This window comes from Pedobacter polaris, from assembly GCF_005116505.1.
Classification (GTDB): Bacteria; Bacteroidota; Bacteroidia; order Sphingobacteriales; family Sphingobacteriaceae; genus Pedobacter; species Pedobacter polaris.
The window spans coordinates 1,095,754-1,153,424 of record NZ_SWBR01000001.1 but is presented as its reverse complement, the minus strand read 5'-3'; the positions used below and the strand labels follow the sequence as shown (position 1 = coordinate 1,153,424).

General features: G+C 34.4%; 58 protein-coding genes (2 of these 58 only partly in view). 15 read left to right on the top strand and 43 right to left on the bottom strand.

The features are described 5' to 3' along the window. Positions 1 to 487, top strand: partial view of a pirin family protein gene (locus FA048_RS05150; RefSeq protein WP_136839130.1) — the 3' portion only. It extends 380 nt beyond the left edge of the window; 487 of the gene's 867 nt are visible here — the last part of the coding sequence; the start codon falls outside the window, past its left edge; it ends in the stop codon at positions 485 to 487. Between the two features lie 76 nt (positions 488 to 563). Here FA048_RS05150 and ispF read toward each other — a convergent pair whose 3' ends face one another. Both ispF and porV read right to left on the bottom strand, forming a co-directional pair. Beyond that, on the bottom strand, positions 564 to 1,043 hold the full coding sequence (gene ispF, locus FA048_RS05145; RefSeq protein ID WP_136839129.1) for a 2-C-methyl-D-erythritol 2,4-cyclodiphosphate synthase: 480 nt from the start codon (positions 1,041 to 1,043) through the stop codon (positions 564 to 566). Positions 1,044 to 1,065: 22 nt separating this feature from the next. After that, positions 1,066 to 2,247 (bottom strand): type IX secretion system outer membrane channel protein PorV, encoded by a 1,182-nt coding sequence (gene porV / locus FA048_RS05140; RefSeq protein WP_136839128.1) that lies wholly within the window; start codon positions 2,245 to 2,247, stop codon positions 1,066 to 1,068. 352 nt (positions 2,248 to 2,599) lie between these two features. Between porV and FA048_RS05135 the strand changes: the two genes are divergently transcribed. Next, complete coding sequence (locus FA048_RS05135) at positions 2,600 to 4,186, top strand: SUMF1/EgtB/PvdO family nonheme iron enzyme (RefSeq protein ID WP_136839127.1); 1,587 nt, start codon at positions 2,600 to 2,602, stop codon at positions 4,184 to 4,186. Between the two features lie 51 nt (positions 4,187 to 4,237). Here the strand turns inward: FA048_RS05135 and FA048_RS05130 are convergent, their stop codons facing one another. The 29 genes from FA048_RS05130 to FA048_RS04985 all read right to left on the bottom strand — a co-directional run bounded on the left by FA048_RS05130 (position 4,238) and on the right by FA048_RS04985 (position 31,082). After that, positions 4,238 to 4,735 carry a biotin/lipoyl-containing protein gene (locus FA048_RS05130; protein WP_136839126.1) on the bottom strand — a complete coding sequence of 166 codons (498 nt, stop codon included), beginning with the start codon at positions 4,733 to 4,735 and terminating at the stop codon, positions 4,238 to 4,240. Between the two features lies 1 nt (position 4,736). Beyond that, positions 4,737 to 5,321 carry a DUF4159 domain-containing protein gene (locus tag FA048_RS05125; protein WP_225872475.1) on the bottom strand — a complete coding sequence of 195 codons (585 nt, stop codon included), beginning with the start codon at positions 5,319 to 5,321 and terminating at the stop codon, positions 4,737 to 4,739. A 110-nt stretch (positions 5,322 to 5,431) separates the two neighbouring features. Further along, on the bottom strand, positions 5,432 to 6,133 hold the full coding sequence (locus tag FA048_RS05120; RefSeq protein WP_136839125.1) for a 16S rRNA (uracil(1498)-N(3))-methyltransferase: 702 nt from the start codon (positions 6,131 to 6,133) through the stop codon (positions 5,432 to 5,434). 11 nt (positions 6,134 to 6,144) lie between these two features. Next, positions 6,145 to 7,569 carry a hemolysin family protein gene (locus FA048_RS05115; protein ID WP_136839124.1) on the bottom strand — a complete coding sequence of 475 codons (1,425 nt, stop codon included), beginning with the start codon at positions 7,567 to 7,569 and terminating at the stop codon, positions 6,145 to 6,147. A 2-nt stretch (positions 7,570 to 7,571) separates the two neighbouring features. Then, complete coding sequence (locus tag FA048_RS05110; protein WP_136839123.1) at positions 7,572 to 8,117, bottom strand: inorganic diphosphatase; 546 nt, start codon at positions 8,115 to 8,117, stop codon at positions 7,572 to 7,574. Beyond that, on the bottom strand, positions 8,110 to 8,784 hold the full coding sequence (locus FA048_RS05105; protein ID WP_136839122.1) for a DedA family protein: 675 nt from the start codon (positions 8,782 to 8,784) through the stop codon (positions 8,110 to 8,112). Before FA048_RS05105 ends, FA048_RS05110 begins: the two co-directional genes overlap by 8 nt. 46 nt (positions 8,785 to 8,830) lie before the next feature. Continuing rightward, entirely contained in the window at positions 8,831 to 10,204 is a 1,374-nt protein-coding gene (locus FA048_RS05100) for an NADH-quinone oxidoreductase subunit N (RefSeq protein ID WP_136839121.1), read from the bottom strand. A gap of 2 nt (positions 10,205 to 10,206) precedes the next feature. Further along, the gene (locus tag FA048_RS05095) at positions 10,207 to 11,670 is read right to left on the bottom strand and encodes a complex I subunit 4 family protein (RefSeq protein WP_136839120.1); all 1,464 of its coding nucleotides are present in this window, start codon (positions 11,668 to 11,670) and stop codon (positions 10,207 to 10,209) included. A gap of 19 nt (positions 11,671 to 11,689) precedes the next feature. Beyond that, positions 11,690 to 13,591: an NADH-quinone oxidoreductase subunit L gene (gene nuoL, locus FA048_RS05090; protein ID WP_136839119.1), complete on the bottom strand. Its 1,902-nt coding sequence runs from the start codon at positions 13,589 to 13,591 to the stop codon at positions 11,690 to 11,692. Between the two features lie 11 nt (positions 13,592 to 13,602). Further along, complete coding sequence (gene nuoK, locus FA048_RS05085; RefSeq protein ID WP_136839118.1) at positions 13,603 to 13,932, bottom strand: NADH-quinone oxidoreductase subunit NuoK; 330 nt, start codon at positions 13,930 to 13,932, stop codon at positions 13,603 to 13,605. After that, the gene (locus FA048_RS05080; RefSeq protein ID WP_136839117.1) at positions 13,925 to 14,431 is read right to left on the bottom strand and encodes an NADH-quinone oxidoreductase subunit J family protein; all 507 of its coding nucleotides are present in this window, start codon (positions 14,429 to 14,431) and stop codon (positions 13,925 to 13,927) included. Before FA048_RS05080 ends, nuoK begins: the two co-directional genes overlap by 8 nt. Before the next feature lie 92 nt (positions 14,432 to 14,523). Further along, positions 14,524 to 15,024: a NuoI/complex I 23 kDa subunit family protein gene (locus FA048_RS05075; protein WP_136839116.1), complete on the bottom strand. Its 501-nt coding sequence runs from the start codon at positions 15,022 to 15,024 to the stop codon at positions 14,524 to 14,526. A gap of 9 nt (positions 15,025 to 15,033) precedes the next feature. Beyond that, on the bottom strand, positions 15,034 to 16,071 hold the full coding sequence (gene nuoH, locus FA048_RS05070; protein WP_136839115.1) for an NADH-quinone oxidoreductase subunit NuoH: 1,038 nt from the start codon (positions 16,069 to 16,071) through the stop codon (positions 15,034 to 15,036). Next, entirely contained in the window at positions 16,071 to 17,081 is a 1,011-nt protein-coding gene (locus FA048_RS05065) for a 2Fe-2S iron-sulfur cluster-binding protein (protein ID WP_136839114.1), read from the bottom strand. The genes nuoH and FA048_RS05065 overlap by 1 nt, the downstream gene beginning before the upstream one ends. A gap of 2 nt (positions 17,082 to 17,083) precedes the next feature. Then, complete coding sequence (gene nuoF, locus FA048_RS05060; protein WP_136839113.1) at positions 17,084 to 18,460, bottom strand: NADH-quinone oxidoreductase subunit NuoF; 1,377 nt, start codon at positions 18,458 to 18,460, stop codon at positions 17,084 to 17,086. Continuing rightward, the gene (locus tag FA048_RS05055; RefSeq protein ID WP_136839112.1) at positions 18,460 to 18,972 is read right to left on the bottom strand and encodes an NADH-quinone oxidoreductase subunit NuoE family protein; all 513 of its coding nucleotides are present in this window, start codon (positions 18,970 to 18,972) and stop codon (positions 18,460 to 18,462) included. The genes nuoF and FA048_RS05055 overlap by 1 nt, the downstream gene beginning before the upstream one ends. Then, positions 18,965 to 20,179: an NADH-quinone oxidoreductase subunit D gene (locus FA048_RS05050; protein ID WP_136839111.1), complete on the bottom strand. Its 1,215-nt coding sequence runs from the start codon at positions 20,177 to 20,179 to the stop codon at positions 18,965 to 18,967. The genes FA048_RS05055 and FA048_RS05050 overlap by 8 nt, the downstream gene beginning before the upstream one ends. 6 nt (positions 20,180 to 20,185) lie before the next feature. Continuing rightward, a complete protein-coding gene (locus tag FA048_RS05045; protein ID WP_136839110.1) occupies positions 20,186 to 20,686 on the bottom strand; it encodes an NADH-quinone oxidoreductase subunit C in 501 nt (166 codons plus the stop codon). Beyond that, entirely contained in the window at positions 20,686 to 21,228 is a 543-nt protein-coding gene (locus FA048_RS05040) for an NADH-quinone oxidoreductase subunit B (RefSeq protein ID WP_131551933.1), read from the bottom strand. The genes FA048_RS05045 and FA048_RS05040 overlap by 1 nt, the downstream gene beginning before the upstream one ends. Before the next feature lie 158 nt (positions 21,229 to 21,386). Beyond that, positions 21,387 to 21,758 carry an NADH-quinone oxidoreductase subunit A gene (locus FA048_RS05035; protein WP_136839109.1) on the bottom strand — a complete coding sequence of 124 codons (372 nt, stop codon included), beginning with the start codon at positions 21,756 to 21,758 and terminating at the stop codon, positions 21,387 to 21,389. 79 nt (positions 21,759 to 21,837) lie between these two features. Then, entirely contained in the window at positions 21,838 to 23,565 is a 1,728-nt protein-coding gene (locus tag FA048_RS05030; RefSeq protein WP_136839108.1) for a tetratricopeptide repeat protein, read from the bottom strand. A gap of 92 nt (positions 23,566 to 23,657) precedes the next feature. Beyond that, a complete protein-coding gene (locus FA048_RS05025) occupies positions 23,658 to 24,563 on the bottom strand; it encodes a PstS family phosphate ABC transporter substrate-binding protein (RefSeq protein WP_136839107.1) in 906 nt (301 codons plus the stop codon). A gap of 247 nt (positions 24,564 to 24,810) precedes the next feature. After that, the gene (locus tag FA048_RS05015) at positions 24,811 to 25,632 is read right to left on the bottom strand and encodes an energy transducer TonB (protein WP_136839105.1); all 822 of its coding nucleotides are present in this window, start codon (positions 25,630 to 25,632) and stop codon (positions 24,811 to 24,813) included. A gap of 18 nt (positions 25,633 to 25,650) precedes the next feature. Further along, the gene (locus FA048_RS05010; RefSeq protein WP_136839104.1) at positions 25,651 to 26,202 is read right to left on the bottom strand and encodes an ExbD/TolR family protein; all 552 of its coding nucleotides are present in this window, start codon (positions 26,200 to 26,202) and stop codon (positions 25,651 to 25,653) included. Between the two features lie 12 nt (positions 26,203 to 26,214). Then, on the bottom strand, positions 26,215 to 26,835 hold the full coding sequence (locus FA048_RS05005; RefSeq protein WP_136839103.1) for an ExbD/TolR family protein: 621 nt from the start codon (positions 26,833 to 26,835) through the stop codon (positions 26,215 to 26,217). Between the two features lie 83 nt (positions 26,836 to 26,918). Further along, a complete protein-coding gene (locus tag FA048_RS05000; protein ID WP_136839102.1) occupies positions 26,919 to 27,800 on the bottom strand; it encodes a MotA/TolQ/ExbB proton channel family protein in 882 nt (293 codons plus the stop codon). A gap of 291 nt (positions 27,801 to 28,091) precedes the next feature. Continuing rightward, entirely contained in the window at positions 28,092 to 29,696 is a 1,605-nt protein-coding gene (gene pckA / locus FA048_RS04995; protein WP_136839101.1) for a phosphoenolpyruvate carboxykinase (ATP), read from the bottom strand. A gap of 133 nt (positions 29,697 to 29,829) precedes the next feature. Further along, a complete protein-coding gene (locus FA048_RS04990; protein ID WP_136839100.1) occupies positions 29,830 to 30,186 on the bottom strand; it encodes a translation initiation factor in 357 nt (118 codons plus the stop codon). Between the two features lie 17 nt (positions 30,187 to 30,203). After that, complete coding sequence (locus FA048_RS04985) at positions 30,204 to 31,082, bottom strand: diacylglycerol/lipid kinase family protein (RefSeq protein ID WP_136839099.1); 879 nt, start codon at positions 31,080 to 31,082, stop codon at positions 30,204 to 30,206. A gap of 232 nt (positions 31,083 to 31,314) precedes the next feature. On the opposite strand from FA048_RS04985, the gene metK reads away from it, so the two are divergent. Continuing rightward, positions 31,315 to 32,601 (top strand): methionine adenosyltransferase, encoded by a 1,287-nt coding sequence (gene metK, locus FA048_RS04980; protein ID WP_136839098.1) that lies wholly within the window; start codon positions 31,315 to 31,317, stop codon positions 32,599 to 32,601. A gap of 63 nt (positions 32,602 to 32,664) precedes the next feature. On the opposite strand, the gene FA048_RS04975 is transcribed toward metK, so the two are convergent. Genes FA048_RS04975 through FA048_RS04965 form a run of 3 tightly spaced genes read right to left on the bottom strand, consistent with a single transcriptional unit; the run spans position 32,665 to position 35,122 of the window. Beyond that, entirely contained in the window at positions 32,665 to 33,279 is a 615-nt protein-coding gene (locus FA048_RS04975) for an FMN-binding negative transcriptional regulator (RefSeq protein WP_136839097.1), read from the bottom strand. Between the two features lie 57 nt (positions 33,280 to 33,336). Beyond that, the gene (locus FA048_RS04970; protein WP_136839096.1) at positions 33,337 to 34,566 is read right to left on the bottom strand and encodes a carboxypeptidase-like regulatory domain-containing protein; all 1,230 of its coding nucleotides are present in this window, start codon (positions 34,564 to 34,566) and stop codon (positions 33,337 to 33,339) included. Continuing rightward, positions 34,544 to 35,122 carry an RNA polymerase sigma factor gene (locus FA048_RS04965; RefSeq protein WP_136839095.1) on the bottom strand — a complete coding sequence of 193 codons (579 nt, stop codon included), beginning with the start codon at positions 35,120 to 35,122 and terminating at the stop codon, positions 34,544 to 34,546. The genes FA048_RS04970 and FA048_RS04965 overlap by 23 nt, the downstream gene beginning before the upstream one ends. Positions 35,123 to 35,287: 165 nt before the next feature. Between FA048_RS04965 and FA048_RS04960 the strand changes: the two genes are divergently transcribed. The 6 genes from FA048_RS04960 (at position 35,288) to FA048_RS04935 (ending at position 42,349) form a co-directional block, all read left to right on the top strand. Then, positions 35,288 to 36,022: a DUF4197 domain-containing protein gene (locus FA048_RS04960; RefSeq protein WP_136839094.1), complete on the top strand. Its 735-nt coding sequence runs from the start codon at positions 35,288 to 35,290 to the stop codon at positions 36,020 to 36,022. Positions 36,023 to 36,312: 290 nt separating this feature from the next. Further along, entirely contained in the window at positions 36,313 to 37,530 is a 1,218-nt protein-coding gene (locus FA048_RS04955; protein ID WP_205943419.1) for a DEAD/DEAH box helicase, read from the top strand. Positions 37,531 to 37,939: 409 nt separating this feature from the next. Beyond that, positions 37,940 to 39,220, top strand: a complete 1,281-nt coding sequence (locus FA048_RS04950) for a replication-associated recombination protein A (RefSeq protein WP_136839093.1) — start codon at positions 37,940 to 37,942, stop codon at positions 39,218 to 39,220. 1 nt (position 39,221) lies between these two features. Continuing rightward, complete coding sequence (locus tag FA048_RS04945) at positions 39,222 to 40,694, top strand: DUF5687 family protein (RefSeq protein ID WP_136839092.1); 1,473 nt, start codon at positions 39,222 to 39,224, stop codon at positions 40,692 to 40,694. Position 40,695: 1 nt separating this feature from the next. Continuing rightward, positions 40,696 to 41,394 (top strand): ABC transporter ATP-binding protein, encoded by a 699-nt coding sequence (locus FA048_RS04940; RefSeq protein ID WP_136839091.1) that lies wholly within the window; start codon positions 40,696 to 40,698, stop codon positions 41,392 to 41,394. Positions 41,395 to 41,668: 274 nt separating this feature from the next. Continuing rightward, complete coding sequence (locus tag FA048_RS04935) at positions 41,669 to 42,349, top strand: OmpA family protein (RefSeq protein WP_136839090.1); 681 nt, start codon at positions 41,669 to 41,671, stop codon at positions 42,347 to 42,349. Between the two features lie 159 nt (positions 42,350 to 42,508). On the opposite strand, the gene FA048_RS04930 is transcribed toward FA048_RS04935, so the two are convergent. Further along, a complete protein-coding gene (locus tag FA048_RS04930; RefSeq protein ID WP_136839089.1) occupies positions 42,509 to 42,853 on the bottom strand; it encodes a hypothetical protein in 345 nt (114 codons plus the stop codon). Between the two features lie 66 nt (positions 42,854 to 42,919). Here FA048_RS04930 and FA048_RS04925 point away from each other — a divergent pair, with 66 nt between their 5' ends. Next, entirely contained in the window at positions 42,920 to 43,933 is a 1,014-nt protein-coding gene (locus FA048_RS04925; RefSeq protein WP_136839088.1) for a Gfo/Idh/MocA family oxidoreductase, read from the top strand. A 108-nt stretch (positions 43,934 to 44,041) separates the two neighbouring features. Here the strand turns inward: FA048_RS04925 and FA048_RS04920 are convergent, their stop codons facing one another. Further along, positions 44,042 to 45,031: an alpha/beta fold hydrolase gene (locus FA048_RS04920; protein WP_136839087.1), complete on the bottom strand. Its 990-nt coding sequence runs from the start codon at positions 45,029 to 45,031 to the stop codon at positions 44,042 to 44,044. A 92-nt stretch (positions 45,032 to 45,123) separates the two neighbouring features. Here FA048_RS04920 and hutH point away from each other — a divergent pair, with 92 nt between their 5' ends. Next, entirely contained in the window at positions 45,124 to 46,611 is a 1,488-nt protein-coding gene (hutH, locus tag FA048_RS04915) for a histidine ammonia-lyase (RefSeq protein ID WP_136839086.1), read from the top strand. 88 nt (positions 46,612 to 46,699) lie between these two features. On the opposite strand, the gene FA048_RS04910 is transcribed toward hutH, so the two are convergent. The 6 genes from FA048_RS04910 to FA048_RS04885 all read right to left on the bottom strand — a co-directional run bounded on the left by FA048_RS04910 (position 46,700) and on the right by FA048_RS04885 (position 52,797). Then, a complete protein-coding gene (locus FA048_RS04910; RefSeq protein WP_136839085.1) occupies positions 46,700 to 47,551 on the bottom strand; it encodes a GIN domain-containing protein in 852 nt (283 codons plus the stop codon). Positions 47,552 to 47,555: 4 nt separating this feature from the next. Continuing rightward, positions 47,556 to 47,930: a GntR family transcriptional regulator gene (locus FA048_RS04905; RefSeq protein ID WP_136839084.1), complete on the bottom strand. Its 375-nt coding sequence runs from the start codon at positions 47,928 to 47,930 to the stop codon at positions 47,556 to 47,558. Positions 47,931 to 47,947: 17 nt separating this feature from the next. Beyond that, entirely contained in the window at positions 47,948 to 48,775 is an 828-nt protein-coding gene (locus FA048_RS04900; RefSeq protein ID WP_136839083.1) for a hypothetical protein, read from the bottom strand. A 13-nt stretch (positions 48,776 to 48,788) separates the two neighbouring features. After that, positions 48,789 to 49,616, bottom strand: coding sequence for an ABC transporter ATP-binding protein (locus FA048_RS04895; RefSeq protein ID WP_136839082.1), 828 nt, complete (start codon positions 49,614 to 49,616; stop codon positions 48,789 to 48,791). 351 nt (positions 49,617 to 49,967) lie between these two features. Continuing rightward, positions 49,968 to 52,265 (bottom strand): TonB-dependent receptor, encoded by a 2,298-nt coding sequence (locus FA048_RS04890; RefSeq protein ID WP_136839081.1) that lies wholly within the window; start codon positions 52,263 to 52,265, stop codon positions 49,968 to 49,970. A gap of 196 nt (positions 52,266 to 52,461) precedes the next feature. Further along, on the bottom strand, positions 52,462 to 52,797 hold the full coding sequence (locus FA048_RS04885; protein ID WP_136839080.1) for a hypothetical protein: 336 nt from the start codon (positions 52,795 to 52,797) through the stop codon (positions 52,462 to 52,464). Positions 52,798 to 52,862: 65 nt separating this feature from the next. On the opposite strand from FA048_RS04885, the gene hutU reads away from it, so the two are divergent. Continuing rightward, positions 52,863 to 54,530, top strand: a complete 1,668-nt coding sequence (hutU, locus tag FA048_RS04880; protein WP_136839079.1) for a urocanate hydratase — start codon at positions 52,863 to 52,865, stop codon at positions 54,528 to 54,530. A gap of 77 nt (positions 54,531 to 54,607) precedes the next feature. Beyond that, entirely contained in the window at positions 54,608 to 54,976 is a 369-nt protein-coding gene (crcB, locus tag FA048_RS04875) for a fluoride efflux transporter CrcB (protein ID WP_136839078.1), read from the top strand. Position 54,977: 1 nt separating this feature from the next. Here crcB and FA048_RS04870 read toward each other — a convergent pair whose 3' ends face one another. Then, positions 54,978 to 56,390, bottom strand: coding sequence for an FAD-binding oxidoreductase (locus FA048_RS04870; protein WP_136839077.1), 1,413 nt, complete (start codon positions 56,388 to 56,390; stop codon positions 54,978 to 54,980). A gap of 129 nt (positions 56,391 to 56,519) precedes the next feature. Here FA048_RS04870 and FA048_RS04865 point away from each other — a divergent pair, with 129 nt between their 5' ends. Together FA048_RS04865 and FA048_RS04860 are read left to right on the top strand one after the other, a co-directional pair. Next, on the top strand, positions 56,520 to 57,173 hold the full coding sequence (locus tag FA048_RS04865; protein WP_136839076.1) for a TetR family transcriptional regulator C-terminal domain-containing protein: 654 nt from the start codon (positions 56,520 to 56,522) through the stop codon (positions 57,171 to 57,173). Between the two features lie 6 nt (positions 57,174 to 57,179). Then, positions 57,180 to 57,671 carry the 5' portion of an ABC1 kinase family protein gene (locus FA048_RS04860; protein ID WP_136839075.1) on the top strand. Its footprint extends 816 nt past the window's final position, so 492 of the gene's 1,308 nt are visible here — the first part of the coding sequence; the start codon lies at positions 57,180 to 57,182; its stop codon lies off the right edge, out of view.

Sequence of the window (57,671 nt, the reverse complement as noted above, 5' to 3'; positions counted from 1 at the left end):
GGTTAATCTTCCTGCTCAATTTAAAATGAGTACGCCAAAATATCAAGGCGTTAAGCAAAGCGACATCAAAAAATATGATTTATCAGAAAATGGTGGTATAATTGAAGTTATTGCTGGTAATTACAAAGGTGCAAAAGGATGCATTTCTACTTTCAGTCCAATTGAAGTATATAATGTTAGGGTTAATGAAGGAGCAAAAACCGATTTTAATTTTCCTGCAAATTTCAACACAGCTTTTATTGTTATAGAAGGAAGCATAAAAGTTAATGGCACATCAACTGCAAAAACAGATCAAATGGTTCATTTCCAAAACGATGGTGAAAATATCGACTTAGAAGCATTAGAAAACAGCGTAGTGTTAGTCTTAAGTGGCGAGCCAATTAATGAACCAATAGCTTCCTATGGACCTTTCTTAATGAACACTGCAGAAGAATTACAACAAGCAATGACAGATTATAATGAAGGTAAATTTGGCTACTTAGAATAGAGTTATGGGTTGTTATGAGTTACAGGTCTAGTTGCTTATTATACATTGCGTTCCTGTAACTCATAACCTATAGCTTTTAACCTTTTTGGATTAAACAAACTGCATAAGCAACTACACCTTCTTCCCTGCCTATAAAACCCATTTGTTCATTTGTAGTTGCTTTAATAGAAATATCTTCAATAGAAATAGCTATTGCTTTTGCAATATTTTCTTGCATCTGAGGTATATGGGGGTTTATTTTTGGGGCCTCTAGACATAACATTGCATCAATATTGCCAATCTCCCAGCCCTTTTCTCTTATTAACTTTACTGTTTCTTTTAATAAAACAATACTACTAATGCCTTTCCATTGTGGATCGGTATTTTTAAAGTGAAACCCAATGTCTCTAAGGTTTGCGGCACCCAAAAGTGCATCACAAACTGCATGCAGTAAAACATCAGCATCTGAGTGGCCAAAAGCGCCCTTATGGTGTTCTAAGTTTACTCCACCAACAAAAAATGGGTGGTTGTCTTTTAATTGGTGGACATCAAAACCAAAACCTACTTTAATTTTCATTAATATAATTTATAACGCTTTATTATTTATTATCGCCGAAGTTAAATATTAAGCTAAACCTTAAAGTATTAGCTAAAGGGCTTTTTTGTGGATCTGCTAATAAATAAGCAAAATCTATATTAAAAATGTTATACTTCAACCCAGCCCCTAAGGTTAAATATCGTCTATCTCCCTTTTCCGGAGCTTCATAGAAATAGCCCGCACGCATGGCAAATTGTTGATTGTACCAATATTCTGCACCTACTGCGATACTAACTTCCTTTAATTCTTCACTAAAACCCCCAGGAGCATCACTAAAAGAGCCAAATATACCTGCAGGAATAGAACGGTTTGGATCTCTACCTGAAATTATATCACCATTTGAATCTCTAATTGGCTGTGTTGGAACCATTAGTTTATTAAAATCTAATGCAAAAGTAAACTGGTTGTAGTCATCAATGATAAAGGTAGATGCACCCCCTATCTTCATATTTGTTGGTAAGAATTGCTTCTGAACCCCATCAACATACCCAAGTTTTGTTCCGATATTAGAGAAATTTGCACCCGCAGAAATAATCGCATCCTTATTAAACATTACTGTTTGCTTTCTATAATAGGCAGAAACATCTACCGCAAAAGCTTTACCTGCTTTTGTTTGTTGCCCTGCAGAAAACTGCCCAGAAGTTAAGTTAGAATAGATAAACCTGCCCGTTGTACCCAAAGAAAATTCATTACCAAATCTCTTAGAATAAGTTGCATCAAAAGAAAATTCACTTGGACTATAAATCCCTAAATCATTCTTATTTATATCTGTTAATTGTATCTGACCTAAAGAAAAATACCTTAAAGAACCACCTATTGCACTTTGATCATTTAATTTATAAAAACCACTAATGTATGCCAAGTTAATATCGGGCACTAAATTCTTTAACCAAGGGCTATATGAAGCAGAAAAACCATACGGCATTTCTAAAAAGGCCAATTTTGAAGGGTTATTACCCATTGCGTTAACGTCTGGCTGTACAGCTACAGCTGCCTCCCCCATACTACCCGTCCTGGCATCTGGAGTAATTAATAAAAATGGAACAGCAGTGATAATATTATTAGACTGGCTTCCGTTTGTTTGGGTACCTGGCTGCACTACTTGCGCTTGCAGACGCGAGCTATAAAGAATCGCTATAGAAAACACCCCCAAGGCTGCAGTGCTAAAGTACTTCAATTTCATTAGTTAAATATACAGAATAATGCTTGCAAGTTAATATAGTGTCCGTTATTTTCAAAGAAAATGAAATTCAGTTATCAATCTATTAAACTCATTTATTCTAAACGAATTTTAACCAAAAATTGTCTTTTAAAACACCTTTTATCTAATAAATTCTAAAGGATTACTAGTTTCAGCACAACATTTACTACACAATAAATCATAAGTTATTGCGTTTCAAACTATTGCCTATACAAGAGCAAAAATCGAACTCCAAAACCCCGAGTAAAAAATATCAGATTAAAAAAAATATTTTTTGGCGGAAAGTCCTTTTTTTGCGTATTTTTATCAGTCAAGTGTTACAAAGGCACCATTTATGAAAAAAACATACCTATATTCATTTGTATTTCTAATCTCTATATCTGTTTTCACCTCATGTAAATCGAAGAAAAACAGCACCAACATATCCAGTAAAACTGGATACGCTTACAATGATAGAGCAAATGGTGGTTTTGAAGTTGCAAGCAAGTATAAACGTGGGCATGAAACAAATGCTTATGGTTTAATAGAAATTGAAGGTGGCCAATTTATAATGGGAGGTAGTGCAATTGATATTCCCGGTCAGGATATGAGCAACCTCAATTATAAAAGAGAAATTACAGTAAGCTCCTTTTATATGGATGAAACTGAAGTTTCAAATACCAATTGGTTAGAATATTTAAATTGGATTAAACGAAACTATCCAACTGATGCACAATATTATTATGAAGAATTGCCAGACACATTAGTTTGGAGAAGGCCGCTATCTTTTAATGAACCTTTTGTAAACAATTACCTTAGGCACCCAGCTTATAAAGATTACCCTGTTGTAGGTGTTACAGCATTACAAGCCGAAAGATACTGTGCTTGGAGAACTGACATGGTGAATCAAAAGGTTTTAAGGGATAAAGGTTATATGAATAGCTTTGCCGTTATTAATGGCGTAGCAAGTGGAAACAATGCTCCAGCAACCCCTATCAGCAAACCTACTCAACCATTTAATACTGAAATCTATTTAAATGGACAAATAGATGACAAAGGATCTAATGCAATGAAAGATCTTAATCCTGCCGCGACGGGAGCCGCAGGAGCAACAACCGGGGCAGGAAATACTGGGCCTACGAGAAATGTGCGTTTAGAAGATGGTGTAATTTTACAACCTTTTAGATTGCCTACAGAAGCAGAATGGGAATATGCAGCACTTGCACTTATTGGCAATACACAATATGAAAATGTTAACGAGAAAAAAATCTATCCTTGGAATGGCTTAGGCATAACTTCTGCCAAGAAAAGTACTAGAGGATTAATTTTAGCGAATTTTAAAAGAGCTAAAGGAGATTATATGGGTGTTGGTGGTTCATTAAACGATAAGGCTGCATTTACGCAAGACGTAATGGCTTACCCACCCAATGATTTTGGGCTGTATAACATGGCTGGCAATGTAAATGAATGGACTGGCGATACCTACCGTGTTGCCACCTATGAGCAAGCAGATGCATTAAATCCATTTAGAGGAAATCAATACCAGAATAAAGATAGAGATCCAGCTACTGGCCAGCTTAAAAAAGATAAATATGGCAAACCAGAAATGGTTAAAGCTAATTCAGCAGTAAAACAAACTTGGGCAGAATTACAAGCTAATCAAACCTCAGGTAAAAGTACTACGCCATTCAACCCAGATCAACGCGATTACCGTGATGAACAAAGCAATTTATATGGTATTACTACTTTAGTAAACAATAAGTCTAGGGTTTATAAAGGTGGTTCATGGGATGATCAAGCACAGTGGTTAAATCCTGCAACTAGGAGACATTTACAAGAAGATGAATCTACTGCAGATATTGGCTTTAGATGTGCAATGACAATGCTAGGGTCTTCAGAAATTAGAAGCGCTGGCAAACCTCAATTCAGCAAAAAACCATAAGGCTTTAATACTTAAAAACAAAAGGGGATGCAAATTGCATCCCCTTTTGTTTTAGCTAAAAGTAATTAGCATTTCGTTCTTTTCTACTTTATTGCCTTGCTTAACCGCAATCTTTTTAATAATCCCATCAGTTGGCGATTTAATCATATTCTCCATTTTCATCGCTTCTAGCACTAATAAATTATCACCTTTTTTTACTTCGTCTCCTTCATTTATTAGAATACTTAGTACCAAGCCAGGCATTGGAGCTTTTATTTGCAATATCTTATTTACTGCCAAATTATCCATACCGAGTTGTTTAAGCAACTGGTCAAATTGATCCTTGATATTAAGCGTATAAATGTTTCCATTAACTTTAATTATAGCTGTTTTATCTGTAGCATTCAATTCAACTACCTCTATATTATAAGATTTATTCTTGAATAAGATACTAGAACTGTTTGCATTTAAAACAACTCTGTCAAGTTCAACCAATTCGCCATTAACATATAATTGTTTATCTGCAGAAATATCAAAATTGTATTTATCGTTTACTTTTACTTGATACATATTATTGAGTTAAGGCATATTGAACTAAATTAGCGCCCATTTTTAGCGCTTTGCTTCGGCTTTCTTGTGTGTCTGAAGGATATGTTCCAAAGTCTTCCCAGCCATTCCCTAAATCGCATTCAAAAGTATAATAGCAAATTATTCTTCCCTTCCATAGTAAAGCAAAACCTTGAGGTTTTTTCCCATCATGTTCATGTATTTTCGGCAAACCCAATGGAAATTTAAATTTTTGATTATATAATTTGTGATCGGAAGGCAACTCTACGAAACTAAGTTCAGGAAATACTTTTTTCATTTGAGGACGAATGAATTTATCTAGCCCATAGTTATCATCTATATGAAGAAATCCACCGCCAATTAAATATTTCCTCAGATTAGAGGCTTCCTGATCACTGAATACAATATTACCATGACCAGTCATATAAATGAATGGGTAATTATATAATTCAGCGCTTCCAACTTCAACAATACTTTCATCTGGAGCAAAGTTTGTGGCTAGATTTTTATTACAAAAATCAATGAGATTTGGTAGAGCTGTTCTATTTCCATACCAATCTCCACCGCCACTATATTTAAGTTTGCCCATTTTATAAGTGGGAACTGTAAAGCTAGTTAGAAAGACTAAAGATGAAAGACTAAAGATTAGAGCGAAACGCCTAACCCATAACTTATAACCCATAACCTTTAACTCATTTCTCATCTATTGATATAATTAACTTCAAAACAAGCCGCTAATGCTGCAGTTTCTGTCCTTAACCTCGTATTACCTAAAGTTACTGGTTTGTAACCATTATGCAAAGCAAGATCAAGTTCTATTGGAGAGAAATCTCCTTCCGGGCCAATTAAAATTAAGTAAGATTGATGTATATCTACTTGCTGATTGATATATGACTTTTCACCATCCATGCAATGGGCAATTAGCTTTTCTCCTAAAAAATTTTGTTTTAAAAAGTCAGTATAAGATACAGCTTCATTTAATTTAGGATGATAAGCTGTTAATGATTGTTTAACTGCTGATGTAATTACTTTTTCGAGTCTTTCTTCCTTTACAATTTTACGTTCGGAGCGATCACAAATAATAGGTGTTATTTCATCAATACCAATTTCAGTGGCTTTTTCTAAAAACCACTCTAGTCGATCTATGTTTTTGGTTGGCGCAATAGCAATGTGTAAATGATGATTACGTTTACCATACTCAAATTGCTTAGTTATTATTTGAAGATGAACATGCTTTTTACTTACGTCATTAATTTGGGCCTGATATAAGCCGCCTTTGCCATCAATTAAGTGAATGATGTCATTAACATTTAAACGGAGAACTTTACTGCAATGTCTGCTTTCTTCCTCGTTTAATATATACTGATCCGAATTAATATCTGGTGTATAAAAAACATGCATTATAGAAGGTTTTAATGCGTATCAACCATATCGCTTTTGCTAATTACCAACTCAAGCTTAATGGTTTCTATATTCTGTTCTGTTTTCTTTAAAATGGTAAATAGGTATCCATAACATTCTTCGCTATCGCCTACTTCAGGAATTTTACCAAATGCATGAGAAACTAATCCACCTACAGTATCAAAGTCTTCATCTTCTGGCAAATCATGTGGTAAATGCTCATTTACATCATAAACTGTAGCATACGCATTAATTACAAATTCCGTATCTGATATCTTTTCTACTGTTGGCTTTTCCTCGTCATATTCGTCTTGTATTTCGCCTACAATTTCTTCAACAATATCTTCTAAGGTAACCATACCAGCCGTACCCCCAAATTCATCAATTACAATAGCAATTTGAATACGTTTTTGCTGTAATTCACTTAGTAAGTCATTAATCTTTTTTGTTTCTGGAACAAAATAAGGTTTACGAATAATATCACTTAAAGCCCATTCTTTATGGTTTGCCAGTAACGGCAATACATCCTTAGCATGAACAATTCCTATTATTTTATCAATTATTTCATCATAAACCGGCATACGAGAATAACCTTCTGAAATAATTTTATCAACTACTTCTCCTTTAGGTGTATTCAATTCAATGCCTGAAATTTTGGTACGCGGAACCATTATATTTTTTACAACGCGTTCATTAAAATCAAATACGTTTTTGATTAGTTCGTGCTCATTATCTTCTAATGCCCCACTTTCTTTACCTTGATCTAATAAATATTGTAACTCCTCATTGCTATGCAAAGATTCATGACCACCAGCGGTATTAATACCAAATGGCTTAAGAATTACAGCTGCTAAGCTATTTAAAGTCCAGATAAAAGGTCTAAAGACAACATAGAAAATTTGCAATGGTACAGTTACAAATAACGTTGTCGCTACCGGCCTTTGAATGGCCAATGATTTTGGAGCTAGCTCACCAAATACAATGTGCATAACTGTAATTACAGAGAATGCAACTATTGTGGATGTTGAATGAATAAAAGTCTCACTTAGGTTCCAATTTAAGCCGGTAAAAAGATCTTTAAAAATTGTATGCATTACATCTTCACCTACCCAACCTAAACCTAATGAAGCTAATGTTATTCCCAATTGCGTTGCAGCTAAATATCCATCAAGATTATGTACGATATTTTTAGCCATCTTACCAACTCTGCTTCCAGATTTAGCTTTAATTTCTATTTGAGAAGCACGTACTTTAACGATTGCAAATTCTGCTGCTACAAAAAATCCATTCAAAAAAACAAGAAATAATGCCAAAATCAGCTTCCATCCAATAGAACCGCCTTCTGCATCTACTGGAATTACTACCGCTAAAATTGATGTTGGTAAATATCCTGTTAAGGAGGTAATTACCAACGAGCAAATGGAATCGTAAATCATATTTAAACCCTAAATTTCTTATCGTAAAGCGCTATGCTTTCTTGTATTACTTTATGAGCATAACGCACACCAAGTAAATGTTCAATCGTTACTTTCTTTTCTTCTAAAGCTTTATAATCTTGAAAGAATTTAACAATTTCTTTCATGGTATGTGGTGGTAATTCGTGTAAGTCGTTAATGTAATTTACCGACATATCGTTTTTGGCTACCGCTATAATTTTATCATCTTGCTCGCCATTATCTACCATATGCATTACCCCAATAACCTTTGCTTCAATAATAGTCATTGGATAAACATCCACAGAACATAACACTAAAATATCTAGTGGGTCATTGTCGTCGCAATACGTTTGAGGGATAAATCCATAATTTGCAGGATACATTACAGACGAAAACAACACCCTATCTAATTTAATCAAATTAGATTCTTTGTCGATTTCGTACTTCGCCTTTGATCCCTTAGGAATTTCAATTATTGCATTTACTACAGCTGGTAGATTCTCTCCAGGAGATACGCTATGCCACGGGTGATGATCGTCTTTACTCATTTTTTTCTTCTTCAATCTCTGGATCATCTTCATCACCACCTTTAGTTACCCGCTTCTTCACAAACGTGACAATTAGTGGTATTGTGGTAATTACAATGAAACCTATTATAATATAAACCAAATATTCTTCAATTTGTTGGGCAAAACTTCTTCCCAAAAAATAACCTAACAAAGTTAATGATGCTATCCATAATATTGCGCCAACAATATTATAAAATGCAAACTTTTTAACGTCTAACTTAACAACCCCAGCAAAAATAGGGGCAAATGTTCTTACAATTGGCACAAACCTTCCCATTATTAAGGCAAAGGCACCTTGCTTTCTATAGTATCGTTCTGCAGCTAAAAGGTATTTTTTCTTAAAAAAAATACTATCCTTTCTTTTATATAATAATGGCCCCGTCTTTCTTCCGAACCAATAACCTGTAAAATTCCCTAAGATAGCAGCAACGCATAAACCCAAAACAAGCACGTAAATGTTAACATCTAACCTGCCAGTGGCGACAAACATGCCTGCTAAAAATAAGAGATAATCACCTGGTAAAAAGAAACCGAAGAATAAGCCAGTTTCAGCAAAAATCACAAACAATACAACATAGAAACCACCCTCTTTAAGTAATTTTTCAGGGTCAATAAAATGCTGTAATGAATTCCAGAATTCTTGCATAGTTCAATTATTCGTAAAACTACAAATAATAATCTATATCGTTAGTTTATATCAAATTTAAAATGAGATCAGGATAAACCCCTAGAAAAAAAGTAACTATTACAGAAAAAACTAATACTATTTTATACTGCAATGGCACTTCTAACTCTACTTCACTACCTTCTTTAAACCACATTGCAATAATTACTTTAAAATAATAGTAGAAGCCTACCAATGCATTTAAAATTGCAATAACCACCAAGGCAGTTTGATAAGTTTCCATTACATTTAAAAACATCACATATTTACCTATAAAACCTGCAGTTAATGGAATACCTGCTAAAGAAAGCATAGCAATAGTTAATGTAAAAGCAGCTAATGGATTTCTTTTACCTAAACCATTAAAACTATCTATGCTATCGCTGCCCGTTTTCTGTTTAACTAAAATCAACACTGCAAAAGCGATAATGCTAGCAAAAGTATAAGCTGCTGCATAAACTAGAACATTACTGGCAGAATTAGTAGTTAATACAACTAACGAGAACAATAAATATCCGGCATGAGAAATACTTGAATAGGCAAGCATTCTTTTAAAGTTTTTCTGATAAAGTGCAGTAATATTACCCACACACAAGGTGATGATAACGATTACCATTAATGCTGGTGTCCAAAAATCATGTAGCGGTTCAAATGCTCCAGCAAATAGTCTTAAAAAGGCTGCAAAACCAGCAGTTTTAACTACTGTAGACATAAATGCTGTAATTAAGGACGGCGAACCTTCATATACATCTGGAGTCCAGAAATGGAAGGGTGCAGCACCAACTTTAAAGCATAAACCAATCATTACCAAAATAACCCCTGGGTAAAATAGTGGTGAAACAGATTTAACATTATCAATTAAGTATTGTTGTATAACTGCAATATCAAACGATCCAGTAGCCCCATAAATCAAAGCAATACCAAAAAGTAAAAATCCAGTAGAAAAAGCACCCATTAAAAAATACTTTAAAGAGGCTTCATTTGAAGCAAAATTTAATTTACGAATGCCCGCAAGAATATATAAACTCACCGACATAATTTCTAACCCAATAAACAGCATCGACATATTTTGGTAAGAAACCATAATAGTAATCCCGCACAAGGCGAAAAGTATCAGCGTAAAATATTCAGCTACGTTATCGCTACCCTCGGCAAAGTAGTTTTTGGTTAATAGAAATATAAAAAAAGTACCAATAATTGATATTGCAGAAAAAGCCAATGCGAAATTGTCCATGCGCATCATGCTATAATAGGTTGTAGGGTTATTCCATGAACAAACCGCAAAACCCAAAGCAACCAGCAAACCTATTAAAGTTAAGGGAAGCAAGGCTTTTTTGGCCTTAAACAAACCTGCATAAAGTACTACTAAAGCCGTAACGGCAATGGTTATAATAATGTTCATGTCTAGTTTACCCCTGTTAATTTTTGATTTACTTGTTCTAATAAATGTTGTACTGAAGCTTCTGATAAATTCAAAATTGGCTTAGGATAAACTCCCATAGCTACTATCAATACGCAAATGGTATACAATACCACTTTTTCTGTTCCTTTTATATCTGTAAAAGTTATTGTTAAATCATTAGTTGTACCCAACATCACTTTTTGATACATTCTTAGCATATAAACTGCTCCGAAGATAATGGTAAGCCCTGCAATTGCACCAAGCCATGCATTATAATCGTAAACACTATATAACAATAGAAATTCGCCTATGAAACCATTTGTTCCTGGTAAGGCTACGGTTCCCAAAACTATAATTAAGAAAACGATTGCCAATTGTGGGGCTACCTTAGCTAAACCACCTAATTCATCAATCTTATTGGTTTTTAAACGAGATGATATGATATCTAACACGAAGAATAAACCAACTACATTAATTCCATGACTTAACATCTGCACCATTACACCCTGCATGCCTTGAGTATTTAAAGTGAAAATACCTGCAGCAATAAGTCCAACGTGACCAATAGAAGAATATGCAACCAAACGCTTCGCATCTTTTTGTGTAAATGCAATAAGTGACGCATAGACAATTCCGATAACTGAAAGGATCATCGCAACACAAATCCAATCGTTGACACCTTGAGGTACGATTGGCAATAACCATCTGATTACACCATAAATACCCATTTTTAACATAATTCCTGATAATAACATGGTTCCTGGCGCAGGAGCTTCTGTATAGGTATCTGGTTGCCAAGTGTGGAAAGGAAATATTGGCATTTTGATCGCAAATGCAATAAAAAATGCCCAAAATATCCAACCTTGTTGATATGAATCTAAGTTTAAAGCATAAAATGCATTGATGTCGAAATTTTTCGCAGGATTCTGTAGATACAAATAGATAATCCCTAACAGCATGAAAAGTGAACCAGCAATAGTGTAAACAAAAAACTTCATGTTTACTTTAATACGATCCTTACCTCCCCAAATTGCGCAAATGAAATAAATAGGAATTAAAGCTGCTTCCCATCCAATATAAAATAAGAAGCCATCTAAAGCAGTAAATACCAGCAGTAACCCACTTTGCATAAATAAAATCAATGCGTAAAAAATACCAGCATTTTTATATTCATGTTTAAAAGTTGACAGTATAATTAACGGCACCAACACATTGGTTAAAATTACCGTAATCATACTAATTCCATCAATACCTGCATGGAAATTAATGCCTAATTGTTGTATCCAAGGATAATTTACAGCAAACTGTGTAGTTGCATCTGGAGTAAATTGCGCCAATAATCCAATCGTAACGCAAAGCGATAAAAGTGCAAATCCTAAAGCACTTATTTTAGCAGCCCCACCTTTTATAAAAGAGGTGACAATTGCTCCTGCTAGCGGTAAAAATATGAGTATTAAAAGTTCCATTTATATGTGTTGAACCGAATTAAGCGATAGATAAATAAGTATACAATAACAAAGCGACGATACCGAATACCATCATAAAAATATAAAAACCAACATTACCTGATTGTAGTAACCGTAATCCTTTACTACCTTCATTTGCTGTCCAGCCTAATCCATTTACTAAACCATCAATTAATTTTTTATCAATAATGCGATAGAAAAATTTAGAAAAAGCATCTAATGGCTTTCTAATGATAGCGTCATAAATTTCATCTAAATAAAACTTATTATAAGAGATTTTGGCCAACAACGAACGCTTGCCTTCATCTGCCACTGGCACATGTGCATTTTTAACATATTTAGTATAAGCATAAACAGTTGCAATTACTGCGGCTAATACTGAAACACCCATTAATGCAAATTCTGTAGTATGATCTAGTATTAATTCATGTTGTGCAATACCTGCTCCAGATAACCAATGTGCCAGCCATTCATTACCACCAAAAACATGAGGGATATTAATAACTCCACCGATTGCTGCTAAAACCGCTAAGACGATTAAAGGGAAAGTCATGGTTTTAGGAGATTCATGAATATGTTCTTCTGAATGATGCGTTCCACGATATTTACCAAAGAACGTTAAATACATCATTCTAAACATATAAAAAGCCGTTAAAAATGCAGTGAACAACCCGATTGCCCAAAGTACTTTATTGTATTGGTAAGCATGTGCTAAAATTTCGTCTTTAGAGAAGAAACCAGAAAATGGAGGTAGGCCTGCAATTGCAATTGTACCAATCATCATGGTCGCAAAAGTAACTTTCAATTTAGATTTCAGTCCACCCATATGGCGCATATCTTGTTCGTGGTGCATGGCATGAATCACAGATCCAGCTCCTAAGAACAACAATGCCTTAAAAAATGCATGTGTTAACACATGGAAGAATGAACCTGTATAGGCGCCAACACCTAAACCTAAAAACATGTATCCCAATTGTGATACCGTTGAATATGCTAGTACTTTTTTAATATCTGTTTGCGTTAATGCAATAATAGCTGCCATTAACGCAGTAGCTGTTCCAATAATTGCAATAATATCCTGAGCTGTAGGCGCTAGATCAAATAATGTGCTAGAACGGGCAATCATATAAATACCAGCAGTTACCATTGTTGCGGCATGTATTAACGCAGAAACTGGCGTTGGACCAGCCATTGCGTCTGGCAACCAAGTAAATAATGGCAATTGTGCGGATTTACCACAGGCGCCTATAAATAACAAAATCGTAATTAAAGTAATTGGGCCTGCTCCAGGCATCATTGATGCAGCTTGTGGGAATACTTTAGCAAATTCCACACTTCCAAATGTATTGAAGATTAAGAAAACGCCTAAAAGGAATCCTAAATCTCCAATTCTATTCATTACAAATGCTTTTTTAGCTGCACTTGCATAATTACTATTGGTATACCAAAAACCAATTAATAGATAAGAGCATAAGCCTACTCCTTCCCAACCGATAAACATTACAATGTAGTTTGAGCCTAAAACCAAGATCAACATGAAGAAGATAAATAGGTTTAAATAACTAAAGAATTTACCAAAACCAGCATCTTCGTGCATGTATCCAATTGAATAAATATGGATCAAGAACCCCACCCCCGTAATGATTAAGAGCATAATCGCACTTAATGGATCATATAGAAATGAAAGTGGAATATGTAAATTACCAGCACTAATCCAATCAAAAAGATTAACAGGAAAGTGCTTTTGTGTGCTTGCACTTAGCTCAAAAAACAAGGCAACGCTTAATACAAAAGAAGCCAATATAACGCCACTTCCAATTAAACCAATTAGGTTTTTGCTAAATGTATTTCTGCCTAGGCCATTAATTACAAAGCCTATAAGCGGAAGCAAAGGAATTAACCAAAGTAAACTATTTATCATCTTCTATATAATTACCACTTAAGGCGATTTAACACATTAATATCTATTGACTGCGTATTTCTGTAAACCATTACAATAATTGCTAGTCCTACCGCTACTTCAGCAGCTGCCAATGCCATAATAAAAAACACAAAAACTTGTCCTGAAGGATCGTTGTGGTGAACAGAAAAAGCTGTTAGTAACAAATTCACAGAGTTTAACATTAACTCTACCGACATAAAAATTACAATTGCATTTCTACGCGTTAGTACACCAATTACCCCTATAGTAAAAATAATTGCACATAACCAGATGTAATGGTTAAGTGGAACTGCCTGCATGGTTTGAGTTAAATTATCCATTCGTTTTTTCCTCTTTTTTAGTTAGCAATACTGCCCCTACCATTGCTGTAAGCAATAAAATTGAGGACAGTTCAAATGGCAGCATAAATGGCCCGAATAATTCTTTACCTAAGTTTTTAACTAAACCTAAATTTGGGTTTTGCAAAACTAATGGACTATTGATTGTAACTGCTTTAAGGGAACCAACAAGAGTTACAATTAAACAACCTCCAGCTATTACACCTAAAATTTTGACAAATGCTGTTTTATTGGGTTCGTTTTCTTTATTTAAATTTAATAGCATCAGTACAAAAAGGAATAGAACCATAATTGCACCCATGTAAACAATAAAGTTTACAACCGCTAAAAACTGCGCGTTTAACAACACATAATGAACAGTAAAAGTAAAAAAAGTAAGAATCAAATATAAAACGCTATGAATTGGATTCTTCGAAAAGATAACCATCAGCGAAAAGATGATGCTTAATGTTGCTACGAAATAGAATACTGATGTACCCATTAATTTTTTTTGTTTAGTTATTATTATTAACTGTCATGCTGAGCTTGTCGAAGCATTTCTAAATTAGATTCTTCGTGCCTCAGAATGACAAACTATTTTACCTCCAAAGGAGCTTCAACTAATTTATCTTTCCCGTAAATAAAATCTTTACGTAAATAATCAGATGGCACAATTGGCCCATCTAAATAAATAGCTTCTTTAGGGCAAGCTTCTTCGCATAAGCCACAGAAAATGCAACGTAACATGTTGATCTCATATACAGCAGCGTATTTTTCTTCGCGATACAAGGCTTTCTCTTCTGGCTTACGTTCTGCAGCAATCATGGTAATTGCTTCAGCAGGGCATGATAAAGCACATAACCCACAAGCAGTACAGCGTTCTTTACCTTCTTCATCTCTTTTTAAAGAGTGCATTCCTCTCCAGTTAATAGAAAATTCTCTCTGCTGCTCTGGATATTTGATGGTTGAACTTTTCTTAAAAAAGTGGCTCATTGTAGTACCCAATCCTTTAACTATTGCAGGCAAATACATTCGCTCTGCAAGGTTTAGAGGCTTTTGCTCTAGTACTTTTTTCTTGTTACTTAATGATTCCATATCTCTCTCTTAAAACTTATTTACAACAGCGATTACAATCCCTGTAATAATGATATTTGCAATGGCAAGTGGAATTAATGTTTTCCAACCTAAATTCATCAATTGATCATAACGGAAACGAGGGATTGTCCAACGTACCCACATGAAGAAAAAGATGAATGCAAATATTTTAATAAATAATACTCCGGTTCCAATTAACGCTGCCACATTAGGACTAACATGGGCAGCAACAGTATCCATCCAAGGATAATTATAGCCACCAAAATATAATGTTGCCATCACTGCTGATGAAACGAACATATTGATATATTCAGCAAACAAATAGAACCCTAATTTCATTGAAGAATACTCTGTATGGTAACCACCGATTAGCTCAGTTTCACATTCAGGTAAATCGAATGGTGCACGGTTAGTTTCAGCAAAAGAACAAACCATAAAAATAATAAAGCCTAAAGGCTGATATAACACATTCCAATGCCACCCATGCTGTTGAGCAACAATTTCTTTTAAGCTTAATGTATTAGTCATTAAAAGCAGGGCGATAATAGATAGGCCCATTGCAACTTCATAACTAATATTCTGAGAAGCAGCTCTAATAGCACTTAATAATGAATACTTATTGTTAGAGGCCCATCCACCGATCATAACACCATAAACACCTAATGATACTACTCCAAATAAGTAAAGTACACCAACATTTATATCTGTTACTTGCAATGGAACCGCTCTTCCATTAATGGTTAAATCTTGTCCCCATGGAATAACTGCTGTACCTATACAGGCGCAAAGCATTGCCAAACCAGGGCCGACCATAAATAACCATTTACTTGCATTTGAAGGAATGATTTCTTCCTTCATAAACATTTTCAACCCGTCAGCTAATGGTTGCAAAATACCAAACGGGCCAGCTCTATCCGGACCTAAACGATCTTGTAAAAAAGCTGCCACTTTTCGCTCTGCATAAGTAGAATACATTGCAATTACCAAACTAATGGCAAATAAAATGGTTACCAGTGCAAATTTTTCAATTACAAAATTTATATCCATTAGAATTTACTGGTTTTTTCTAGTTCAACTTTATTAGCTTGCTGCAAAGCAAGATTTTCTTTAATCACTGGCAAAGGTTTAAAAGTTTCGTAGTGATTTGATGAAATTACCGAAGTATCTGAAATATGAGTCGGTTGTTCAATAGTCCAATCAGCTGTTGCTTTTTTCTCAAATCGGCATTCGTTACAAATAAATTCTTCTACTTCACCAAATTGATCTTTACGTGCAGTAACACGTAGTACATCAGCCCCCTTATACCAAAGTGTTACTTTACCATTACACTTTTCGTGGTTGCAATCTCTGTGTGCATCAACAGGTTTTGTAAACCAAACTCTATTTTTAAACCTAAACGTTTTATCAGTTAAAGCACCTACAGGACAAACGTCAATTACATTTCCAGAGAAATCATTATCAACTGCCGTTTGAATATAAGTAGAGATTTCCGAATGGTCTCCACGATTTAAAATCCCGTGTACACGCTTATTGGTAATTTGATCTGCTACAAAGACACAACGATAGCATAAAATGCATCTATTCATGTGCAGCTGAATTTTATCACCAATATCAATTCTTTCGAATGTACGACGTTCAAATTCGTATCTCGTCTTTTGTAAACCGTGTTCGTAGCTTAAATCTTGTAAATCACATTCACCTGCTTGGTCACAAACAGGGCAATCTAACGGGTGATTGATTAACAAAATCTCTACTACACCACTTCTTGCCTCTAATACTTCTGGGGAAGTGATATTTTGCACTTCCATACCATCCATAACCGTAGTACGGCATGACGCAACAAGTTTAGGCATAGGACGTGGGTCTTTTTCAGAACCTTTGCTAACCTTAACAATGCAAGTACGACATTTACCACCACTACCTTCTAACTTAGAATAATAACACATTGCAGGCGGTACAATATCTCCTCCAATTTGCCTAGCGGCATTGAGAATACTTGTACCCGGTGCTACTTCTACCGTTATACCATCAATAGTAACTTTCATTAAATCACTCATGGTTAAAGATTATCCTGTTTAACTTCCTCAACTTTTTTCTCTATAGGAACTGCATAATTGGCTAAGCCATAATTGCTGCTTAAGCTTTTAACTGGCTCTTTTACATGCCACTCAAACTCATCTCTAAAATGTCTAATTGCACTTGCAACTGGCCAAGCCGCCGCATCGCCCAACGGACAAATTGTATTTCCTTCTATTTTTTTAGACACATCAACTAACAAGTCAATATCACTCATTTTTCCGTGTCCGTATTCTAATCTATGCAATACTTTTTCTAACCAACCAGTTCCCTCGCGACAAGGAGAACATTGTCCACAACTTTCGTGATGGTAGAAACGAGCGAAATTCCAAGTATTTCTAACAATACATTGATCTTCATCAAAGGCTATAAAACCACCAGAACCTAACATCGTTCCTGTTGCGAAACCACCTTCAGAAAGTGATTCATAGCTCATTAATCGTGGATCGCCATTTGCATATTTTAAAGTTAAATTAGCTGGCAGAATTGGTACCGAAGAACCTCCAGCTACTGTAGCCTTTAGCCTTTTACCATTCGCAATACCACCACAATACTCATCAGAATAAATAAACTCCTCAACTGGTAAGCCTAATTCAATTTCGTAAACTCCAGGTTTAACTAAGTTTCCAGAAGCTGATATTAATTTGGTACCTGTACTTCTACCGATACCTATTTTAGCATATTCATCACCACCATCATTGATAATAGGTACAACTGCTGCAATAGACTCAACATTATTTACAACCGTTGGGCAGCCATATAGACCAGCAATCGCTGGAAAAGGAGGTTTAATACGAGGATTCCCTCTTTTTCCTTCTAATGATTCTAACAATGCGGTTTCTTCGCCGCAAATGTAAGCACCACCACCAGGTTGAACGTAAAGTTCTAGATTATATCCAGTGCCTAAAATATTCTGTCCTAAAAATCCTGCTGCCTTTGCTTCGGCAATTGCTTTTTCAAGAATGCGGATTTGTGGCATCATTTCACCACGTACATAAATGTATGATGTGTTTGCACCAAGAGCGAAACTTGAAACAATCATTCCTTCAATTAACGCATGAGGAATATAATTCATCAAATACCTGTCTTTAAAAGTTCCAGGCTCAGATTCATCTGCATTGCATACTAAATAACGTGGAACGCCTTCTGGTTTTGCCAAAAAGCTCCATTTCATCCCCGTAGGGAAACCTGCACCACCTCTGCCTCGTAAGCCCGATTTTTTAACTTCTTCTACTATTTCATCAGGAGTTAAAGTTTTTATCGCTTTTTCTACAGCACGGTAACCACCTTTTTGGCGGTAAACCTCTAGCGTATTGATGCCAGGTACGTTGATATGTTCGAGTAATAGTTTACGTCCCATTATTTATTGCGTAAATCGTCTATCAATTGATCAACTGATTGCTCAGTTAAGTTCTCATAGAAAGTATATTCTGGACCTATTTGTAATACTGGGGCAAAGCCACACGCAGCTAAACATTCTACACCTCTCCAACTAAATAAACCATCTGCTGTAACTTCACCTTCTTTAACACCAAGTTTATTTTCAATATGGCCCATTATTTTTTCTGCTCCCACCAAGCAACAAGGACCAGTGCGACAAACTTCCAAAACATACTTCCCTTTTGGTTGTAAGAAGTACATACTGTAAAAAGATGCAACTTCGTATACTTCAATTGGTTCAATGTTCAAATATTCCGCAACTTTGTCCATTGCAGGTACGCTTGTCCAGCCAAATTCTGCTTGTACCAAATGTAAAATAGGTAGCAAAGCTGATTTTTGTTTTCCGGCAGGATAACGTTTTACAATTTCATCAAAATTGACAAGCAAAGCTGATGAAAACTCTACAGGTTGTTGTTCTTCTACTTTAAGCATCTAATTCTCCTGCAATAATGTTCATGCTACTCATGTTAATGATGGCGTCTGATAACAGCATACCTTCACTCATTTTAGCAAACATTGAATAATTAATAAAACTTGGTCTTCTAAAATGTAAACGATATGGAGTTCTACCACCATCATTAATTAAATAGAAACCTAGCTCTCCGTTACCACCTTCTACTGCATGGTAAACTTCTGCTTTTGGCGCATCAATTTCACCCATCACAATTTTAAAGTGATAGATCAATGCTTCCATATTGTTATAGACTTCTTCTTTTCCTGGTAAATAAAATTCTGGCACATCAGCATGGAAAATACCTTTAGGCTCAGATTTTAATTTCTCTAAAGCTTGTTCGATGATTCTTACACTTTGCCACATTTCTTCATTACGTACCAAATAACGATCATAAATATCACCACTAGTACCAACAGGAATTTCAAAATCAAAATCTTGATAAGAAGAATAAGGCTCACTTACACGAACATCATAATCCACACCTGTTGCACGTAACAAGGGGCCAGTCCACCCGAAACTTAACGCATTTTCTTGTGTTACTTCGGCTACGCCAGCAGTACGGTCAATAAAAATACGGTTACGATTCAACAAGCTTTCAAATTCTCTTAAAGCAACTGGAAATTCTTTTAAAAATTTATTGATTTTCGCAAATGCGATGTCATTAAAATCTCTTTCCAAACCACCAATACGTCCAATATTTGTCGTTAAACGAGCTCCACAAATTTCTTCATAAATCTCATATATATGTTCTCTAAACTGGAACAAATAAAGGAAAGTTGTAGTTGCTCCAGTATCTTGCGCAATAATAGTATTGCAAATGATATGATCAGAAATTCTTGCCAATTCCATTATAATTACCCTTAAGTAATCTACACGTTTAGGAATTTGGATATTCAATAATTTTTCAACCGTCATGTGCCATCCCATGTTATTAATTGGAGATGAGCAATAGTTTAATCGGTCTGTTAAAGGTGTGATTTGATAGAATGGCCGATGTTCTGCAATTTTTTCAAATGCTCTATGTATGTATCCTATAGTAGAAACACCACTTACAATGCGTTCGCCATCTAATTGCAATACGTTCTGAAAAACACCGTGCGTAGCAGGGTGAGTTGGACCTAAATTTAAGGTCACCAATTCATTCTGCGGATCGTTATCTGTATATACTGGTTGATTGTGCTTCATTAGTTTTTATCTACCAAAGTATTCGTCTTTTTTATCAACTCTGTTTGGATCTTCTAAGGGATATTGTTTAAGCATAGGAAATACACCTAATTCATCCATATTCAAAATTCTTCTTAAATCAGGATGCCCCTCGAATTTAATCCCGAAAAAATCATACGTTTCTCTTTCCATCCAATTTGCTGAGTTCCACAAAGTAGATACAGTTGGAATAGTCGCATCATTCTCATGAATAAAAACCTTTACGCGAACCCTTACTCTGCTAACCATACTATGCAAGTGATAAACCACCGCCAATTGGTTCTTTTCTGGATAATGAACCGCAGTTAAATCAGTTAAGAAATTAAAATTAATCTTCGCGTTCTCTTTTAAGAAAGATAAAACATTTACAATTTTATCCTTAGTTGTAGAAAAAGTAAGCAATCCATAAGGTTCTGTTACATCAAAAAGTTGCTCGCCGAATTTCTCGCCTAGCAAATCAATAATTTCTGTATTTGTTGCTTTAGCCATTATTCTATTCCGTAAGAAGCTAACATTTGTTTATATTGGTCTGAATACCTTCTTCTACCCGATTCATTTTTAACCAATTCTTGAATCTTTCCAAAGCCATCTAAAATAGCTTCAGGGCGAGGAGGACATCCTGGAACATATACATCTACTGGAATAATTTCATCTATGCCTTGTAAAACAGAATAGGTGTCAAAAATTCCTCCGCTAGATGCACAAGCACCAACAGCTATCACCCAACGAGGTTCTGCCATTTGTAAATAAACTTGTTTTAAAACAGGCCCCATTTTTTTTGCAATAGTACCCATTACCATTAAAAGATCTGCCTGACGGGGAGAAAAACTTAATCGCTCAGCCCCAAAACGACCAAAATCGTAATGTGAGCCCATGGTAGCCATAAATTCAATTCCACAGCAAGAAGTAGCAAATGGCAAGGGCCATAACGAATGCGAACGTGCCAAACCAATAACCTTATCTAAGGAAGTGGCAAAAAAGCCTGAGCCTTCTATCCCTGGTGGCGCATCTACTATATTGATTTCACTCATGTTATAAACAAAAAAATGCTCATCCTACAATACAGAATGAGCTACAAATTTACAATTTTTTAAAAGCAATTAGATTAAGCTATTAGCATTTAGAACCAATCTAAATAAAACCAATTTCTCTTTTCGGTTATTAAATTTAACTGGTAGCTACTACTTTGTTAATTCCAATCTAACGCTTTTTTCTTTAAGATATAGATAAAACCAAGTAAAAGAGTACCCATAAAAATGAACATCTCAATAATTCCATTCCATCCCAGTTCCCTAAAGTTCACTGCCCAAGGGTACATAAAGATTACCTCTACATCAAATAACACAAAAAGTATAGCGACCAAAAAATATTTAATAGAAAATGGTTGACGGGCATTACCTACCACTTTAACACCTGCTTCAAAGGTGGAAAGCTTATCACTAGTTTTACGTTTAGGCCCTAAAAAGTGAGTAGCAAATAAAGTTACTACTACAAACCCTAGTGCTACAATAACTTGAAATATAATAGGTAAAAAATCTTGTGCTGTACTTGTGGTTTCCATGTATACTATTTTAGGCAAAATTAAAAGAAAAAGGCAGGATTACAAACCCTGCCTTCTCTTTTATAATTATTAAGAATTATTACTTCTTAATTGGAGCTTTTTTAGGTGGGGTAGCTGGCCCATTTAATTGTTGTATACTTTGAGTTGCGTAAGCATTCTGTGGATCAAGAGCTAAAGTTTTATTGAAATATTCTTTTGCTTTTTCTTTATCAGTAGGAATTGCAGCAGCACCTAAATAATTGTATGATTCGATTAAATTTTTAACATTAGGAGTCGCTTTTTCTGGTTTTGTAACAGTTACAAGTGTTACAAATTTTTCATAAAAAGGTGCAGATAGGAATTTAGAATTCTCTTTGTTATCCTTAATATCTACATACTTATTAACTCTACCTCTATAAAGATATCCCGATTCATATTCAGGTGCTAATTGGGTAACTTTTGAAAAGGCAGAATCTGCTTCTACTAAAATTGATCTATCTGGGTTTTTATTATCTCTATCAGCGAAAGCATAAGTATAATAATCTGCTAAGCCTAAGAAAAAGTTATTCATAGCCATATTAATGTTCTTAGAATTAAGTTTTATTACTTTTCTATAAACATTTGCAGCTTTATCATATTTTTTTGCATCAAACAAAGTTTTACCTACTGCTGCCAAATCCTCAACTTTAGTAGAATCTAACTCAACCCCTTTAGTAATGTTAATTACTGCTAAACTATCATTTCCAGTTCCTTGTAATGCTTTACCTAGGTATAGGTAATCTAAACCGATAATACGAGACGCATCTTGAGTTCTTGCAAATAATTCGTTCATGTATTGAACACCTTGAGGAAAGTTTTTATTCTCAATTGCAGAATAACCTCTCATACGAATTACCACAAATTCTTTGGGGTTGTTTTTATCTTCAGACTTTAAAGTCGCAACTTCCTTTTCTAAAGTTGCGTAATCACCTGCATAAACTAAAAATTGTGCATAACGTAATCTTGAGTCGAAAGATTTATCAGTTAAATCTAAATACTTCCTCATATTAGTTAAAGCATCAGCTCTTTTAGTCTCACCATTTTTTGGATCCTGATAAGACCATTGCAATAGTAATTCTGCATATTCACGATAAGCTGGACCATAGTTAGGATCTCCTGCTATAGCTTTCTTCAATTGCGCTTCTGCTTCTGCAAATGCATAAGCTTCTTTATACATTTTACCAATCTGCACATTAACGCGATATAGCGCAGGGTTGATATCTGTAGCTCTTAAATAAACATTATAAGCTTCACTATTCTTTTTTTGCAAAGCGTAATAATCTCCCAAAGCAACAAATGTTTCAGGATCTTTATCTTTCGAATCTAATTCATCTGCTTTATTTAAATTTGGCAGTGCTGCAGCATAATCAGGTGTTTTTTGAGAAATATATGCTCTACCTATCGCTAAGTAAGTATTATAGTCTTTAGCACCTAGAGATAAAGCTTTATCAAAATTAGTTTTTGCTGATGCAGCATTATTTGATTGAAGATCTGCTCTACCTAAACCAACATAGTTTAAAGCATATTTAGGATCTGCAGTAATTCCATTAGTAAAAACAGCCCTAGCAGAATCTAAATCTTCTGTAAGTAAATAAACAGTTCCAAGGTTAAAATAATTTTCACCTTCTTTTGCTTGGCTAGCAACTAATGTTTTAAGCATTGAAGTAGCCTTTTGGTACTGCTCGGCATCTATTGCCTTCTTGGCATCAGCTAAACTTTGAGCAAATGAGGCAGTACCCATCATTACTAAACCTAAACTTAAGGTTATTGCTTTCTTAATCGTTTTCATTGTCTTCATTTGTTTTAATCGAAATAACTTTTCCTGTGCCTTATAAATGGTTCTGCAACAGCAATGTTCTTCTCCTTAATTGAATTTAATTTTTAGTTCGTGTTCCTTATGTTAAAATCCCTTGATACCATCTTATGAGGACCTAGTCCTGATTTGAGTACAATTAACTGACCACGAGGGCTACATAACCAATTTGCAAATCCTGTGCCTAAACCGTCTCTTCCTGTACAATTAATGATATAAACATTTCTTAGTAAAGGGTAAATTCCGCTTATCAAGTTGTTTTGCGATGGTTTGTAAAAAGAATCATCTCCTTTTTTACCCTTTAAGCCCTTAACACCCATCATCTTAACTTTCGGCAAAAACGCCAAAATGTCATTATTATTTTCAAGTAACCAATTTATTCCTACTACTCCAATGTAATCTTTATGCTCTGCAACGTACTTAATTACGTCATTATTTGTTTGCAGTGTATAAACACCTGTCTTCGGCAAAGTAGTTACTTTCGCAGAATCCATAAAATATCTTACTGTACTTGAGTATGCATTATCAAATACTAGTTTTTTATTTAGGGAAGATTTCCCTTTCATAATGTCAAAAACAGCTTCAACAGTAATATTTGTATCAATATTAGCTGCATTTGTGATTAAAGCAATTCCATCAACAGCGAATCTGTCCGTAAATATAGAAAATTGTCTTTGCTTGTAAAAATTTTCCTCTTCAGGCTTCAACATACGAGACATAACTATCATTTTGATCTTTCCATTTAAGAAAGTAGGCAAAATTTTATTCTCATTCCCTAAAACCGTTGTGATCTTTGCGTTGGGGTAATCACTTTTAAAAACCTCAATCTGGTCATCTAATATACGCGCAAATGATTCATCTACTAGCAATTCTATTGTTCCCGATGTTCTAGTTTCTTCAATTTTATCTTTATCAGCTTTTCTCTTACAAGAAATAAATGCAAATAATATTAAAATAAACGTGATATTTCTCATTTACTGTATATCTTTTTGATTAATTAATCTTCCAAATCTAATTCCTGCATAGATTAGAAGAAGTACAGCGAATGCGATTCTATATTTAGTAGGAAATTTTTCAGGATCTAATGATAACAAATCACTAAAAAATACTAACATTATACCTAACGTCAGAAAAATTAAAATCATGAAAACCCCTAAAATAAACAGAAATCGCTGTTGAGGCGATTTCTGTTTAAAGTATTTCAAACTAAACATCTATATGCTATTGTTGTAAATTAAATTTAATTGGAATGTTATACTTTACACGTACTGGTTTACCATTTTGCATCCCAGGATTCCATCTTTTACTTAATCTTAACACCCTTAATGCTTCCTCATCAGTTCCATAGCCAAGTTTTCTATCAACTTTAGCATCAGTAATTGACCCATCTTTCTCAACTGTGAAAGAAACGAATACATTTCCTTGGATGTTATTCTCCGCAGCCATTGGTGGATATTTGATATTAGCACCTAAATAAGCATAGAACTTATCGATACCACCTGGATAAGTAGGTGGATTCTCCATACTTACAAAGTTGTAAACCGTATTATCCTCAACAGCAACAGCTTGTTTTGGTCCTTCTCCAGCAGGTGCAATTTGCACGATGTCTGCAGTTGGATCACCTTCAATTGTTTTTTGACCTGGATCCGCTTTTTTCAAATCCTCCATTTTAGGTGGTTCTTCATCACGCACTTCGTTGTCTGGCTTCACAATTGGAGGAGGAAATTTAATCTGATCCTCTTTTGGTGGTGGCGGTTCAACTGGCGGTGGTGTTTTCACTGCCGGGTCAATTGGTGGTGGCGTTTGCATCACAACCTCCACAATCTTTTCAGGAGGTGGCTCTGGCAATATCCCTGCGATTAAAGCATAAATCTTTGGCGCTAGGAAAAGTAATATAAATATTGCCGACGCAATAAGTAATGATTTGGTTGTATTTGCAGAACTAGATTGACGAAGCTCGTAAGCCCCATAATTTTTGTTCTTTTTGGCAAATATCACATCAAGCCACTCTTTGTTAAATAAATCTATTTTAGATCCAAACATTGCTTAATATTTTAATTGTTATTGTTTATAAATTCCCGCTCTTATCATTGCTTCTTTCTCACTATCCATTAAATGTGTTGGATCGTCATCAATTGCTGGAGCACTGATATTAGTTTTGGTAATGTTAAGCTCGTCCATAATATCTACAAAGTTTTTATAAGTAGATCCTGGAGCAGGTTTAATAATCACAATGATGTCTTTACCCATTGTTTCTTTAACCTTTTTCTTATTATCCAAAAGAGATTTTCTTACTCCTTGAAATCCCTCAATAGTTGGTTGAGATTTTCCAGCCTCTCCCATGTACCATGCTACTTTATCATTTTTTCCTAATAAAATAGTCATTGTTTGAGAAGCACGAAGTTCAAGCTTATTCTCTTTATTTTTTTCATCCTTATCGGGTTTAGCAATGTCCATTGCTAATGGTTTAGATAAAGATGTGGTTAACATAAAGAAAGTAATTAACAAGAAGGCCAAATCAACCATCGCTGTTAAATCTACTTTTGTAGATTGTTTTTTACTTCTTACTTTACCACCTTTACCGCCCCCGCTGGAGGTATCTAATTCTGCCATGGCTTATATATTTTATTTAGCAGCAGCTTCGGCTGATGTAATTAAACTAAATTTGTTAACTTTTTGCTTTTGAAGTACATCTACTATTTTTCTAACAGTAGCATATTCTTCTTCGGCATCTCCTTTAATACTTACACGCATATCTATTTGATGTAATTCTGCAGTAGCTCTACGAGATTGTTCAATCCATCTAAACAGCTGACCGTTTATTGTAGAATCCGTTGGAATTCCATTAAACTGCGCCTCAAACTTGGTGCGCTCGTCGCCATTCATGTTAATGTATTGTTTTAAATTTTCAAATGGCACTCCGAAAGAAGATATTACTTGAAATCTCTTTAGCTCGGCCTCAGAGAAATTAGTAGAATATAATTCAGCCATTTTTTGCAAAGCCAACTTTTTTACGTCTTGTCCAATAATTTCAAGATATACTTTTCCTTTACCAACAGTTAATATTGCTAGATCTTTATCCGGCACTTTAAACTGAACAGTAGAAGAAGGAATCTTTACATCCAGAGGATCAGGTTGACGTGAAGTTGCCGTTAAAATAAAGAAAGTTAACAACAAGAAGGCCACATCGCACATTGCGGTCATGTCTACTGCGGTACTCTTTCTAGGAACTTTTACTCTAGGCATAATATAAAAATTATAATATTTTAATTAATGATGTTAATTTTTCCGGTTTTCCATAAAGCCGGCAAAAAAAATTAAAATAATTTTTATTTATGTGTACTAGCGTAAGTTTGGATGATGCTGAAACCTGCTTCATCAATAGCATAAGTTAATTTATCTATTTTAGAAGTTAAGATATTATACATGATAATAGCTAAAGTTGAAGTACCGATACCTGTAGCTGTATTGATAAGTGCCTCAGAGATACCAGTTGCTAATGCAGCTTGATCTGGAGCACCTGAGTTAGCTAAACCACCAAACGCCTTGATCATACCTGTTACTGTACCTAATAAACCCATTAATGTACCTACTGATACTAAAGTTGCAATAATTGTTAAATTTTGCTCTAACATTGGCATTTCTAAAGAAGTAGCTTCTTCAATATCTTTTTGAATTGCTAAACATTTTTGGTCAGTATCCATATTTTGCTCAGTTTCCATCTCGGCATATTTTTTAAGGCCTGATTTAATAACGTTTGCAACTGAACCTTCTTGTTTATCGCATTCTGCGTTAGCAGCAGCGATGTTACCAGAACCTAAAAGTGATTGAATTTTTTTAACGAAAGAATCTAAACTTCCTTTTCCTGTTGCTTTACCAATAACAATTAAACGTTCAATAGAGAATACGAATACCATTAAAAGCATACCCATAAGGATTGGTACAATGAAACCCCCTTTGTAAGCCATACCACCATAGTTTCCTGGATGAGGTAAAATGTGAGCAGTATCATCATTATAGAAAGCTAATGATACAGTACTGTTAGCTTTTGCAATTGAATCATCAATTTGAAAATTAGATGGTTTACCTAATACAAAGATGAATAGTGATATCCCAATTAGGATACAAATAGGGATTACAAGAGTTGCAAATAAATTAGATGCAGTAGAACTCTCTTTTTTAACTGTTGTTGGTTTTGGTGCGTTTGCCATTTTTTTTTAGTTTTTTAGTTTTAGTACTTGTTTTAAAATTAGAAATTTTATTTAAATAATATAGTAATACACACAACGTTTCTTCAAACTAAATGTTGCGTTAACAAATTTATAACTTTGATTTAAATTACAAATTAAATAATCGTTACACAATTAATTCGTTACGTTAACACTTCTACTTGTTTGATGAGATAGGTGTATAACTAAAAAAGATTGCCTATTGTTTAGACAATCTTCCGCAATTAAAACTAAAAATTTAATTAAAAGCAAATTTTACACGAAAAAAATACGTTAAATCGCATTTTCTATAACTTTCGGCAGTGCTTTTAATATTTCTTCATCAGCTATATCTTCGAATTGCTTAAAATTGTTTACAAATGCATTTGCTAATTCATTTGCTTTACTGTCATAATTATGGGCATCTTTCCAAGTATTACGTGGATTTAATATTTCGGATGGTACATCTTTACAGTTGCTAGGCATCAAAAGACCAAAAACTTTGTGTTCAGTGAAATTTTCTTTTGCTAAACTGCCATCCAGAGCAGCTGTAATCATGGCTCTAGTATAACTTAATTTCATTCTATTACCAATTCCGTAAGGTCCACCACTCCAGCCAGTATTAACTAGCCAAACATTTACATTGTTCTTTTCCATTTTCTCTCCCAATAGCTTTGCATATTTAGCAGGATGTAAAGGCAAGAAAGCCTTGCCGAAACAAGCAGAAAATGTCAACTGTGGTTCAGTAACACCTGCCTCTGTACCTGCAACTTTTGCAGTATAGCCAGATATAAAATGAAACATTGCTTGACCAGGAGTTAATTTAGAAATAGGTGGCAGTACACCAAATGCATCTGCTGTTAGGAAGAAAATGTTTTTAGGTCCGGCAGCAACAGAAGGTTCTACAGCATTAGCAATATAATGTATAGGATAGGCAACCCTTGTATTCTCTGTTTTATCTATATTAGAGAAATCAACACTGCGTGAATTTGGGAAATAATTTATGTTTTCTAGCAGTGATCCAAATTTTATAGCATTATAAATCTGAGGTTCTTTCTCTGCTGTAAGATCTACACACTTTGCATAACAACCCCCTTCAAAGTTGAAAACAGAGTTTTCACTCCACCCATGCTCATCATCACCAATTAATGCTCTTTTAGGATCAGCTGATAAGGTTGTTTTTCCTGTGCCAGATAAACCAAAAAAGACTGCAGTATCTCCATCCTTACCAACGTTGGCAGAGCAATGCATAGATAAAGTGTTTTTTTGTTCTGGTAGGATAAAGTTTAAAACTGAAAATATTCCTTTCTTAATCTCGCCTGTATAGGCTGTTCCTCCAATTAAAATTATTTTCTTTGAGAAATTTAAAATCGAAAAATTTGACTGTCGAGTACCATCTGTTTCAGGGTCTGCCAAAAAAGATGGTGCAGCAATTATTGTCCACTCTGGTTGCTCTGGTAAATCTTCTTGCTCAAATCTTAAAAATAAGTTATTTGCGAAAAGGTTTTGAAAAGCATGTTCTGTAACTACTCTAATTGTAGTTTTATAATTTTCATCTGCACACGCATAAGAGTCGCGAACATAAATTTGTTTTGAGCTTAAATGTGTAGTTAATTTTTTAAATAAAGAATCGAAATGAGCTGGATCTATTTTGATATTAACATCTCCCCACCAAACCGTATTTTCAGTTACTTCATCACAAACAATGAAGCGATCTTTTGGAGAACGGCCTGTAAATCTACCTGTATCAATTGCTAAAGCCCCACTATCTGCTAAGGTACCTTCTCCATTTTTTAAAGCTTCCTCCACTAACTCCGATACACTAAGTTGATACTTTACTGTTTTAGCACTCAAATTTAAGTAGCTTAAATTAGGCTGCTGTACATTAATATTGCTCATATATTTGGTTTAATATGCTACAAAGCTAAGCAGATATTAACTCAAAAAACGTGCTTTTTTAGTAAAAAATTTACTTATTGTGGCAAATACACTATCATTTAACTAACTGATAAACAATTAATTAATATCAAATTTAACCTCCAGATTTTTTCACTTTGTATCCTTCTTTTTGCAGCATTAGAAACACCTTTTCTCTAAAATCACCTTGTATTAAAATTTCACCATCTTTAGCTGCTCCGCCCACACCACATTTGGTTTTTAGCATTTTGGCTAAAACCTGCAAATTTTCATCAGTTCCCTGATACCCTGTAATTAATGTAACTGCTTTACCCCCTCTGTTCTTCCTATCGAGCATTATTCTTAAATCTTGTTGATTATTCGGTAGGCTTTCATCACTAGATAGTGTATGATCTTCATACGTAAAAGCTGGGTCGGTTGAATACATTATTCCACCAAAATCATTAATTACTTTTTTCTTTGTATTTTTCATAGCGCTACAACAGTATTCTATTTTGTAATGATATTTAAGGCCAAAGGGATAACCTCTATATTTATTGCTTTGCCCATAAAGTATGGCTCACCATCTAGGTGGATAGAATCTTCCTTTGCTCTGGTTATTTTAATATTTTTACCCTTTAGTATTTCTACCATGTCTGACCTGTCTGTTGATTTACTTAACATTTGATAAGCTAATACTGGTAATTTGTATAATGGAAAAGGTTTTACAATACATATATCTAATAAGCCATCTATTAACGAAGATTTTGGAGAGATATGTACATTATTACCGTATTGCGATGAATTTGCAACGCTTACTAGGTAAGCTTCTCGAGTAAAATTAATCCCGTCAATCTCAATTTCATAGGTCTGAGGTAGATAAGACGTCATTTCTTTTAATCCCATTTCTACGTACCCTCTTAAACCGCGACTTTTATTCCCTGCGAAAACTGAACTAATATGAGCGTCAAAACCCATACCAGCCATATTAAAGAAATATCGCTCATTTAGTTTTGCAGCATCTACAACCTGGATTTTAAAATTGTTAATAAGCTGGATTGCTTTTATGGTATCCATGGGTATTTTTAGAAACCTTGCCAATCCATTGCCAGAACCAAATGGAATGATGCCAAGCACTTTATTTTGCTGCATTACTTTTGGGGCAATTTCATTTATTGTTCCATCTCCTCCCACTGCGATAATAATATCGAAGTTCTTATTGCTGGCTTCTTCTGCAATTTCTGCAGCATGGCCAATATATTCAGTATAGCTAAAGTTGGCATTGAACTTTGCTTTATCTAAATACAAATCTATTAATGCTGGTATTTTTAATTTCTTTTTACCACCAGAAATAGGGTTAATAATAAATAAGATATTTGCTTTTGACAATTTTTGAAGAATTAGATCTTCACAAAATAATTGATATTTTTTGACTATTAATAATATATATAGTAATTTTGCAGTGTTAAAGTGGACTGATTTGCGAAGTTATTTAATTATAGCTGGATTGCAACCACGTAAAAAAAAGTGCTAACCATAACTACACTTCCTTTTACTGCCTATTATTTTTGATCAGTCTACATTTTACATCATAAATTTATAATAAATTTAAATATTTAAAATGTCGTATTTATTTACATCAGAATCTGTATCCGAAGGCCATCCTGATAAAATTGCAGATCAAATTTCAGACGCACTAATTGATAACTTTTTAGCTTTTGATACAGAATCAAAGGTTGCATGCGAAACTTTGGTAACAACTGGTCAGGTTATTTTAGCCGGCGAGGTTAAATCTAAAACTTATTTAGATGTTCAACAGATTGCAAGAGACGTAATCAAAAAGATTGGTTACACAAAGAGCGAGTATATGTTTGAAGCTAATTCTTGTGGAATTTTATCGGCTATACACGAACAGTCTGAGGATATTAACCAGGGTGTAGACAGAAAAAACAAAGAAGATCAGGGTGCCGGAGATCAGGGAATGATGTTTGGGTATGCAACTAGCGAGACTGAAAACTATATGCCATTAGCTCTTGATTTGTCTCATGCGCTATTAAGAGAATTGGCTAATTTGAGGAGAGAAAATGCTGAAATTACTTATTTACGTCCGGATGCAAAATCTCAAGTTACTTTAGAATATTCTGATGATAATAAGCCTCAACGAATTGATGCCATTGTAATCTCAACCCAACACGATGATTTTGTTAAACCTCTGTCTAATTCAAAAGAAGATAAGGATATTGCAAATGAAGAAATGTTGGTTAAAATTAAAAGTGATTTAATCTCCATATTAATTCCGAGGATTAAGGCAAAATATCCCCAATATGCTCATTTATTTAATGACCACATTACTTACCACATTAACCCAACTGGTGTATTTGTGATTGGTGGACCACACGGAGATACCGGCCTAACAGGAAGAAAAATTATTGTTGATACCTACGGCGGAAAAGGTGCTCACGGTGGTGGTGCCTTCTCTGGAAAAGATCCAAGTAAAGTGGACAGGAGTGCTGCCTATGCGACGCGTCATATTGCAAAAAACTTAGTTGCAGCCGGCGTAGCAGATGAAATTTTAGTTCAGGTTTCTTATGCCATTGGAGTAGCAAAACCAACTTCTATAAATGTTGTTACCTATGGCACTTCAAAAGTTGCATTAACCGATGGAGAAATCAGTAAAAAAGTTGAATCTATTTTTGACATGCGTCCTTACTTTATTGAGCAACGTTTGAAACTAAGAAATCCGATTTATAGCGAAACTGCTGCCTACGGGCACATGGGACGTAAACCTGAAACAGTTACCAAAGTTTTTAGGACTCCTAATGGAGAAGAAAAAACCGTTACGGTTGAATTGTTTACCTGGGAGAAATTAGATTTTGTTGACAAGGTAAAATCTGCTTTTTCATTATAACTGAAAGACTATTTATATAAGAAAGGAAGGGCCATAAACCCTTCCTTTTTTGTTTGTAATAAGTTACAACATTTCTTTCATTTCCCTTGCTACTTCTTGAGCGTTTTTATCATTGCTCTGAGTTAAATTAGCAACAATTTTTTCTCTGTTTGCATTTGGGTGATTTTGACTTAATTTAAAGACATTATTAAGCTCTTCCACTCTAATCTCAAACCCTGATATTGCTTTTAGGTTTTTATTAATATAATCATCTGTCATCTTATGGAAAGCAGCGGGACTTTTACTCGGATCCTCATAGCTATTCGTTAAATGTTTGATTACTTCTCTCGTTTCATCATCATTCATCAATCTTATTTTTCCTTTTGCCTGTACAGCACTATAGTTCCATGTAGAGGCAACTGCTGGTTCTTGATAACTTGAAGCACTGATATAAGAATGAGCCCCAGTAAAAAGGGCTAATACGTTTTCATTTTTGGCAAATGCTTGATAATGATCTGTCTTTTTCATGATATGTCCAACAATCCGAATCTCATGTTCATTGTGGTAAATATGAACTGGAATTTGAGTAGCAACTGGGTAAATTCCATCGTAACCAATTAAAGTTACAAAAGAATGAGCCTGCATAAATGCTAATACTTTATCAGCATCTTTTTCTTCGAATATTGAACTTTTGTACATTGAACCTGTTTTTTATATAGACTTTGAGAAGCTATACAAAGTTACAGCAATAGCGAGTTAGAATTTAATTTTCAATTGGCCTAGATTTTTCTCATTTGAAATGAAAATCCATTTTGGACCATCTTTTAATAAACGAATAGCTTCCTTGTCATTTTCTTTACCAGCAGATTTAATGATTTTAATTGCTGTTACTGAGCCATCTTTCCTGACTTGAAAATCAAGCTCAACTTCTTGTTTATCAACAGTGTTTTTTGCAAGCTTATTGTTTGCCTTAAGGTAGGTTTGATAATTGTCCCATCCACCCAATGGTGTGGCTCCAACTTTTGAAGCAGGGTTAATGCTAACCTCTTTTAAGCTTTTATTATCATTCTCTAGTAAAATATTTATTGGCTGATTAGATTTAGCACCAACTTCTGCTGTTGCATAGCCAATATAACCAATAGTTAATTTTTGGTTCTGGGTACTATCCGAAGCAATTTTAAACTCCCCATTTCTATCAGTGGCAGTACCCCTATCAACTCCAGAAACTCTTACAATTGCCCCCGGAATTGGTAGGCCATTCTCTTTTGAAATCACTTTACCAGTAAAATAACTTGGGGTAATTCCTTCAGCTTTGCTTGGCAATGCCATTACTGCCGCCTTGCTTTCTGATTGTTGTTTTCCTTTTAATAAAGCTACGTTTTGCATTTCTTCGGCAACAACTTTTTCACGAGTAACAACCGCAGTAGCCGGGGGGCTTATTACCACAGCTTTTTCATTTGTGACAACTATTGGAGCTTCTTTAATGACCTTTACTTTATCCACCCCATCTTTAATGGTAGTTTTTGGTACTAATGGTTTATCTACCGAAACCTTATCTTCAATAATTGGTTGTGCCTCTTGTTTATTAGTAGCTACTTGAGGTGCAATTTTAACATCAACCTTTTTAGGCTCGTTTGATGCTAACATTTCTTGACGTTTGTTTCCTTTCATCCAAAACAGAATACTTACCGCAATAAATAAAACTGCCGCAGCCGCAGCTATACTTAAGCGTTGCGAAGTAATCGCCCATATTTTCTTTTCAACAGGTTTTAGGGTTATTCTTTCTTGTAATTGTTTTTGTAAAAGCGATAAAGATTGATTTCGTCTCGGCGATTTACTTAAACCCTCTAAGGCTTGGGCCACAAAAGGATCTTCTAGCGAAAGTTTTTCTACTTGGTGCATAGCTTTAGCATCAAGTTTACCATCAAGATAATCTTCTAATACATCTATATCTAACCACTCGTTATAACTCACTGTTCTTTTCAATACAAATTTTCAAATTCCTCTTTCCATTTTGGATATAACTTTTCACTTTAAGCATATCATATCCAGTTATATCGGCAACTTCCTTATAACATTTTTCCTGCAAATAAAATAAATCTACACTCTTCCTTTGCTCTTCTGGCAAAGTTTCCATGCATTTTTCCATTATGGTTAGCTGTGTCTCTTTTGTATCTTCTATATCTAGATGCACAAAATCTCCATTTTCCACAAAATTATCTTCCATTGCTACCGTCGGATTTTTTGCAGCTTTCCTTAAAGCCATTAAACAATGGTTTCGAGATAAAACATGAAGCCAGCTTTTAAAGTTTTGTACTTGATGAACTTTAAGCTTTACTACCAATTCTTCAAAAATCTGCATAACTGCATCTTTACTTAGTTCTTCGTCTTTAAAATAATTAAAGCAAACCCCAAAAACCAAGTGCATGTATTTGTTGTAAAGTGTACCCAACACTTCCAAATTACCACTTTGCTGATAAGCGGCAATGAGCGATAAATCGTCTTGCTCATTTATTTTAGAGGTGTTTTTTATAAACTTCAAATTGGGTAATCGGCTAAATGTTCTTCAAGTATAAAAAATATTTTCCGATAAGGGCAAGCAAATCGAATTGCGATTGATAAAATATGTGAAAAGATAAAATTAGTGGCAGTAGATTTGCTTACTATTGCTGAAGCAAATTTATGCTCTCAGAAATTTAAAGATAAGATGAAAAAAATCGGTTTATATTTAGGTGCAATGGCGCTAGTTTTTATAAGTAGTTGCGATGTACAAAGCCAAAACGCAATTGGTAGCATATTAAAGCAAATTCCAGCTAATGGAACTCCAACAACATTAGAGATTAGCTCGGGTTTAAAACAAGCCTTAGAGTTTGGCACAACAGCTGGAGCTGATAGACTTTCGGCAAAAGATGGTTTTCTTGGCAACTTAGCTGTTAAAATATTATTTCCAACGGAAGCACAAAAAGTAGAAAAAACGCTACGAAGTGTGGGCTTAAATTCACTAGCCGATAATGTAATTTTAAGTATTAATCGTGCTGCAGAAGATGCCGCAAAAGAAGCAAAACCAATTTTTGTAGCTGCTATTAAACAAATGACCATAACGGATGCAACAAATATTCTTTTAGGCAATAAAAATTCAGCTACAGAATATTTTAAACGCGTAACTACAGCACAACTAATGGAAAAATTTAGACCAGTAATTACTACAAGTCTAAGTAAAGTTGGTGCAACTAGATATTGGAGTGACGCGGCATCTGCTTATAACAAAATACCTTTAGTTAGACCAGTAAATACAGATCTATCTACTTATGTAGCTCAAAAAGCCATTGATGGAATGTTTATTCAGGTTGCACAAGAAGAACTAAAAATTAGAGATAACATTAGTGCTAGAAGTACTGGCTTATTGCAAAAGGTTTTTGGTTATGCTGATACTAAGAAATAACAGAACATATTCAATGTATAAAACAAGCTTCGACATTTAATCGGAGCTTTGTTGTTTAATGATTTTACAACTTAAATTCCTATATAGTTTAATTTTTAACCTGATTAAAGAAAATACCCCTTTTTACAATGCCTGATAAGTATAAATTAGATTGTAGCTAAGAGCAGAAAGAACGATGGTAGTTGCAAAAAATCTTGATTTTCATAAAAATTAAACTCCTTTAAAATCTCTAAATTTGTTTTTAGCTGTAATTTAAGGTAATTTACACCCCATATTTACAACACAATACATTGGATTTCAAAGATTTTAATTTCAACCCCGAACTTTTAGAGGGTTTACTGGCAATGGGTTTCAAAAACGCAACGCCTATACAACAACAAGCTATTCCACTTATTTTAGCAAATAAAGATTTAATTGCTTGCGCACAAACTGGAACTGGAAAAACAGGTGCTTTCTTATTACCCATCATGAATATGCTTACTGAAGATCATGATAGGCACAATACTACGCTAATTCTTACCCCTACACGTGAGCTTGCACAACAGATAGATTTACAGGTTGAAGCACTTTCTTATTTCACAAACATAAGTTCGTTAACGGTTTATGGTGGTGGGGATGGCATGGCTTATGAACAACAAAAACGTTCGATGCGTGAAGGAGTGGATATCATTATTGCAACACCTGGAAGATTAATTGCTCACCTTTCGTCTGGAGTTTTAAAGATGGATAAACTAAAACACTTGGTTTTAGATGAGGCAGACAGAATGTTAGATATGGGTTTTTATGAGGACATCATGAAAATTGTTGGCTACTTACCAAAAGATCGCCAAACAGTGATGTTTTCGGCCACTATGCCACCTAAAATTAGAACACTAGCTGGGAAGTTATTAAATGCGCCTGAATCTATAAGTCTGGCCATTTCTAAACCTGCCGAGGGTATTAACCAACAAGTTTACATGGTTTTTGATGACCAGAAAGTACCTTTATTAACTGAAATTCTTAAATCGGCAACCTATAAACGCATTATTGTGTTTGCAGGGCGAAAAGAGAAAGTTAAAGAATTGGGCAAAGTTTTTAAAAAGCTAGGTTTAAAAGCGGCAGCATTTCATAGTGATTTAGAGCAAAAAGAGCGTGAAGCCATTATGCTAGATTTTAAAAACAGCAAATTAAATGTGCTTATTGGAACTGATGTATTGAGCCGTGGGATTGATGTGACAGGTATAGATTTGGTAATTAATTTTGATGCGCCTCAAGATCCTGAGGATTATATTCATAGAATTGGCAGAACAGCCAGAGCAGAAACTACCGGAACAGCAATAACTTTGGTGAACAATAAAGATAAACGCAAACTAGCTAATATTGAGAAATTGATTGAACGCCAGATTGATCGAATTCCTCTACCCGAAACTATAGGAGAAGCTCCAAAAGATGAACCTGCTAGTTCAGATCATAAACCTTACGTTAAGAAAAAAAAGTTTTTTAAGAAGAAGCCGAAGAGTACAGCGTAATGGGTATTGCGTATTGAGATTGAAGGTAAATAGAGTTAAAAATGCCAACATATAAACCTCTTCGTCTATTTTTTATCTGGTTTATTTTTTGCCTTGGGATTGGAATTTTTATTCCTTTTTTTGAAGCAAATCCAAATTCAAGTAGTCAATTTACTTTTATTACAATAATTTACACTATTTATGCCTTACTCATAGGAACATTCATAATAGGTGTTTTCAATTTATTCTACTATAAAAATTGGATTAAAAAATATCTTTATTTTAACTATATATTAACAGCCATAACAGGTTTAATTATTCTGTTTTTTATCATTAAGATGTCTATGCTTTAGCTAAAATTTAATATCTAAACCTTTTTATACACCTCTATGTTCTATGTAGTAAACCTTAAAATTACTACCTTTAACTTATGCAAAACCTACCTCCATTAGCTGAACGGATGCGCCCTCAAAATTTGGACGAATATGTTGGGCAAAAGCATTTGGTTGGTCCGGATGCAGTTTTGCGCAAAGCGATAGAGAGTGGTCAATTACTCTCAATGATCTTTTGGGGACCACCAGGAGTAGGCAAAACTACATTAGCATACATCATTTCACAAAGTTTAGACAGGCCATTTTTTAACTTGAGTGCCATTAATTCTGGTGTTAAAGATATCCGTGAGGTAATAGATAAAGCCGCTGCGTTAAAAGACAGTTTTTTAGGTTTACCCATTTTATTTATCGACGAGATTCATCGTTTCAGTAAATCACAACAAGACAGTTTATTGGGCGCAGTAGAAAGAGGCTTAGTAACGTTAATTGGTGCTACAACAGAAAATCCAAGTTTTGAGGTAATTTCCGCTTTGTTATCACGAAGCCAAGTTTATATTCTGCAAAATTTAACTGAAGATGAGTTAGCAAGCCTTTTACAAACTGCAATACTAAAAGATGTTGTTTTAAAAGAAAAAACAATCAAAATAAAAGAACATGAGGCACTAATTCGTTTATCTGGTGGTGATGCCCGTAAATTGTTAAACGTTCTAGAAATTGCGGTTAATGGCATTGGAGGTGATAAAATTGAATTAACAAATGAGAATGTTTTAGCTCATGCGCAACAAAACTTAGCGTTGTATGATAAAGCTGGTGAACAACATTATGATATTATTTCGGCATTTATCAAATCTATTCGTGGTAGCGACCCAAATGCAGCAGTTTATTGGTTAGCCAGAATGATTGAAGGCGGTGAAGATCCATTATTTATTGCCCGCAGGTTGTTGATTTTATCTTCAGAAGATATTGGTAATGCAAATCCAAATGCCTTACTTTTAGCAAATAACTGCTTTACTGCTGTAAATGTAATTGGGTATCCTGAAGCAAGAATTATACTTTCTCAATGCGTAACTTACTTAGCATCAAGCGCTAAAAGCAATGCTAGTTACGAAGCAATAAATAAAGCACAAGCCTTGGTGAAACAAACTGGTAATTTGCCAGTCCCATTACATATCCGCAACGCACCAACAAAGTTGATGAAAAATATAGGTTATGGAAAAGATTACCAATATTCGCATGGTTATGAAGGCAATTTTTCTGAACAGGAATATTTTCCAGAACAACTAAGTGGCACAAAACTATATGATCCGGGCAAAAACCCCGCAGAAGAAAAATTAAGAGAAAAACTAAAACAAAACTGGAAAAACAAATACAACTATTAATATGCTCAGAACTTTTTTAAGCCATCAATGGAAAGATTTTTGGCGTAGCCGAAACAAAGCAGGAAGCATTGCTGCAAATATTCTCCTTGGTTTTTTTATGCTTTATTTCTTAGTGCTTGCTATTGGACTAGGCCTTGGGATGGGATTCCTTATCGAGAAATTCTTTCCAGGTAAAAATGTAATCGAGGTTTTTAATGGCTTCATTTTATATTATTTTCTATTCGATTTAGCAATTCGTACACAAATGCAAGAATTGCCTACATTAAGCATTATACCGTATTTACACCTTAACATTAACAAAAAAACGATTGTAAATTTCTTGAACATTAAATCTCTGTTCTCGTTTTTTAACCTCATACCACTATTTATTTTTATTCCTTTTAGCATTATCAAAATAGGTACTACTTATGGGGCATTAACTGGTTTAATGTACATAGTATCTATTCTCTCGTTAACATTTTTTAATAATTATTTAGTCTTATACCTAAAAAGAAAATCGATTAATAATATTGCTTATTTTGGATTAATTATAGGTTTTGTAGCCGTATTTGCTGCTTTAGATTATTACAACATTGTTTCCGTTAGAGCAGTATCGAACTTTATTTTTATGACCGTCGCTAAGTATCCTCTTGGAGGATTAGTTTTTACTTTAGCAGCCGGGATTATTTTCTTCATCAATTCTAATTATTTATTATCTAACCTTTACACAGAAGAATTAAGTACTAAGGATGACAAAAAGGTAAGCACAGACTATGCCTTTTTAAATCGTTTTGGAAAAGTTGGTGAATTAGCTGCATTAGAACTGAAACTTATTTTAAGACACAAGCGTTCTCGTGGCTCCATTTTTATGGGGTTGGCCTTTTTGGCTTACGGCTTTATTTTTTACAAAGCTCCAATGATAGCTAATGATGAGTTTGGGAAAATGCTCTTTGCAGCTCTATTTATGACAGGCATAACCATCATCTCCTATGGTCAGTTTATGTTCGCATGGCAAAGCACACACTTTGATGGGCTCTTAGTTAATAAAATTGATTTTACGAATTTCATTAAAGCTAAGTTTTTATTATTTACCATTAGCTGTACCATCATTACCATATTGGCTAGTTTTTATGGCTTTATGAGTTATAAATTATTACTAATGCATTTGGCAGCCTATTTATATAATATTGGTTTTGCAACAGTAATTGTACTTTACTTTGCTACAATGAATTATAAAAGACTTGATATTACCAAAAGTGCGAGCTTTAATTGGCAAGGCGTAGGTGCTACACAGTGGATTTTAGGATTACCATTTATATTAGTTCCCGTTTTTATTTATTTGCCTTTTGGAATATTTAATAAACCGTATTGGGGATTAGCAGCAATTGCTATTTTCGGATTAATTACCCTTTTAATGCGTAATTTCTGGATAAACTTATTAGTTAAAAGATTTGAAAAACAACGATATAAAATAGCCGAAGGCTTTAGAGAATAATATGATGTTAGAATTTAAACAATTAAAAAAATCTTACGGAGGTAGAACCGTTGTTGATATTAACAACCTAATCATCCGAGAAGGAGAAACAATTGGTTTAGTAGGTAACAATGGGGCTGGTAAAACCACTATGTTTAGAATGCTGCTCGATTTAATTAGGCCAGACAGCGGAGAAATATTATCGAAAGATGTTAATGTTGCTACAAATAGCGATTGGAAAAATTATACCGCTTCTTATTTAGATGAAGGTTTTCTAATCGATTATTTAACACCAGAAGAATATTTTATTTTTATTGGAAGTCTACACAATTTAAGCATAGCCGATGTTAAAGAATACCTTAACCAATATGATGAATTTTTTAATGGTGAAATCTTAAATCGCGGAAAATACATTAGAGATTTTTCGAAAGGAAATCAAAATAAAGTTGGTATTGCTGCAGCATTAATGCAAAAACCTGAGCTTTTAGTATTAGATGAGCCTTTTGCAAATCTAGACCCAACTACTCAGATTAGGCTTAAATCTCATATCAAAGCACTTAAATCAACCCATAGATTAACAACTTTAATATCAAGCCATGATTTAAATCACGTAACGGATGTTTGTGACAGAATCATCTTATTAGAAAAAGGTATAATTATTAAGGATTTTCATACTGATGAAAATAGTTTAAAGGAGTTAGAGGCTTATTTTGCTGAATAGAGTTATAAGTTGCTGTTCAAATAGCATATAAATCCAATCGCGTAACTCGCAACCAATAACCCAAATTGTATAGAATTATGGTCAATCAAATACCCAATTTGTGGTATTAGGTTGACCATTTATTTTATAATCTAGTTTTTTAACTTAAACGTCTACATGAGCTAATCTACATTATCCCAACAAATAAGCTATTAATTTAGCTTATTTGTGATGTTTTGTAACAATTGGCACTACGTTTGAATATGCTGTAGTATTAACTAAAAATATTATTAAAATGATGACTTCAAAATTCAAAATAGCAACATTAAGTATAGCCTTATCTGTAGGCGCAATGACTTTTTCTGGTTGCGATAGCTTAACAAATACACAAAAAGGTGCTGGTATAGGTGCTGCTGCCGGTGGCGTTATTGGTGGTATAATCGGGAAAAAAGCAGGTAATACTGCAGTAGGTGCTATTATTGGTGCTGCTGTTGGCGGTACAGCTGGTGGTTTTATCGGTAAACGTATGGATAAACAAGCTGCCGAAATTCAAAATGCTATTCCAAATGCAGAGGTAATTCGTGAAGGTGAAGGTATCATTGTGAAATTTGATAGTGGTATTTTATTCGACTTCGATAAATTTGCGTTAAAAGATGCAGCAAAAACTAATATTCAAAGTTTAGCATCTTCTTTAAACCAATATCCAGGTACTGATATTAAAGTTATCGGACATACTGATAGCCGTGGTACTGAAGAATATAACATGACACTTTCTCAGAAAAGAGCTGCTGCTGTAAAAGCTTATGCTGTTTCTCAAGGTGTACCATCTTCTCGCTTAATTACTATTGGTAAAGGTTTTGCTGAGCCAATTGGCGACAATGCTACTGAAACTGGTAGAGCGGAAAACAGAAGAGTTGAAATTGTAATCGTTGCAAACGATCAATTGAAAAAAGAAGCTGCTACTAAAGGCAAATAATAATAAAATTTATATCTACCTATATAAATAACAAAACCCTGTTGCATTAATTTGCTTCAGGGTTTTTTAATATTAGATATAACCGGAAGGACATAAGGCTATTCTTAATGTTTAATTTTTCTAAGGTGCGCTTAGGTTTCTTAGGTGGTAATAATTTGGCTAAGAATAAATGTCTTCAAAATAGGTAATCGCCAAACCTTTAAGCAATAGCTCTTGCTCCATTAAAGCATAAGATGGAACTGGTTTTATAAGTTTCCAATGAGGCCAACCATCTTGGTCTAAGCCTTCTAATTCATAAAACCCCATTTCACTAAGCAAACGGCAAGTTGCAATATGCATCAACTCTTCCTTTTGTCTTTTGCTATACTTTCCTGGTCCTTTTCCAAGCTCTTGTACACCAATTAAAAATAGAATTACTTTTAAATCTGGAGTATCAGAATCAAACTCTTTAGCAATTTTTAGTTGTAGTTCTTTCCATTTAGCGTGTATTTCTGCTGGCTTCATATTGCAAATATACTTTTATGACAAACAGTTTAACGCACATATAAGTCAATTTTTTAGCTTTGTGTTATGAACAGCAAAATCAACACGGGCCTATTGGCTTATGGCATGTCTGGCAAAGTATTTCATGCCCCTTTTATCAGTACACACCCTGATTTTAATTTAAAAGGGATTGTAGAAAGAAATCATAAACTTGCACAAAAAGACTATCCAGAAATAACAAGCTACAACAGTGTTGATGAATTGCTTAATGATAATGCTATAGATTTAGTAATCATTAATACGCCAAATAATACACATTACGAATATGCAAAACAAGCGTTAAAAGCTGGCAAGCATATTTTAGTCGAAAAACCTTTTACAGCTACAACCGAACAGGCGAAAGAGTTATTTGCCTTGGCAAAAAGCCTCAACAAAAAGGCATTAGTTTATCAAAACAGGAGATACGATAGTGGCTTCAATGCTGTTAAAAAAGTGATTGAAGGTGGTAAGCTTGGCAAGTTAGTAGAAGTTCATTTTCGCTATGATAGGTATAGAAATGAAATAAGTCCAAAAGCGTTTAAGGAAGAGTTAGTAGAAGCAACGGGTTTACAATATGATTTGGGCCCTCATCTCCTAGATCAGGCAATTGCTTTATTTGGTAAACCAAAAAAATTCAATAAAATATTGAGTAAAAATCGTGCAGATACAAAGGTGGATGATTATTTCGCTATTCAATTAACCTACCCAAATGAACTAAATGTATTTTTAACTGCAAGTATGTTGGTTGCAGATATTAAAGATGCCTTTATAATAAACGGAATGATGGGCTCTTTCAGTAAAAATCATGCAGATGTACAAGAGGCCCAATTGTTAAAGGGAATGAAACCTACCGAAGAAAATTATGGCATTGAGCATGTCAAGGACGCTGGGAAGCTTACCTTAGTTACTGAAGATGGGGGTAGAATAACTGAAACTGTTGCTTCAGAAAAAGGAAATTATCCAGGTATTTTTGAAGCTGTTTATCAAAACATAGCTAATGATATTCCTTATCCCATTACAGAAGAAGATATTTTGACGCAGTTAGAAATATTGGAGAGTTAATCTTGCGGATTAAAAATCCGCAGTAATAAAGTTGAGATTACAAATCTCGACTAACAGACAATCTAGACTAACGGATTAAAACAAAAAATAGTTCAGACTGAACAAAATTTAAATATTCTTCATAAGAGCTACTAGAAATTCATTAGGTATTTCTAAATGAGGAATATGTCCGCAATTTTCAAACTCAATCAGCTTTGCTCCAGGAATTTTAGCAGCTGTTTCTTTTCCTAAAACCTTATATTGTCCATGCTTTGCTTGTTCACTAGGGCTTAATAGACCTTTCCCTACAATTGTTTTATCTTCCCTTCCAATGAATAAAACCGTTGGCACTTTGATATTCACAAACTCATGCACTACAGGTTGTTCATAAATCATGGTAAATGTCATTGCGGCAACTTTCGCCCATCTAGGATAATCGGCACTAAAAGTTACACCAGCGGCAATTCGAACTAATTCATCATACTCTGGTTTCCATGCTGTGAAATAAGAATTTTGGTAATATTTCTTAATGCTTTCTGCTGTGGATTTTAATTCTGTCTTATATTGCTGTTCAGTATTTATATAAGGTACAAACTTTCTATAATCCTCTAAACCAATTGGGTTTTCTAATAATAATTTCTCAGTTCTATCTGGATAAAGTAATGCAAATCTAACAGCTAACATTCCTCCCATTGAATGCCCAAGCACTGAGGCTTTTTGAACACCTAAGCTATCCAATAACTGTTTATTCCATGCGGCCAATTGATGAAAACTATAATGGATAAATGCTTTTGAAGATTTTCCGAAACCAATTTGATCTGGAACAATTACCCGATAACCCTCAGCGGATAAAGCTTTGATAACGTTCGTCCAATAATAACCGCCAAAATTTTTGCCATGAAATAACATTACGCTTCTACCATTATTTTTAGCTGTTGGCGCAACATCCATGTATGCCATTCTAAGATCTTGACCTTCGTCCGTAATATTTAGAAACCTAACAGGATATACATACTTTACATTTTCTAGTGTAATAGATAGCGTATCTTGTTTTTGAGCTTTTGCGACAGTAATAATTGTAAAAAAAGAAAGTACCAATAGGAAATAATTCTTCATCATAAGGGAAATTGTAAACAAGGAAAACAATCGTTACTAGCAATTGTGTTAATATGTGAGCATTATTTATACTTTTGAGGCACCAAATAAAATTTATGAAAGACTACCAAATCGGTTCTGACCAATTATCACTTAGTGTTATTAAAGAAATAATCGAGGGACAGCAAAGGCTTACCTTATCTACTTCTGCTATTGAACGCATTGAAAAATGCAGAAAGTATTTAGATGATAAATTAAGTAATAACGAAGATCCAATTTATGGCATAAATACAGGTTTTGGCTATCTTCAAAACGTTAAAATCGAAGCCGAAAATTTAACTCAACTACAACACAATTTACTCTTATCTCACGCGTGTGGAACGGGCCAAGAAGTTCCAAAAGAGATTGTAAAGCTGATGCTTTTGCTTAAAATACAATCCTTAAGTTATGGGCATTCTGCCATTGCTTTAACAACTGTTAAACGTTTGGTAGATTTTTACAATAATGATATATTACCCGTAATTTATACACAAGGCTCATTAGGCGCATCTGGAGATTTAGCTCCTTTGGCTCATTTAGCTTTACCTTTAATTGGCGAGGGAGAAGTTTGGTATGAAAATCAAAAAATCGGCAGTGCTGAATTAAATAAAAAGCTGAATTGGCAGCCTTTAACCCTACAAAGTAAAGAAGGTTTAGCATTAATAAATGGAACACAATTTATGAGTGCTTACGGAACTTTTTGCTTACTGAAAGCTCAAAAATTCTCGGCTTGGGCTGATGCAATTGCTGCCATCTCTATTGATGCATTTGATTGTAGAATAGATCCGTTTTTAACTTTGAGCCATATCATCAGGCCACACAAAGGTCAAGTTGAAACCGCAGCAAATATTTATGACTGGCTTGCTGGAAGCGAATTAATTGCTAGAAAAGGCAAACAAACACAAGACCCCTATTCTTTTCGTTGTGTCCCGCAGGTGCATGGAGCAAGTAAAGATAGTATCAATTATATCCAATCAGTTTTTGAAACAGAAATGAATTCTGTAACTGACAATCCAAATGTTTTTCCAGATGAAGATCTAATTATTTCTGCCGGAAATTTTCATGGGCAGCCCTTGGCTTTAACATTAGACTTTTTATGTTTGGCATTGGCCGAACTTGGATCCATTTCTGAAAGAAGAACATTTCAATTGATTTCTGGAACCCGAGGTTTGCCGCCATTTTTGGTTAAAAATGCAGGGTTAAATTCTGGATTAATGATTACACAATACACCGCTGCATCAATTGCTAGCGAAAATAAACAGTTGTGTACACCTGCGTCTGTTGATAGCATTGTAAGTAGCAATGGACAAGAAGACCATGTGAGTATGGGTGCCAATGCGGCAACAAAATGTTTACGCGTTTGCGATAATGTAGAACGAATTTTGGCTATAGAACTTCTAACAGCAAGCCAAGCACTAGAATTAAGATTACCAGAAAAATCATCGATTAAAATTGAAAATTTAGTGAGTGATTATCGTAAAGTTGTTTCCTTTAATGAGGCTGATAGAATTTTATCAACCGATATTAAAGTGAGTATTGAGTTTATGAGGAGTACAAAAATTTAAAATAATTACGTCATTGCGAGGAGGAACAACGAAGCAATCTATCAGTAGGAAAGATTGCTTCGCTTTGCTCGCAATGACGCTTTACTTTTTATTTCTTATTAAACATTTGATTTAAGTTAACAGCTGGCATTTGTACCAGAGTTTCATTAGAAAGTTTGCCCGAACAATTAGCGACTTTAATGTTCTCCAATTTCACATCGGCAATACCATTTGTATTCAAGGTCAAATTATTAATGGTGTATTTTCTTTCTATTTGATCATAACTTCCAATAAGTTCAACTTTACATTTACCAAAAGTAGCAATTGACACATTGTCAAAAGAGTTCAATTCACTTTTCAAATTTGTATTATGCAAATCTAAGCTGATTGATTTAATCTTAGCCTCTCTAAAATATAGACTAGCTAAATCTTCAGTTTTAACGCTCAATTGATTAATTTTGGTAGCGTGATCAAAAGAAACTGAACCCGACTTTTGAATATTTAAACTTAGGCTATCAGCAATGGCAGAAACATTTACATCATTGGCTTTGGCTACATTTAGACTTTTAATACTTGGTGAGTAAACAGCAATTGTCGTATAATACCCTTCATTATTTGTGTTATTTTTAACTACAATTTGCAATGTTCCACTGGCATCAACATTTACACTTAATACGTCTTTCAAATGGCTCGGAATTTTTACTCCGTACTTTGAATCCTTTACAAAATGAATATTTAACTGCAAAGCTTTAGCATCTGCAATATTTACCGATTCAAATGAGCTTGATAACGGAATACTTGTCATATTTTTAGATGTAGCACTAAAGCTATCTAGGTGAGACATTATATGTTTATTATCTCCAGTTTTGTACTTTGTTGCAGAAACAATTACCATCCCTAAAACCGGAATTAAAATTAGTGCCAATGCAAAAGCGATTAATATTTTATTACTTAGTTTCATTTTCTTAAGGATTAAAAGTTTCTTTAACAAAAGTGTTGTAGCGAGTTTCTAATTCATCGAACCCGATGTTTAACAAGTAAACATTTCTAAAAACTACGGGTAGTTCTTCTTCTATAAATTGTGTTTTTAGGTAGTCTTTTACATTTACCAATGCATTTTCAGCTACAAAAAAACCAATACCTCTTTTGTTACTAATTATATTTTTGCTCTGCAGTAATTCATAAGTACGCATTACTGTATTTGGGTTTACCTCTAGCGCTACTGCCATTTCCCTAACCGAGGAAACTTTCTCGTCTACTTTCCATTTGCCAAGCAAAATATGCTCGCAAACGTAAGCTGCTATTTGAAGGTATATTGCCTTATTATCTCTAAATTCCATATCTATACCAATTAAAATTAAACCTCTTTTTCTTTTAGACGCACATAAGTAATGCTCCAGAATATTGCAGTAAGTACTACTAACAATAGAACCCCCAATATTTCACCATCTGATCTTGATACATTATTAAGAGGCATTTCTTCACTTTCTATTAAAACTTTACCTTCAAATAAAAACTCTCCAGATTTAAAGATTATTAAACTCCAAATCCCTGAAAATATCATTACCGAAATTGCCGTTTTTATATAATGGAATTTATTAAAGTAAATGGAACCTACAAGGAAAATACTAGTTACAAAAAATGGCACTGCATAAAGCGGTTTAAACAGGTTCGGACTATTTTTAGAGAAGAAATACATAATGTTATCTATAGACTTAACTTCTTTCCCACTTGCATCGGTATAAGTGGTTACTGAACTTACACTATGATAAAGGCTTCGTAATTTCGAAACAAAAGCCAGATCAGTGAGGTAAAACAAGATAACAAAACTTGCTATTGCTAAAATTGAAGTGAAGAAAATCCCAGTTAAAAATTTTTCAAATGTTGAGGCGGGTATCAACAAATCTATAATCGCCTTTGGTTTTTGACCTAAGTGAGCAAAATAATTACTTGCAATTATACTGATAAAGATGAAACCAAAAATTAGGAATAAAGGCTCTCTAAAATGTAAATCTCTTTCTGAAAAAGCGTGTGTACCAACAATATTTTTCCAGAGGGCAAGTCCGTAAAATGTTATAATAACACCTAGTGCAACTAATAAACTTATTAGGTAAATTTTGCCAAATTCTAGCCATTGTCTCTTTAACAAAAGACCAAAACGTTGTATGTTAAATGTATTGTTCATGTCTGTTTAAGATTTAGTTAAAAATTGGTTTTAATTTATTTTTCTCTGCCAATACCGCATTAAATAGCAATTCTAAGTCTAGCTTACTATCTTCTTGGTGAAAGTTTGGCATTACCGCATTGTAACCTGCTAATGAGGGTTCAGCATAAATTACTTTGTCATCTATCTCCTTTACACGTTTAAATACTAATTTGTTCGTGATTTCTTCTACAGATGCTTTTAAGGCCACGCTATTTTCATCAAGCATAATTACTGTATCTATCAAGTTATCTAAATCTCTTACTTGATGCGTAGAAATGATAATGCATCTATCTTCTGTTAATGCCGATGCCATAATTTTACGAAACTGTGCTTTTGAAGGGATGTCTAAACCATTTGTAGGTTCATCCATAATAATCAGCTTTGCGTTAGTAGCCAAGCCAAAGGCGATGATTACCTTTTTCTTCTGCCCGTAAGACATATTGATTAATTTTTGCCCTACTGGGATATCAAATTCTGCTAGCAAAGCCGTAAAGTAAGGATGGTCAAAGTTTGGATAAAAAGCTGCATTTGCTTTTACATAGGCATCAATTTTAACTGATGGCAAATAAAACTCTTCTGGTATAAAACAGATTTGCTCTAACAAAGCTGGTTGGCGCTTTGCAGGATTAAAACCCAACACATCCAGAGTTCCGCTTTCTGCGTACACTAATCCTGCTAGATTTTTTAATAAGGTTGATTTACCAGCGCCGTTCTTGCCCAATAATCCATATATATGACCATTGCTTAATTGCATGCTCAAGTTTTTGAATAACAGTTGATGTTTGCTGTAACCAAAATTTAGGTTGTTAATTTTAATCATTCTCTACTGTATTAGTTAAATAATACACTAAAGTATGTGCTATTTTTGAAACCTCCAAATTATTTGTTATTTATTTTTTTGTTTTGTCAATTATAACCACTGAAGAATCTGGCTGGTGAACCTAAAATAAAAAGCCCTTCGACTACGCTCAGGGTGACAATAACATAATAAAGCCACAGATTTGCAGATTTAAATCTGTTAATCTGTGGCTAATAATTTGGTATTTCGGTCGGTGAGGACACCAACCGATGGATTAAAAGAATTCTGAATAGAGATTCTTCGCGATGCTCAGAATGACAAACTTTCTAAACCAATGAACAATTGAACTAATGAACTATTCTAACCAATACCCTACAAAATCGGAACACTAATTCCAAAAGTTACATTCCTCCCTTGGTTATAAATTCCAGCTGGTTTATATCTGCTTTGATGGTTAAAATACAGTTTGTTTCCTAAATTTTGACCGGTTAACCATACATTGATTTTGCCATTTTTAACCTTTAACGAAGTGCCAATACCCGCATCTAACAAAGTATAACCATCTGTCTCTGTTTCAAAGCTATCAAAGCGATTTTGCTTAAAGACATTTGTTAAACCAACTTTAATGAAACTATCTTTTAGTCCTTTAATTGTTGGTTCAAAGCGCAATTCATTATTTAAACTAGCTGCAGGAATAAATGGTAATGCTGAATTATCTGCAAGATTTTTTCCTCTTACATATGCAAAAGTATTTTCGAAGTGTAGTGCCTTAATAAAGTGGAAGTCAATCGAGGCTTCACCTCCTAACAATTCGGCATCAGTTTGTACAAAACGATAAACAGGTAAAATGCTAACTGTACCATCTTCCTCATCATAAGGTATGGTTTCATTGTTAAAGTTACCTGGATAGATATAATTGTAAATACGATTGCTATAAGCATTCAACCCTAGGGTTACTTTCTCTGCATTGTATTCTAATCCTAAATCGAACTGTAAACTAGTTTCTTTTTTCAAGTTACTGTTTCCCATCTCATATCTAAAAGTTCCTTCATGTTTACCATTTGCTCCTAGTTCCGCTATGTTAGGCGCTCTAAAACCAGAACCTACATTTCCTTTTAAATTCAGGTTTTTTGCAAGCTCGAAAGCAAATCCAAATGAGCCAGAAATATTAGAGAAGTTATTGTTAAATGCCGAGAACACTTGGCTTCCATTCTCAAATAAGTCAGAACCATCTATGTTCTTATAATCGTATCTAATACCCGCATTTAAAGCTCCGTTTTTAAAATTACGTTTCAAATAAGCGAAAGCTCCAATATTATCACTTGTATAATCAGGAATTAAAAACTCATCTCCAGCATTAACATTCGTTTGATGCATTCCCTGCACACCGATTGTAGGCTCCCAAACTCCACCATTAGCAAAAGAATATTTTACATCGTAGGTATAAGAATTTAAGCCTAAATGTAAGCCTGGTTCATCTTTGCTTTCTTCAAATTCTTTACGAATATTGCGCTGAAAAGCTAAAGTAGTTTTCAATTGTCCGCCCCCTAAAAGAATATTGCTATTTAAAGCTGCACGGTAATGATTAATATTCTGAAAAGGAAGATTTAACTTTCTTTGTCTAGCATCACTATTTGAAATTACGTTTCCATCTTCATCTAGGTAGTCTCCATTGTTGTCTGGACCCTCTTCTACTAAACCTACGTTAGTATTAAAACGAGATAGGTTTAAATGTGCATATCCCCAAGTTTTGTTTAAGCCAAGCATTCCACTAAAATTAGTTTCATTGAAACCAGAGTTTGGAACAGCTTTACCTTTATAGCCAAAGCCATAAGCATTTTTATAAGACGCTCTACCGCGGTAAACAAAACCATCAGTATTGCCTTGCAACATTAATGAAGATGCTGTTAATCCATTATTTGAGCTGTAGCCAGTTGTAAAGCTCCCATTAAAATCTCCTGCAGCAGGCACAAGATCATCAATTATGTTAATTACACCACCCAAGGCATCAGAACCATAAAGCAAACTTGCCGGACCTTTTAAAATCTCAATTCTATTGGCAGCAAATTGATCTACTTCCACTCCATGTTCATCGCCCCATTGTTGCGCTTCTTCCCTAGCTCCATCTACAATAGTTAATACTCTATTGTAGCCTAATCCTCTAATGGATGGTTTTGAGATTGCGCCTCCGGTAGTTACCTGAGAAATTCCAGGAACTTTTGCTATCGCATCTATAATGTTTGTTCCTGCAGATTGGGCCAATTTCTCGCGGTTTACCGAAACCACGGCTAAACTATTTGTTTTGTTATTTGAACTATAAGGTGTTCCAGTAATTACAACTTCAGCACTTTCAATAACTGATTGCTGTAATGCAAAACTTATATTTTGAGCTGCGGCCAAATCAACTATTTGAGATGTTGTTTTATAACCAACATATCTCACTTCAACTAAAAATTTACCTTTAGCAGCAATATTTGTAAATGTAAATTCACCATTTGCATTTGTAGTTGTTGTGGCTTTTAAATCAGATATGTAAACTGTAGCACCAGAAAGTGGCTCGTTAGTAGTAGCATCGGTAACTTTCCCTTTAAAGTCTGCCATAGTGCCAGCAAAAGTAGGAACAGTTAAAAAAGTAATCAGTACAACTAATATTAGGTGTATCTTCTTCATAATAATATATTTTAATGATAACAGAAGTAACTAAATGCCATTCCGTTATCGAACGATTAGATAATAAAATTGTAGTGTTCGTCATGCTGACTTATTTCATCATCTTTCATGAGATGAACGTCTAGCTCAGACCCTGAAATAAATTTACTCCGTAGCTTTCCGCTTCGCTACAGGTCAGGGTGACGTAAAAGAGATGTTATGAAAAAACTGGGGGACCTCTAAGTGAAGTAGAAATCAGCTCTGCATAAGAACTGGTTACTATTGGTTCGTTTACAAACATCAACTTACTGTTTAAATAAGTGATGAAAGTAGCTTTGTTTATAGTGTAGTTTTTTTCGAAATGAGCTTTACAAATTAAACAAGTTTCTTGTTCTGTTTTAAGATGAAGTTTATGTGTACAATGTTTCTCTACAATAGATACCTCTATTTCTTCATGATGATGTATCGCATTCCAAGGAGTAATTGCAAGCGCAAACACCCATAGCATTGCAATGGTTAAAATTTGCTGAATATGTAAATGTCTCTTTTTCAATTTCTGTGACAAACCTAAACAAATAACAATAATTTTCTACATTTGACATGTAACATTGCCTTGATATGACTACAAATATAAATGAAGGTTTAAACCTAAAAGTAAGGAATACACCAACTGGAAATACTTTAACCTGCAAGGGCTGGGTGCAGGAAGCAGCGCTTAGGATGTTATTAAACAACTTAGATCCAGATGTTGCTGAGCGACCAGAAGATTTAATTGTTTATGGAGGGCGGGGTAAAGCAGCCCGAAATAAGGAGGCTTTAATGCTAATCATTAAAGCATTGCAAAATCTAGAGGAAGATGAAACTCTACTTATCCAATCTGGAAAACCCGTGGGTGTTTTGCCAACTCATAAAGATGCTCCTAGAGTTTTAATTTCTAATTCGCAATTAGTTCCAAAATGGGCAACACAACAACATTTTGATGAGTTAGAAGATAAAGGATTGATGATGTACGGCCAAATGACTGCTGGCTCTTGGATTTATATTGGTTCACAAGGAATTGTACAAGGCACTTATGAAACTTATTCTGCACTTGCTAAGAAACATTTCCAGAGTAATTTAAAAGGAACATTAAACGTTACCGCTGGTTTGGGGGGTATGGGTGGTGCACAGCCTTTAGCTATTACCATGAATCAAGGGGTTTGCCTAGCAGCTGACGTGGAAGAATGGCGCATCAAAAAACGCTTAGAAACTAAATATATTGATGAAATTGCCTACAATATTGATGAAGCGATAGATAAAGCCTTACAATACAAAAAAGAAAATAAAGCAATTTCAATTGGTGTAGTTTGTAACGCTGTAGATCTTTTACAAAGATTGATTGATAGAAATATTGTTCCGGATACATTAACAGATCAAACTTCTGCTCACGATCCATTAATTGGTTATTTCCCAGAGGGATTAACTGTAGCACAAGCAAATGTATTGCGGACAGAAAATCCTGAAGAATATACCAAACGTTCCTACGCCACAATGGCAAAACATGTGATGCAAATGTTAGAATTGCAAAAACGAGGGTCAATTACATTCGACTACGGTAATAATTTACGCGGGAGAGCTTTAGAAGCTGGTGTAAAAAATGCTTTCGATTTCCCTGGATTTGTGCCTGCTTACATTCGCCCCTTATTTTGCGAAGGTAAAGGACCGTTCAGATGGGCAGCATTAAGTGGAGACCCTCAAGATATTTATGAAACTGATCAATTGATTTTAGAACTTTTTCCTGAAAATGAAAGCCTACGTCAATGGATTACCATGGCACAAGAGCGAATTGCTTTTCAAGGTTTACCAGCAAGAATCTGCTGGCTGGGACAAGGGGAAAGAGAAAAAGCAGGGTTAGCATTTAACAAATTAGTAGCTGATGGAAAAGTAAAAGCACCGCTTGTAATTGGTAGAGACCATTTAGATACTGGTTCTGTAGCTTCTCCAAATCGCGAAACTGAGGCAATGCTAGATGGTTCTGATGCAGTAGCAGACTGGCCCATCTTAAATGCCTTGATTAATACTGCAGGTGGCGCAAGCTGGGTTTCGCTACATCATGGTGGCGGTGTTGGCATAGGCTATTCTATACATGCCGGAATGGTGATTGTTGCTGATGGCACAGATGATGCTGCTATTCGCATTAAGCGAGTATTACACAATGATCCGGCCATGGGAGTTATTCGGCACGCAGATGCGGGTTATGACATTGCAAAAGATACATTGAGAAAACATAGATTGGGGTTAAAATAAACTGTCATCCTGAGCGTAGTCGAAGGATATTTGAAAAGTCTTCGACAAGCTCAGACTGACAGTAATTATATAAAGTTATGATTAAACAACTTTTTCTTGTCGGTTTAGGTGGTGGAATTGGAAGTATCTTTCGATACTTAACCTCTGTGCTTACCGCAAAGTATTATGCAAACGCATTTCCATTGGCAACTTTCATCACTAATATTTTGGGTTGTTTTATCATTGGCTTATTGATTGGTTATTTTGCGAATACAAATACTGACAGTAATTTAAAGCTCTTATTTATCACTGGCTTTTGTGGAGGCTATACAACTTTCTCCACCTTCGCAGCCGAAAACATTTCTTTATTACAGAGCAATAACTACATCACGCTAATTACCTATACTTTGGCAAGTGTGCTTATTGGTTTTTTAGCGGTTGCGTTAGGATTGATGATTACAAAGTAGGCTATTGTTGATAATAAGCATCAAATAGCTTATTTCTAAATTTATAATGTGGATCATATTTCTTTTTCAATTTGAAAAATTCTTCAGCATTAGGATATGCTTTTAAAAATTGTTCTTTTGTAGCGTGAATTTGATAAGGTAAATAATAAGATCCATTCTGTGATAATGAGGCATTTATTAATTGTTGAGTCCATTTTTTTACCTTTTTCTTATCCTTATCAGTTACTCCCTGTTTATAATAAATTACAAATGCAAAAACTTCAGTTCTAGCCCAAGCTAATTTTGAGCCAGGGTCTTGCTTCGCGTGCCTAATAGAAATATTCATTACGTTAACCTTATTTTCTTTTAAGATTTTTGTCATTTTAGGATAGAAGGAATTGAACTGATCTACTGGCACAAAATATTCTTGCAGTACATAAGTTGAAGTTTTTCTTGAACTAGGTTCGAGTTCCTTAATGTCATAAGTCGCCTCATAATTACGCCATTCTACAGGATTACCCTGATAGTAAATGGGGTTAAGTATTGTTTTTCTAATCCACTTGCCTAAAGACGAGCTAGACACTGTTTTAATTGCAAAACGATTGAGTGCAAAATTTCCATCATTCGGTTTTAATCTATTTTTTATCGTCAATTCCTTGTTGGTTTTACTATAGGAAATCGCCCTTATTTCATCATAGGAATTTGGATAAATGTCTGCATTATGAAAAACAATCTTGCCATTATTTCTAATTGTTGACGTGAAATATTTGTAATAATCTTTTATATCCATCACTGTATCACTCCTTTCTACCTTGCAATTATCAGTTAATGATAGTGTCACTTCTGCAATTACTCCGATTCCACCATATCCACCAATTGCAGCATAAAAAATATCTTGGTTTTCAGTTGCACTTGCCATTACAAAATCACCATTTGCCAAAATTATTTTTATGCGCTTAACTGATAAAATAATTGGTCCTTGTCCCACATATCTTCCATGCACATTTACACTTAACGAGCCCCCAACTGTAAAATTCGCATAGGTTTGCATAATTTTAACAGAGAGGTTATGTTTATCAATAAACTGAATTAATTCCCTCCATCTAATGCCCGCTTGTACAGTAATTTCTTCTTGTGCTTTAGAAAAGCTAATGATGCCATTAAACTTTCGCATGTCAATTTGAATTGCATTTTCAGTAGCTATTTGTCCACCCATGCTAAATCTGCCACCACCTATAGAAATCGGTCCATTGTGAGATTTAATTGCATTAATGATTTCAAAAGAGGTTTTAGGAGTAATAATACCTTTAACTTTTATTGGGTTAAGTTGGGTGATATCATTTATAACGTTCTTCTCTTGTTTAGCATTATCAATTGAACAAGAAAAAAGAAGCAATAAAAAATAACATATTCCTAACTGACCATACTTTTGCATACCCCAATATCAATAAATTTCTGGAATTATGCTTTGCATTTTATTGCAAATTCGTGATAAAACTTGTCTTAAATTTGAGTGGTTACATAAACCAAAACAACATTTTTTACGTTTTTAAATAAAAAGAAAATGGCAACTGCAGCACAAATTAAAAAGGGTTACCTCGATTATGTTTTAACACATGATGAGCAACCTAAATCAGTTTACAGTTTTGTTAAAAAATTAAAAATAACAGAAGCTGATTTTTATGCTTTTTATGCATCTTTCGAGAGCATAGAAAAGAACATTTGGTTTGAGCTAACCATAGAAACCATTGACGAAATTCAGAAGCAAGAACCTTGGGAGCAATATTCTTCAAGAGAGAAAATGTTGTCATTTTTTTATAGCTATGTAGAGTTGCTAAAAAGCCAAAGGAGTTTCGTGATCTACAGTTTAAAAAAACACGGCAAAAGATTATCAACTCCTGAAGTTTTATCGGGCGCTAAACCAATATTTTTAAACTTTGCAGAGCAAATTATTAATGAAGGTCTAGAAAGTGGCGAGCTAGCCGACCGCAAATTCCTTAGCAAACGGTATAAAGATGCACTTTGGGTTCAATATGCTTTCATCTTAAATTTTTGGGTGGATGATGACAGTAATGGATTTGAAAAAACTGATGAAGCCATAGAAAAAGGGATTCAAGTTACATTTGATTTATTTCAACGTTCTCCAATAGACAACCTTTTCGAATATGGAAAGTTTCTTACACAAAACGGAAAGTTGAAAGAAAAGATGGGATTTTAAGAGGGGATGAAAGCACAAGAAACCATGCCTACCACTAAGGTAGAACGTTCTGCAAAATTTGTAAAAACAGGTTTTCAGATTGGCGGAAATTACATTAAACATTATTCTAAAAAACTATTCAATCCAGAACTTAGTCGTGATGAGTTGAATGAAGATAATGCATCAGATATTTACAATTCTTTAAGCGAATTGAAAGGTTCTGCGCTAAAAATTGCGCAAATGCTTAGTATGGATAAAAATATCCTACCAAGGGCTTATGTAGATAAATTTACGCAATCGCAATACAATGCCCCTCCCTTATCTGGACCTCTTATTGTAAGAACCTTTACCAAGAGTTTCGGTAAAACACCAGAAAAAATATTCGACAAGTTTAACATCAAATCTACTCACGCGGCTTCAATTGGTCAAGTTCATGAAGCTGAATTAGACGGCAAAAAGCTAGCTGTTAAAATTCAGTATCCGGGAGTTGGAGATAGCATTTCATCAGATTTAAAAATG

Bases quoted from the DNA above. Each gene is read 5' to 3' on its own strand.
- FA048_RS04890 (WP_136839081.1), bottom strand. From the start codon at position 52,265: ATGAAGAAGATACACCTAATATTAGTTGTACTGATTACTTTTTTAACT.
- FA048_RS05015 (WP_136839105.1), bottom strand. From the start codon at position 25,632: ATGTTTGGATCTAAAATAGATTTATTTAACAAAGAGTGGCTTGATGTG.
- nuoH (WP_136839115.1), bottom strand. From the start codon at position 16,071: ATGGATATAAATTTTGTAATTGAAAAATTTGCACTGGTAACCATTTTA.
- FA048_RS05110 (WP_136839123.1), bottom strand. From the start codon at position 8,117: ATGAGTAAAGACGATCATCACCCGTGGCATAGCGTATCTCCTGGAGAG.
- FA048_RS04920 (WP_136839087.1), bottom strand. From the start codon at position 45,031: ATGATGAAGAATTATTTCCTATTGGTACTTTCTTTTTTTACAATTATT.
- FA048_RS05065 (WP_136839114.1), bottom strand. From the start codon at position 17,081: ATGAGTGATTTAATGAAAGTTACTATTGATGGTATAACGGTAGAAGTA.
- pckA (WP_136839101.1), bottom strand. From the start codon at position 29,696: ATGAGCAATATTAATGTACAGCAGCCTAATTTAAGCTACTTAAATTTG.
- FA048_RS05115 (WP_136839124.1), bottom strand. From the start codon at position 7,569: ATGATTTACGATTCCATTTGCTCGTTGGTAATTACCTCCTTAACAGGA.
- FA048_RS05030 (WP_136839108.1), bottom strand. From the start codon at position 23,565: ATGAAAACGATTAAGAAAGCAATAACCTTAAGTTTAGGTTTAGTAATG.
- FA048_RS04910 (WP_136839085.1), bottom strand. From the start codon at position 47,551: ATGAAACTAAGTAATAAAATATTAATCGCTTTTGCATTGGCACTAATT.
- metK (WP_136839098.1), top strand. From the start codon at position 31,315: ATGTCGTATTTATTTACATCAGAATCTGTATCCGAAGGCCATCCTGAT.
- hutH (WP_136839086.1), top strand. From the start codon at position 45,124: ATGAAAGACTACCAAATCGGTTCTGACCAATTATCACTTAGTGTTATT.
- FA048_RS04990 (WP_136839100.1), bottom strand. From the start codon at position 30,186: ATGAAAAATACAAAGAAAAAAGTAATTAATGATTTTGGTGGAATAATG.
- FA048_RS04940 (WP_136839091.1), top strand. From the start codon at position 40,696: ATGATGTTAGAATTTAAACAATTAAAAAAATCTTACGGAGGTAGAACC.
- FA048_RS05035 (WP_136839109.1), bottom strand. From the start codon at position 21,758: ATGGAAACCACAAGTACAGCACAAGATTTTTTACCTATTATATTTCAA.
- FA048_RS05000 (WP_136839102.1), bottom strand. From the start codon at position 27,800: ATGGCAAACGCACCAAAACCAACAACAGTTAAAAAAGAGAGTTCTACT.
- FA048_RS05075 (WP_136839116.1), bottom strand. From the start codon at position 15,024: ATGGAATCATTAAGTAACAAGAAAAAAGTACTAGAGCAAAAGCCTCTA.
- FA048_RS04950 (WP_136839093.1), top strand. From the start codon at position 37,940: ATGCAAAACCTACCTCCATTAGCTGAACGGATGCGCCCTCAAAATTTG.
- FA048_RS05080 (WP_136839117.1), bottom strand. From the start codon at position 14,431: ATGGGTACATCAGTATTCTATTTCGTAGCAACATTAAGCATCATCTTT.
- ispF (WP_136839129.1), bottom strand. From the start codon at position 1,043: ATGAAAATTAAAGTAGGTTTTGGTTTTGATGTCCACCAATTAAAAGAC.
- FA048_RS05025 (WP_136839107.1), bottom strand. From the start codon at position 24,563: ATGAGAAATATCACGTTTATTTTAATATTATTTGCATTTATTTCTTGT.
- porV (WP_136839128.1), bottom strand. From the start codon at position 2,247: ATGAAATTGAAGTACTTTAGCACTGCAGCCTTGGGGGTGTTTTCTATA.
- FA048_RS05120 (WP_136839125.1), bottom strand. From the start codon at position 6,133: ATGCATGTTTTTTATACACCAGATATTAATTCGGATCAGTATATATTA.
- hutU (WP_136839079.1), top strand. From the start codon at position 52,863: ATGACTACAAATATAAATGAAGGTTTAAACCTAAAAGTAAGGAATACA.
- FA048_RS05050 (WP_136839111.1), bottom strand. From the start codon at position 20,179: ATGAAGCACAATCAACCAGTATATACAGATAACGATCCGCAGAATGAA.
- FA048_RS04865 (WP_136839076.1), top strand. From the start codon at position 56,520: ATGGCAACTGCAGCACAAATTAAAAAGGGTTACCTCGATTATGTTTTA.
- FA048_RS05100 (WP_136839121.1), bottom strand. From the start codon at position 10,204: ATGAACATTATTATAACCATTGCCGTTACGGCTTTAGTAGTACTTTAT.
- FA048_RS05005 (WP_136839103.1), bottom strand. From the start codon at position 26,835: ATGCCTAGAGTAAAAGTTCCTAGAAAGAGTACCGCAGTAGACATGACC.
- FA048_RS04925 (WP_136839088.1), top strand. From the start codon at position 42,920: ATGAACAGCAAAATCAACACGGGCCTATTGGCTTATGGCATGTCTGGC.
- FA048_RS05125 (WP_225872475.1), bottom strand. From the start codon at position 5,321: ATGGGCAAACTTAAATATAGTGGCGGTGGAGATTGGTATGGAAATAGA.
- FA048_RS04900 (WP_136839083.1), bottom strand. From the start codon at position 48,775: ATGAACAATACATTTAACATACAACGTTTTGGTCTTTTGTTAAAGAGA.
- nuoF (WP_136839113.1), bottom strand. From the start codon at position 18,460: ATGGGACGTAAACTATTACTCGAACATATCAACGTACCTGGCATCAAT.
- crcB (WP_136839078.1), top strand. From the start codon at position 54,608: ATGATTAAACAACTTTTTCTTGTCGGTTTAGGTGGTGGAATTGGAAGT.
- FA048_RS05105 (WP_136839122.1), bottom strand. From the start codon at position 8,784: ATGCAAGAATTCTGGAATTCATTACAGCATTTTATTGACCCTGAAAAA.
- FA048_RS05045 (WP_136839110.1), bottom strand. From the start codon at position 20,686: ATGGCTAAAGCAACAAATACAGAAATTATTGATTTGCTAGGCGAGAAA.
- FA048_RS04895 (WP_136839082.1), bottom strand. From the start codon at position 49,616: ATGATTAAAATTAACAACCTAAATTTTGGTTACAGCAAACATCAACTG.
- FA048_RS05130 (WP_136839126.1), bottom strand. From the start codon at position 4,735: ATGTATCAAGTAAAAGTAAACGATAAATACAATTTTGATATTTCTGCA.
- FA048_RS05010 (WP_136839104.1), bottom strand. From the start codon at position 26,202: ATGGCAGAATTAGATACCTCCAGCGGGGGCGGTAAAGGTGGTAAAGTA.
- FA048_RS04960 (WP_136839094.1), top strand. From the start codon at position 35,288: ATGAAAAAAATCGGTTTATATTTAGGTGCAATGGCGCTAGTTTTTATA.
- FA048_RS04975 (WP_136839097.1), bottom strand. From the start codon at position 33,279: ATGTACAAAAGTTCAATATTCGAAGAAAAAGATGCTGATAAAGTATTA.
- FA048_RS05040 (WP_131551933.1), bottom strand. From the start codon at position 21,228: ATGAGTGAAATCAATATAGTAGATGCGCCACCAGGGATAGAAGGCTCA.
- FA048_RS05055 (WP_136839112.1), bottom strand. From the start codon at position 18,972: ATGCTTAAAGTAGAAGAACAACAACCTGTAGAGTTTTCATCAGCTTTG.
- FA048_RS04935 (WP_136839090.1), top strand. From the start codon at position 41,669: ATGATGACTTCAAAATTCAAAATAGCAACATTAAGTATAGCCTTATCT.
- FA048_RS05095 (WP_136839120.1), bottom strand. From the start codon at position 11,670: ATGGAACTTTTAATACTCATATTTTTACCGCTAGCAGGAGCAATTGTC.
- FA048_RS04905 (WP_136839084.1), bottom strand. From the start codon at position 47,930: ATGGAATTTAGAGATAATAAGGCAATATACCTTCAAATAGCAGCTTAC.
- nuoK (WP_136839118.1), bottom strand. From the start codon at position 13,932: ATGGATAATTTAACTCAAACCATGCAGGCAGTTCCACTTAACCATTAC.
- FA048_RS04930 (WP_136839089.1), bottom strand. From the start codon at position 42,853: ATGAAGCCAGCAGAAATACACGCTAAATGGAAAGAACTACAACTAAAA.
- FA048_RS04945 (WP_136839092.1), top strand. From the start codon at position 39,222: ATGCTCAGAACTTTTTTAAGCCATCAATGGAAAGATTTTTGGCGTAGC.
- FA048_RS05135 (WP_136839127.1), top strand. From the start codon at position 2,600: ATGAAAAAAACATACCTATATTCATTTGTATTTCTAATCTCTATATCT.
- FA048_RS04870 (WP_136839077.1), bottom strand. From the start codon at position 56,390: ATGCAAAAGTATGGTCAGTTAGGAATATGTTATTTTTTATTGCTTCTT.
- nuoL (WP_136839119.1), bottom strand. From the start codon at position 13,591: ATGATAAATAGTTTACTTTGGTTAATTCCTTTGCTTCCGCTTATAGGC.